The sequence below is a fragment of the Photorhabdus sp. RW14-46 genome (genome assembly GCF_963887965.1).
Lineage (GTDB): Bacteria > Pseudomonadota > Gammaproteobacteria > Enterobacterales > Enterobacteriaceae > Photorhabdus > Photorhabdus laumondii.
Window position 1 is genome coordinate 1 of sequence record NZ_CAWPHH010000022.1, and the last position, 57,671, is coordinate 57,671.

64 protein-coding genes (1 of these 64 running past the window's edge) are annotated in these 57,671 nt (G+C 41.6%); 15 read left to right on the plus strand and 49 right to left on the minus strand.

The features are described 5' to 3' along the window. Positions 1–740: 740 nt before the first annotated feature. The 4 genes from AACQ38_RS16255 to AACQ38_RS16270 all read right to left on the minus strand — a co-directional run bounded on the left by AACQ38_RS16255 (position 741) and on the right by AACQ38_RS16270 (position 5,068). The gene (locus AACQ38_RS16255) at positions 741–1,694 is read right to left on the minus strand and encodes a methyltransferase (protein ID WP_165578597.1); all 954 of its coding nucleotides are present in this window, start codon (positions 1,692–1,694) and stop codon (positions 741–743) included. Positions 1,695–2,448: 754 nt separating this feature from the next. Next, a complete protein-coding gene (locus AACQ38_RS16260) occupies positions 2,449–3,402 on the minus strand; it encodes a methyltransferase (protein ID WP_109791922.1) in 954 nt (317 codons plus the stop codon). Between the two features lie 523 nt (positions 3,403–3,925). Beyond that, on the minus strand, positions 3,926–4,057 hold the full coding sequence (locus AACQ38_RS16265) for a hypothetical protein (RefSeq protein WP_255562984.1): 132 nt from the start codon (positions 4,055–4,057) through the stop codon (positions 3,926–3,928). Positions 4,058–4,114: 57 nt separating this feature from the next. Further along, positions 4,115–5,068 carry a methyltransferase gene (locus AACQ38_RS16270; protein WP_165578598.1) on the minus strand — a complete coding sequence of 318 codons (954 nt, stop codon included), beginning with the start codon at positions 5,066–5,068 and terminating at the stop codon, positions 4,115–4,117. A 513-nt stretch (positions 5,069–5,581) separates the two neighbouring features. Between AACQ38_RS16270 and fdhE the strand changes: the two genes are divergently transcribed. The 4 genes from fdhE to AACQ38_RS16290 all read left to right on the plus strand — a co-directional run bounded on the left by fdhE (position 5,582) and on the right by AACQ38_RS16290 (position 11,688). Further along, the gene (gene fdhE, locus AACQ38_RS16275) at positions 5,582–6,511 is read left to right on the plus strand and encodes a formate dehydrogenase accessory protein FdhE (RefSeq protein WP_011148949.1); all 930 of its coding nucleotides are present in this window, start codon (positions 5,582–5,584) and stop codon (positions 6,509–6,511) included. 10 nt (positions 6,512–6,521) lie between these two features. Continuing rightward, positions 6,522–7,913: an L-seryl-tRNA(Sec) selenium transferase gene (gene selA / locus AACQ38_RS16280; protein ID WP_165578614.1), complete on the plus strand. Its 1,392-nt coding sequence runs from the start codon at positions 6,522–6,524 to the stop codon at positions 7,911–7,913. Positions 7,914–7,946: 33 nt separating this feature from the next. Next, complete coding sequence (gene selB, locus AACQ38_RS16285) at positions 7,947–9,806, plus strand: selenocysteine-specific translation elongation factor (RefSeq protein WP_165578599.1); 1,860 nt, start codon at positions 7,947–7,949, stop codon at positions 9,804–9,806. A 232-nt stretch (positions 9,807–10,038) separates the two neighbouring features. Then, positions 10,039–11,688, plus strand: coding sequence for an LTA synthase family protein (locus tag AACQ38_RS16290; protein WP_165578600.1), 1,650 nt, complete (start codon positions 10,039–10,041; stop codon positions 11,686–11,688). Here AACQ38_RS16290 and AACQ38_RS16295 read toward each other — a convergent pair. The 9 genes from AACQ38_RS16295 to rpmH all read right to left on the minus strand — a co-directional run bounded on the left by AACQ38_RS16295 (position 11,665) and on the right by rpmH (position 16,596). After that, the gene (locus AACQ38_RS16295; RefSeq protein WP_165578601.1) at positions 11,665–11,844 is read right to left on the minus strand and encodes a hypothetical protein; all 180 of its coding nucleotides are present in this window, start codon (positions 11,842–11,844) and stop codon (positions 11,665–11,667) included. The genes AACQ38_RS16290 and AACQ38_RS16295 overlap by 24 nt on opposite strands. A 40-nt stretch (positions 11,845–11,884) precedes the next feature. After that, entirely contained in the window at positions 11,885–12,040 is a 156-nt protein-coding gene (locus tag AACQ38_RS16300; protein ID WP_235592723.1) for a hypothetical protein, read from the minus strand. 138 nt (positions 12,041–12,178) lie between these two features. After that, positions 12,179–12,460 carry a helix-turn-helix domain-containing protein gene (locus AACQ38_RS16305; protein WP_041380456.1) on the minus strand — a complete coding sequence of 94 codons (282 nt, stop codon included), beginning with the start codon at positions 12,458–12,460 and terminating at the stop codon, positions 12,179–12,181. A gap of 141 nt (positions 12,461–12,601) precedes the next feature. Then, on the minus strand, positions 12,602–13,966 hold the full coding sequence (mnmE, locus tag AACQ38_RS16310; RefSeq protein ID WP_165578602.1) for a tRNA uridine-5-carboxymethylaminomethyl(34) synthesis GTPase MnmE: 1,365 nt from the start codon (positions 13,964–13,966) through the stop codon (positions 12,602–12,604). A gap of 2 nt (positions 13,967–13,968) precedes the next feature. Further along, a complete protein-coding gene (locus tag AACQ38_RS16315; protein ID WP_041380459.1) occupies positions 13,969–14,235 on the minus strand; it encodes a hypothetical protein in 267 nt (88 codons plus the stop codon). Continuing rightward, on the minus strand, positions 14,213–15,853 hold the full coding sequence (gene yidC, locus AACQ38_RS16320; RefSeq protein ID WP_011148959.1) for a membrane protein insertase YidC: 1,641 nt from the start codon (positions 15,851–15,853) through the stop codon (positions 14,213–14,215). Before yidC ends, AACQ38_RS16315 begins: the two co-directional genes overlap by 23 nt. 2 nt (positions 15,854–15,855) lie before the next feature. After that, the gene (gene yidD, locus AACQ38_RS16325) at positions 15,856–16,116 is read right to left on the minus strand and encodes a membrane protein insertion efficiency factor YidD (RefSeq protein WP_011148960.1); all 261 of its coding nucleotides are present in this window, start codon (positions 16,114–16,116) and stop codon (positions 15,856–15,858) included. Then, complete coding sequence (gene rnpA / locus AACQ38_RS16330; RefSeq protein WP_011148961.1) at positions 16,080–16,439, minus strand: ribonuclease P protein component; 360 nt, start codon at positions 16,437–16,439, stop codon at positions 16,080–16,082. Before rnpA ends, yidD begins: the two co-directional genes overlap by 37 nt. Before the next feature lie 16 nt (positions 16,440–16,455). Then, positions 16,456–16,596 (minus strand): 50S ribosomal protein L34, encoded by a 141-nt coding sequence (gene rpmH, locus AACQ38_RS16335; RefSeq protein ID WP_004093983.1) that lies wholly within the window; start codon positions 16,594–16,596, stop codon positions 16,456–16,458. Positions 16,597–17,284: 688 nt separating this feature from the next. On the opposite strand from rpmH, the gene dnaA reads away from it, so the two are divergent. The 5 genes from dnaA to AACQ38_RS16360 all read left to right on the plus strand — a co-directional run bounded on the left by dnaA (position 17,285) and on the right by AACQ38_RS16360 (position 23,945). Then, positions 17,285–18,673: a chromosomal replication initiator protein DnaA gene (dnaA, locus tag AACQ38_RS16340; RefSeq protein ID WP_011144414.1), complete on the plus strand. Its 1,389-nt coding sequence runs from the start codon at positions 17,285–17,287 to the stop codon at positions 18,671–18,673. A 4-nt stretch (positions 18,674–18,677) separates the two neighbouring features. Continuing rightward, complete coding sequence (gene dnaN / locus AACQ38_RS16345; RefSeq protein ID WP_109791217.1) at positions 18,678–19,778, plus strand: DNA polymerase III subunit beta; 1,101 nt, start codon at positions 18,678–18,680, stop codon at positions 19,776–19,778. Between the two features lie 21 nt (positions 19,779–19,799). Further along, on the plus strand, positions 19,800–20,891 hold the full coding sequence (recF, locus tag AACQ38_RS16350; protein ID WP_165578603.1) for a DNA replication/repair protein RecF: 1,092 nt from the start codon (positions 19,800–19,802) through the stop codon (positions 20,889–20,891). 19 nt (positions 20,892–20,910) lie between these two features. Then, positions 20,911–23,325, plus strand: a complete 2,415-nt coding sequence (gene gyrB / locus AACQ38_RS16355; RefSeq protein ID WP_109791219.1) for a DNA topoisomerase (ATP-hydrolyzing) subunit B — start codon at positions 20,911–20,913, stop codon at positions 23,323–23,325. Between the two features lie 140 nt (positions 23,326–23,465). After that, the gene (locus AACQ38_RS16360) at positions 23,466–23,945 is read left to right on the plus strand and encodes an Hcp family type VI secretion system effector (RefSeq protein WP_011144418.1); all 480 of its coding nucleotides are present in this window, start codon (positions 23,466–23,468) and stop codon (positions 23,943–23,945) included. A gap of 369 nt (positions 23,946–24,314) precedes the next feature. On the opposite strand, the gene AACQ38_RS16365 is transcribed toward AACQ38_RS16360, so the two are convergent. The 11 genes from AACQ38_RS16365 to AACQ38_RS16415 all read right to left on the minus strand — a co-directional run bounded on the left by AACQ38_RS16365 (position 24,315) and on the right by AACQ38_RS16415 (position 33,319). Beyond that, complete coding sequence (locus tag AACQ38_RS16365) at positions 24,315–24,638, minus strand: hypothetical protein (protein ID WP_041379844.1); 324 nt, start codon at positions 24,636–24,638, stop codon at positions 24,315–24,317. Continuing rightward, positions 24,638–25,393, minus strand: coding sequence for a DUF4225 domain-containing protein (locus AACQ38_RS16370; RefSeq protein ID WP_242685606.1), 756 nt, complete (start codon positions 25,391–25,393; stop codon positions 24,638–24,640). The genes AACQ38_RS16365 and AACQ38_RS16370 overlap by 1 nt, the downstream gene beginning before the upstream one ends. Before the next feature lie 166 nt (positions 25,394–25,559). Further along, the gene (asd, locus tag AACQ38_RS16375) at positions 25,560–26,666 is read right to left on the minus strand and encodes an aspartate-semialdehyde dehydrogenase (RefSeq protein WP_041379845.1); all 1,107 of its coding nucleotides are present in this window, start codon (positions 26,664–26,666) and stop codon (positions 25,560–25,562) included. A 210-nt stretch (positions 26,667–26,876) separates the two neighbouring features. After that, entirely contained in the window at positions 26,877–27,098 is a 222-nt protein-coding gene (locus AACQ38_RS16380; protein ID WP_011144421.1) for an ogr/Delta-like zinc finger family protein, read from the minus strand. Positions 27,099–27,174: 76 nt separating this feature from the next. Next, positions 27,175–28,260, minus strand: a complete 1,086-nt coding sequence (locus AACQ38_RS16385; RefSeq protein ID WP_011144422.1) for a phage late control D family protein — start codon at positions 28,258–28,260, stop codon at positions 27,175–27,177. Continuing rightward, positions 28,257–28,721, minus strand: a complete 465-nt coding sequence (locus AACQ38_RS16390; RefSeq protein ID WP_011144423.1) for a phage tail protein — start codon at positions 28,719–28,721, stop codon at positions 28,257–28,259. The genes AACQ38_RS16385 and AACQ38_RS16390 overlap by 4 nt, the downstream gene beginning before the upstream one ends. A 2-nt stretch (positions 28,722–28,723) precedes the next feature. Continuing rightward, positions 28,724–31,150 carry a phage tail tape measure protein gene (locus AACQ38_RS16395; protein WP_242685607.1) on the minus strand — a complete coding sequence of 809 codons (2,427 nt, stop codon included), beginning with the start codon at positions 31,148–31,150 and terminating at the stop codon, positions 28,724–28,726. Further along, complete coding sequence (locus tag AACQ38_RS16400) at positions 31,143–31,262, minus strand: GpE family phage tail protein (RefSeq protein WP_011144425.1); 120 nt, start codon at positions 31,260–31,262, stop codon at positions 31,143–31,145. Before AACQ38_RS16400 ends, AACQ38_RS16395 begins: the two co-directional genes overlap by 8 nt. Positions 31,263–31,276: 14 nt before the next feature. Then, entirely contained in the window at positions 31,277–31,594 is a 318-nt protein-coding gene (locus AACQ38_RS16405; protein WP_011144426.1) for a phage tail assembly protein, read from the minus strand. 26 nt (positions 31,595–31,620) lie between these two features. Continuing rightward, positions 31,621–32,136 carry a phage major tail tube protein gene (locus tag AACQ38_RS16410; RefSeq protein ID WP_011144427.1) on the minus strand — a complete coding sequence of 172 codons (516 nt, stop codon included), beginning with the start codon at positions 32,134–32,136 and terminating at the stop codon, positions 31,621–31,623. 10 nt (positions 32,137–32,146) lie between these two features. After that, positions 32,147–33,319 carry a phage tail sheath protein gene (locus tag AACQ38_RS16415; protein ID WP_011144428.1) on the minus strand — a complete coding sequence of 391 codons (1,173 nt, stop codon included), beginning with the start codon at positions 33,317–33,319 and terminating at the stop codon, positions 32,147–32,149. A 450-nt stretch (positions 33,320–33,769) separates the two neighbouring features. Here AACQ38_RS16415 and AACQ38_RS16420 point away from each other — a divergent pair, with 450 nt between their 5' ends. The 3 genes from AACQ38_RS16420 (at position 33,770) to AACQ38_RS24135 (ending at position 35,006) form a co-directional block, all read left to right on the plus strand. Beyond that, positions 33,770–34,288 (plus strand): hypothetical protein, encoded by a 519-nt coding sequence (locus AACQ38_RS16420; RefSeq protein ID WP_242685608.1) that lies wholly within the window; start codon positions 33,770–33,772, stop codon positions 34,286–34,288. A gap of 15 nt (positions 34,289–34,303) precedes the next feature. Further along, entirely contained in the window at positions 34,304–34,834 is a 531-nt protein-coding gene (locus AACQ38_RS16425; protein WP_011144431.1) for a tail fiber assembly protein, read from the plus strand. 79 nt (positions 34,835–34,913) lie between these two features. Next, positions 34,914–35,006, plus strand: a complete 93-nt coding sequence (locus tag AACQ38_RS24135; RefSeq protein WP_071824074.1) for a tail fiber assembly protein — start codon at positions 34,914–34,916, stop codon at positions 35,004–35,006. 57 nt (positions 35,007–35,063) lie between these two features. Here AACQ38_RS24135 and AACQ38_RS16430 read toward each other — a convergent pair whose 3' ends face one another. From AACQ38_RS16430 to AACQ38_RS16470, 9 genes are all read right to left on the minus strand, one after another. Then, on the minus strand, positions 35,064–35,660 hold the full coding sequence (locus AACQ38_RS16430; RefSeq protein WP_165578605.1) for a tail fiber assembly protein: 597 nt from the start codon (positions 35,658–35,660) through the stop codon (positions 35,064–35,066). Beyond that, entirely contained in the window at positions 35,660–36,148 is a 489-nt protein-coding gene (locus AACQ38_RS16435) for a phage tail protein (protein ID WP_165578606.1), read from the minus strand. The genes AACQ38_RS16430 and AACQ38_RS16435 overlap by 1 nt, the downstream gene beginning before the upstream one ends. After that, positions 36,148–37,275 carry a phage tail protein gene (locus tag AACQ38_RS16440; protein WP_011144434.1) on the minus strand — a complete coding sequence of 376 codons (1,128 nt, stop codon included), beginning with the start codon at positions 37,273–37,275 and terminating at the stop codon, positions 36,148–36,150. Before AACQ38_RS16440 ends, AACQ38_RS16435 begins: the two co-directional genes overlap by 1 nt. Continuing rightward, a complete protein-coding gene (locus AACQ38_RS16445; RefSeq protein WP_011144435.1) occupies positions 37,272–37,886 on the minus strand; it encodes a phage tail protein I in 615 nt (204 codons plus the stop codon). Before AACQ38_RS16445 ends, AACQ38_RS16440 begins: the two co-directional genes overlap by 4 nt. Continuing rightward, a complete protein-coding gene (locus tag AACQ38_RS16450; RefSeq protein ID WP_011144436.1) occupies positions 37,879–38,877 on the minus strand; it encodes a baseplate assembly protein in 999 nt (332 codons plus the stop codon). The genes AACQ38_RS16445 and AACQ38_RS16450 overlap by 8 nt, the downstream gene beginning before the upstream one ends. A gap of 4 nt (positions 38,878–38,881) precedes the next feature. Then, entirely contained in the window at positions 38,882–39,223 is a 342-nt protein-coding gene (locus AACQ38_RS16455) for a GPW/gp25 family protein (protein WP_011144437.1), read from the minus strand. Then, on the minus strand, positions 39,223–40,065 hold the full coding sequence (locus AACQ38_RS16460; protein WP_011144438.1) for a phage baseplate assembly protein V: 843 nt from the start codon (positions 40,063–40,065) through the stop codon (positions 39,223–39,225). Before AACQ38_RS16460 ends, AACQ38_RS16455 begins: the two co-directional genes overlap by 1 nt. A gap of 371 nt (positions 40,066–40,436) precedes the next feature. Beyond that, positions 40,437–40,640 (minus strand): tail protein X, encoded by a 204-nt coding sequence (locus AACQ38_RS16465; RefSeq protein ID WP_011144439.1) that lies wholly within the window; start codon positions 40,638–40,640, stop codon positions 40,437–40,439. A gap of 282 nt (positions 40,641–40,922) precedes the next feature. Continuing rightward, positions 40,923–41,087: a hypothetical protein gene (locus AACQ38_RS16470; RefSeq protein ID WP_164488458.1), complete on the minus strand. Its 165-nt coding sequence runs from the start codon at positions 41,085–41,087 to the stop codon at positions 40,923–40,925. A 396-nt stretch (positions 41,088–41,483) separates the two neighbouring features. Here AACQ38_RS16470 and AACQ38_RS16475 point away from each other — a divergent pair, with 396 nt between their 5' ends. After that, entirely contained in the window at positions 41,484–42,098 is a 615-nt protein-coding gene (locus AACQ38_RS16475; RefSeq protein ID WP_109791928.1) for a helix-turn-helix domain-containing protein, read from the plus strand. A 282-nt stretch (positions 42,099–42,380) separates the two neighbouring features. Here the strand turns inward: AACQ38_RS16475 and AACQ38_RS16480 are convergent, their stop codons facing one another. Then, positions 42,381–42,953 (minus strand): recombinase family protein, encoded by a 573-nt coding sequence (locus tag AACQ38_RS16480; protein WP_011144442.1) that lies wholly within the window; start codon positions 42,951–42,953, stop codon positions 42,381–42,383. Between the two features lie 97 nt (positions 42,954–43,050). On the opposite strand from AACQ38_RS16480, the gene AACQ38_RS16485 reads away from it, so the two are divergent. Together AACQ38_RS16485 and AACQ38_RS16490 are read left to right on the plus strand one after the other, a co-directional pair. Beyond that, on the plus strand, positions 43,051–44,109 hold the full coding sequence (locus tag AACQ38_RS16485; RefSeq protein ID WP_165578607.1) for a pyocin knob domain-containing protein: 1,059 nt from the start codon (positions 43,051–43,053) through the stop codon (positions 44,107–44,109). Further along, on the plus strand, positions 44,110–44,535 hold the full coding sequence (locus AACQ38_RS16490) for a tail fiber assembly protein (RefSeq protein ID WP_165578608.1): 426 nt from the start codon (positions 44,110–44,112) through the stop codon (positions 44,533–44,535). A 463-nt stretch (positions 44,536–44,998) separates the two neighbouring features. On the opposite strand, the gene ykgO is transcribed toward AACQ38_RS16490, so the two are convergent. From ykgO to mnmG, 15 genes are all read right to left on the minus strand, one after another. After that, positions 44,999–45,139 carry a type B 50S ribosomal protein L36 gene (ykgO, locus tag AACQ38_RS16495; protein WP_012776225.1) on the minus strand — a complete coding sequence of 47 codons (141 nt, stop codon included), beginning with the start codon at positions 45,137–45,139 and terminating at the stop codon, positions 44,999–45,001. A 19-nt stretch (positions 45,140–45,158) separates the two neighbouring features. After that, positions 45,159–45,413 carry a type B 50S ribosomal protein L31 gene (locus AACQ38_RS16500; protein ID WP_011144449.1) on the minus strand — a complete coding sequence of 85 codons (255 nt, stop codon included), beginning with the start codon at positions 45,411–45,413 and terminating at the stop codon, positions 45,159–45,161. 148 nt (positions 45,414–45,561) lie between these two features. Continuing rightward, the gene (gene glmS / locus AACQ38_RS16505; RefSeq protein WP_011144450.1) at positions 45,562–47,391 is read right to left on the minus strand and encodes a glutamine--fructose-6-phosphate transaminase (isomerizing); all 1,830 of its coding nucleotides are present in this window, start codon (positions 47,389–47,391) and stop codon (positions 45,562–45,564) included. 107 nt (positions 47,392–47,498) lie between these two features. Continuing rightward, positions 47,499–48,872: a bifunctional UDP-N-acetylglucosamine diphosphorylase/glucosamine-1-phosphate N-acetyltransferase GlmU gene (gene glmU / locus AACQ38_RS16510; RefSeq protein ID WP_011144451.1), complete on the minus strand. Its 1,374-nt coding sequence runs from the start codon at positions 48,870–48,872 to the stop codon at positions 47,499–47,501. A gap of 128 nt (positions 48,873–49,000) precedes the next feature. Further along, on the minus strand, positions 49,001–49,423 hold the full coding sequence (locus tag AACQ38_RS16515; RefSeq protein WP_011144452.1) for a F0F1 ATP synthase subunit epsilon: 423 nt from the start codon (positions 49,421–49,423) through the stop codon (positions 49,001–49,003). Positions 49,424–49,444: 21 nt separating this feature from the next. Continuing rightward, positions 49,445–50,827, minus strand: a complete 1,383-nt coding sequence (gene atpD, locus AACQ38_RS16520) for a F0F1 ATP synthase subunit beta (RefSeq protein ID WP_011144453.1) — start codon at positions 50,825–50,827, stop codon at positions 49,445–49,447. A gap of 34 nt (positions 50,828–50,861) precedes the next feature. After that, positions 50,862–51,725, minus strand: coding sequence for a F0F1 ATP synthase subunit gamma (gene atpG / locus AACQ38_RS16525; RefSeq protein ID WP_011144454.1), 864 nt, complete (start codon positions 51,723–51,725; stop codon positions 50,862–50,864). Positions 51,726–51,783: 58 nt separating this feature from the next. Then, a complete protein-coding gene (gene atpA / locus AACQ38_RS16530) occupies positions 51,784–53,325 on the minus strand; it encodes a F0F1 ATP synthase subunit alpha (RefSeq protein WP_011144455.1) in 1,542 nt (513 codons plus the stop codon). A 14-nt stretch (positions 53,326–53,339) separates the two neighbouring features. Continuing rightward, on the minus strand, positions 53,340–53,873 hold the full coding sequence (gene atpH, locus AACQ38_RS16535) for a F0F1 ATP synthase subunit delta (protein ID WP_011144456.1): 534 nt from the start codon (positions 53,871–53,873) through the stop codon (positions 53,340–53,342). Positions 53,874–53,885: 12 nt separating this feature from the next. Then, positions 53,886–54,356 carry a F0F1 ATP synthase subunit B gene (gene atpF, locus AACQ38_RS16540; protein WP_011144457.1) on the minus strand — a complete coding sequence of 157 codons (471 nt, stop codon included), beginning with the start codon at positions 54,354–54,356 and terminating at the stop codon, positions 53,886–53,888. A gap of 58 nt (positions 54,357–54,414) precedes the next feature. Continuing rightward, a complete protein-coding gene (gene atpE, locus AACQ38_RS16545; protein ID WP_000429386.1) occupies positions 54,415–54,654 on the minus strand; it encodes a F0F1 ATP synthase subunit C in 240 nt (79 codons plus the stop codon). A gap of 53 nt (positions 54,655–54,707) precedes the next feature. Then, positions 54,708–55,532 carry a F0F1 ATP synthase subunit A gene (gene atpB, locus AACQ38_RS16550; RefSeq protein WP_011144458.1) on the minus strand — a complete coding sequence of 275 codons (825 nt, stop codon included), beginning with the start codon at positions 55,530–55,532 and terminating at the stop codon, positions 54,708–54,710. Positions 55,533–55,562: 30 nt separating this feature from the next. Continuing rightward, entirely contained in the window at positions 55,563–55,940 is a 378-nt protein-coding gene (gene atpI, locus AACQ38_RS16555; protein ID WP_011144459.1) for a F0F1 ATP synthase subunit I, read from the minus strand. A gap of 610 nt (positions 55,941–56,550) precedes the next feature. Further along, positions 56,551–57,171 (minus strand): 16S rRNA (guanine(527)-N(7))-methyltransferase RsmG, encoded by a 621-nt coding sequence (gene rsmG / locus AACQ38_RS16560; protein ID WP_011144460.1) that lies wholly within the window; start codon positions 57,169–57,171, stop codon positions 56,551–56,553. Between the two features lie 13 nt (positions 57,172–57,184). Continuing rightward, on the minus strand, positions 57,185–57,671 hold the 3' end of the coding sequence (gene mnmG, locus AACQ38_RS16565) for a tRNA uridine-5-carboxymethylaminomethyl(34) synthesis enzyme MnmG (protein ID WP_165578609.1). Its footprint extends 1,403 nt past the window's final position; the window shows 487 of its 1,890 coding nt (coding positions 1,404–1,890); its start codon lies beyond the right edge, outside the window; the stop codon is at positions 57,185–57,187.

A 57,671-nucleotide genomic window follows, 5' to 3' on the forward strand; every position in this document is an offset into this window, starting at 1 on the left:
TATCACGGCAGGTGTGATGGAGATGTTCAAGTTCGGCTTTTTGTTCATCGGTAATGAATATTTTCATAGCGAGGATAATGATCTCCATTTCGGATAAAATCAAGCATCTTCAATGATTACGGGTATATCATAAAGAAATGAAGTGTTTTATACCGGTTATCTTTCAAGTTGCCTCTTTGTTGGCTGCACTCGCTCACCTCGCTCCCTTGCCGTCGCGATGCATTTTGAAACCCATAGGGTATATTATCTTTTCCCTATGAGATAATAAATATTTTATTTCCCTTACTTTCCAACCAATTAACTCACCTAAATTATCTATTTTTATACACAAATTATTATACTATACTAAATTTAATAAAAATAAATGATGAAGATCACAATTAAATATTTTCAGAACATTTGAAAATCAAACAAGGGAATATAACTTAATTTTAATATTTTAGCGATTAAACTACTCTTATTATCAACATTTAAATCCATATTCTATTTCAATATTTTATTGATATAAAATAAAAATATGGCATCAAATATTTCAATGCCATACTTGCCATAAAGTTATCAAACATATATACCCGTCATCTTTCAAGTTGCCTCTTTGTTGGCTGCACTCACTCACCCCAGTCACATCGTTATCTATGCTCCCGGGGATTCTCTCCCTTGCCGTCGCGATACATCTTGAAATCCATAAGGTATAATATCCATATCATCATATTTGGTGAAGCTTCACTATTATCTATAATTTATTTTACACCTAGTTGGATAATTGAATATGATTCGTCGATATCTTTAACATCTTGAATAACCAGCCCTGCCTGGTTAGCCAAATATTCGAATTCCGTTAAGTCACGCTCTTTCCCTAAAGATGATACATCCATTAATATATCAAAATATTTAATTATATTAGACTGTGGTTTTTTCATTAAGGTTATCAATAAAATAGTTGCATTATTACCCATTGCCTTCCGGCAATTTTCTAAAATGAGTATTGCGTCATTATCAGGCCAATCGTGAATAACATTCTTTAGAATATATAAATCGTAACCCGACGGAATTGATTTAAAAAAATCTCCATCTATAAAATTTATATTTCCGTAATCAGGAAGTTCATTATATCTGTCCAATACAGCGTAATGCTTTTCTTTCACCTTTTCACTCATTCTTATCAGAAGATTCCCTTCTCCTCCACCAACATCTAATATTTTATCGTGTTGATTAAAATCATAAACATCAAATAGCTTTTCAATCATTTTATCTGAATCTTTTGACATTAAGGAATCAAATTTTGATTTGAGCAATTTATTACTATCCAAATATTCAAAGAAGGGTTTTCCATTCGCTATTTCAAATGCCGATTTACCATTATCTTCAAGTAAGGATTTTGGATACATTAACCAAGCGTTCCAGAGACCTGAGTTAAATTCCCACTTTGCTATTAATGACTCCATACTCTCTGGATCAGCAAGCACACGACATTCCTCAGAAAGTGCAACTCTATCATTACTGCTAACCAATACCCCGATTTCAATTAAGAAATCACATAATCGATTCAGTCGCGAATAATCAATACCATATTGGCTGGCAAGTTCGTTGATATCCATATAGGTGCCATTTTTAAAGTGAACAGACAAACCTGTATCAACAAAAGTATAAATGGCAATTGATTTTCTATATGATGTAATAAGTTCGGCTAGCATTAGTTATCCTTTATATCTTTATCTTATATACCCGTTATCTTTCAAGTTGCTTCTTTGTTGGCTGCACTCACTCACCCCGGTCACATCGTTATCTATGCTCCCGGGGATTCGTTCTCTTGCCGTCGCGATCCATCTTGAAATCCATAGGGTATAAAAAGGTGAATTTTTTATCTAAAATTCAGAAAATACCGTGATAATTTATTAGGTATTCTGATAATTAGAATGAGATTATTAACTTTACTATCCTTTCTTGGTAATATAATGCAGATATCATTTTCCTTATTCTCCAATTAGTTAACTTACTTTAGTTATGTATTTTTAGGGTTAAAATTGTTAATTATCAGACTATATTAAACATGATAAAAAGAAATGATGAAGATTACAATTAACTCTTTTAAGGGGTTTTAAAAATCAAATAAAATTATTTAACATAGTTATTTATGCTATCTAAATTATTTTTATTTCCAACGAATGAATTCTCTTTCCGCTTTAATATCCATATATTTTATAGAGATTAATTACCAATCCCAATAGGCAATCATTATTGCAGGCCATTCTTATCAATGAACAGTACCGGAGCGTACACCACGTAGTACGTGAGTAATAGTACGCGAGGAAGGACAAATAAAATAGCCCTATTGGATAGGTAGTAAGTATGTCATCAAATATTTTAATGACATACTTGTTATATGTTTTTTCAGAGAAACAATATCCATATAATTATACTTAATGAAAATACATGATTATCTTTAAGTTATTTTATTCCTAGCTGGATAATTGAAGATGATTCATCGATATCTTTAACATCTTGAATAACCAATCCTGCCTGGTTAGCCAAACGTTCGAATTCCGTCAAATAACGTTCTTTTCCTGAAAATAGTACATCCATTAATATATCCAAATATATCACCATCTTAGATTGTGGTTTTTTCATATAACTTATCAATAAAACAGCGGAACCATTATCCATTGCCTTGCGACAATTTTCTAAAATGAGTATTGCGTTATTATCGGACCAATCGTGAATAACATCCTTTAAAATATATAAATCATAACCTGATGGAATTACTTTTAGAAAATCTCCATTTATAAAATCGATATTTTCCAAAACAGGAATTTCATCATATCTATCTAATACAGCGTAATATTTTCCTTTTACCTTCTCACTCATTTTTACCAGAAGACTTCCCTCACCTCCTCCAATATCTAATATTCTGTTGTATTGACCAAAATCATAAATATCAAGTAGCTTTTCAATTATTTTATCTGAGCCCTTTGACATTGAAGAGTCAAAATTTGATTTGAGTAATTTATTACTCGCTAAATGTTCAAAGAATGATTTTCCATGCGTTATTTCAAATGCCGGTTTTCCATCATTTTCAAGTAAAGATCTCGGATACATTGACCAAGCGTTCCAGCAATCTGGACTCAGTTCCCATTTTACAATTAATGACTCCATACTTTCAGGATCGGCAAGTGCACTGCATTCCTCAGAAAGGGTGACTTTATGGCCGTGGTTAACCAATATCCCAATTTCAATTAAGAAATCACATAATCGATCCAGTCGTGAATAATCAATACCACATTGACGGGAAAGTTCGTCTATATCTACATAAGCTCCATTTCTAAAGTGAATAGATAAACCGGTATCAACAAAAGCGTAGATTGCGGCTGATTTTCTATATGATGTAATAAGTTCGGCTAGCATTGAGTTATCCTTTATACCCGTTATCCTTCAAGTTGCCTCTTTGTTGGCTGCGCTCACTCACCCCGGTCACATCGTTATCTATGCTCCCGGGGATTCGCTCCCTTGCCGTCGTGACGCATCTTGAAATCCATTGGGTATATGTCTTTGTCTAAAGTATATGAAATACCATAATGCATAATTGGGTATTTCGATCACTAATATGTAATTATTAGCTTTGTTACCTTTTCTTAGTGAGATAATAAAAATTCCATTCTCCTTATTTTCCCATTGTTCAACTTACTTTAATAACGCATTTTTAGGAACAAAATTGTTAACTATCAGACTATATTAAATTCGACAAAAATAAATGACAAAGATCACAATTAACTCTTCCCATAAATTTCCAAAATAAAATAGAATTTTTTAATATAGTTATTAATCGTTTTTATTGTCAGAGAGTAAATTTGCTTTCTAATTTAATGCTTATATATTTAATTATTAACATAAAATAAAAATGTGACATCAAATATCTTGATGCCACATTTTATATATTTCCCAACGATAGAATATGAGTATATCCGTCATCTTTCAAGTTGCCTCTTTGTTGGCTGCACTCACCCCGGTCACATCGTTCTCTATGCTCCCGGGGATTCGCTCCCTTGCCGTCGCGATCCATCTTGAAATCTATTGGGTATATAATCATCTTTGGAAATAATCCTAAACCCCTAATGATTTATTTTACCTTTAATTCGATCAGTGAAAATATTTCATCTAAATCTTTATAATGTCGAATGACAAGCCCCGCTTGGTTAGCTATATCTTCGAATTCAGACAAATAACGTTGTTTCGCTGAAAATAGCATATCCATTAATATATCCACAGATTTAACTACCAAGGATTGTGGTTTTTTCATTAAGGTTATTATCAGGAGGGTTGCGTTATTATCCATCGCTTCTCGGCAGTTCTTCAAAATGGATATAGCATCATTATCAGGCCAGTTATGGAGAACATTCTTTAAAATATATAAATCATAACCTGTCGGAATTGGCTTAAAAAAATCTCCTTTTATGAAATTTATACCTTCTGAAATAGGCACTTCATTATATCTGTCCAATACAGTGTAATCTTTTCCTTTGACCTGTTCACTGATTCTGATCAAAAGCTCTCCGTCTCCACCCCCCAGATCTAATATTCTGTTATGTTTATTAAAATCATAAATAACAAGCAATTCTTTAATTATTTTATTTGTGTATTTTGACATTAAAGCATCAAAATCTGATTTTAATCCCTTATTACTATCCAAATGCTCAAAAAATGATTTTCCATGCACCATTTCAAATGCCGATTTGCCATTGTTTTCCAGTAAGGATTTTGGATACATTAACCAAGAATCCCAATGTTCTGAATTGATTTCATATTTTACTGTTAAGAATTCTACGCTATTAGGATCAGCAAGTGCACTGCATTCCTCAGAAAGTGCAACTCCGTGGTCACTGCTAACCAATACGCCTATTTCAATTAAGAAATCACATAGTCGATTAAGTCTCGAATAATCAATACCATATTGACTGGCAAGTTTGTTAATATCTACATAGTCTCCATTTTTAAAGTGAATAGATAAACCCGCATCAACAAAAGTATAGATTGCAGCGGTTTTTCTATATGACGTAATGAGATCGATTAGCATTGAATTACCCTTTCTGTATTTTTAAATGAGGTTATTATATAATACATAGATAGTAACACTATAAATAACCATATATAGTTGAAACACTTTTAGCCCCAAATGTAATTATTAGCTTTGCTATATTTTCCTTATGCAGTAATGAAAATTTGATTCATCTTTGACAATTGCTTACTCACTTTAATTATATGTTTTTAACCATGAGTTAATTAACTATCAGACTATATAAAATATGATAGAAAGAAATGTTAAAAATCACAATTAACTCTTTTTAGGGATTTTTAAGATTAAATCAAAAGATGTGCCTTAACAATATTTTTCTTTCAAAAAATTCACACAAAGAACGAAGGGTTATAAAAAATTTACAACCATTTCATGAATATATTGATTATTACCGACCACATAATTTCAAGTATTATCTCTGTAGCCCAGAAACCACTTTTGATCTATGCTGAACGCTAAAAACAAGCTTACAGATTATTATTAATCTGAAAGCCCCAAGGAAGATAGAACCTAATGAGTATCCACATCGTTCCTAAAGAACAATTGAGCAAAGATCGCATCAATGAAAAAACAGCAGATTATATCCCGCCATTGCTTTTTGCTAATCTGAGAAATCTTTATCAGCGTCGAGCAGAACGCTTGCAACAATTGGCAAAAGAGAGCTCATTCGTTGATTATCTTAACTTTTCGGCACAAGTTGCCGAAGCTCAGCAAAAGGCGTTGCATGATAATCCATTGAAAATGGAGATAGCAGATATCTTAGAAAAATCGGTCATTGAAGGTAAACCGCCTCTGGATTGTAAAACCTTCCAACGTACTGAACACTGGCAAAAATTACTTCACTCTCTGATAGCAGAATTACTGCCGGATGCGTCGGAACATGTTAATGCCGCTCTGGATAATCTAGAAAAAGCGTCAGAACAGGAGCTGGAACAGATGGCCGATGCTCTGCTGAAAAATGAATTCAGTCAAGTCAGCCCTGAAAAAGCACTTTTTATCTGGGCGGCACTTTCCCTCTATTGGGCACAAATGGCAAATCAAATCCCAGGAAAAGCGAGGGCAGAATATGGTGAACATCGTCAGTTTTGTCCGGTTTGCAACAGTATGCCAGTCTCAAGTGTCGTTCAGATTGGCACAACCAACGGGTTGCGTTATCTGCATTGTAGTTTGTGTGAAAGTGAATGGCATGTAGTACGGGTAAAATGCAGTAATTGCGAGCAAACCCGCGATCTTAATTATTGGTCATTGGATAGTGAACACGCCGCCGTGAAAGCGGAAAGTTGCGGCGATTGCGGTAGTTATTTGAAAATTCTCTATCAGGAGAAAGATCCAAAAGTTGAAGCTGTTGCTGATGATTTAGCGTCACTGATCCTTGATGCCAAAATGGAAGAGGAAGGTTTTGCCCGCAGTAGCATCAACCCGTTTTTGTTCCCAAATGAGTAGTAGTAAGGCCATGACACATAAACCTTGCCTGTTGTACAGCCAACTCCCCGCCATTGATCGTCTATTGCGTGAGCCACAAATAACACCATTAGTGGAGCAATATGGACAGACGTTGGTCACTGCAACATTAAGAAGAATGCAGGAGCAGGCCAGAATCAATATCAAGCAGTATCAGGCACTGCCTGATTGGTGTGATAACTGGGCCTCGGCACTTGGTCAGCAACTGGAGCAGAAACAAGCGTTAGCTTTAAAGCCAGTGTTTAATCTTAGTGGTACGGTGATTCACACCAATCTTGGCCGAGCATTAATGGCAGAATCAGCGATTGAAGCGGTAACACAAGTGATGCGTTCACCTGTAACGTTGGAATATTCCCTCAATAACGCCGAACGTGGGCACCGTGACCATGCTTTGGCGGATTTACTGTGTGAATTAACCGGGGCGGAAGATGCTTGTATTGTTAATAACAATGCAGCGGCGGTGTTGTTATTGTTGGCAACCGTAGCATCCGGTAAGCAAGTGGTGGTTTCTCGTGGCGAACTAGTGGAAATTGGTGGCGCATTCCGTATTCCTGATGTGATGGTTCAGGCAGGATGCCGATTAGTTGAAGTCGGCACAACGAACCGCACTCACCTGAAAGATTATCGGCAAGCGATTAATGAAGAGACCGCTCTCCTCATGAAAGTGCATGCCAGTAACTACAATATTGACGGTTTTACCGCGGAAGTGTCTGGCCGTGAATTGGCCACTCTGGGAATAGCCTCGCAAATTCCCACTGCAATTGATCTGGGCAGTGGTTCCATGATCAATATGGTGCAATATGGATTGCCAGCCGAACCTATGCCTCAAGATTATCTGAATCAGGGTATCGATCTGGTCACTTTCTCTGGTGATAAATTACTGGGGGGACCACAAGCTGGCATTATTCTTGGCAAGAAACACTGGATAGAAGCCATTCAGCGTCATCCGCTGAAACGTGCTTTGCGGGCAGATAAGATGACGCTGGCCGCTTTAGAAGCCACATTGCGGTTATATCAGCGCCCCGAACAGCTTTGCCAGCAGTTGCCAACGTTGCGTCTGTTAACCCGCTCACAACAACAAATGCATGATATGGCACAACGGCTATTACCTCAGCTTCAAGCACATTACGGTGACCAATTTATTGTTCGTAATGAACCCTGTTATTCACAGATTGGCAGTGGTTCACTGCCGGTTGATCGGCTGCCAAGTTGGGCTTTGACTTTCGCTGCCGTTGAGGGTCAGGGGAGCTCGTTAGAGCGGTTGGCCCGGTGCTGGCGTGGATTAGCGAAACCCGTTCTTGGTCGTATCTCTGGCGGACGTTTATGGCTGGATTTACGCTGTCTTGAAGATGAAAAAGCGCTATTGCAGGCATTGTTGCTGTAATTTTCTGAAATACAATAATTTTCTGAAACTATTATGATTTTTGCCACCGCGGGCCATGTTGATCATGGTAAAACCACACTTATTCAAGCGATTACTGGCGTTAATACAGCCCATTTGCCGGAAGAGAAAAAGCGCGGGATGACCATCGATTTAGGTTATGCCTATTGGCCGCAACCGGATGGCTCTTCGGTTGGTTTTATCGATGTGCCCGGACATGAGAAATTCCTCGCTAATATGTTGGCAGGGATCGGAGGTATTGATCATGTTTTATTAGTGGTTGCCTGTGACGATGGGGTAATGGCTCAAACGAGAGAACATTTAGCTATTCTGCGTTTGATTGGCCGCCCGGCCATGACAGTTGCGCTCACTAAAGCAGATCGGGTAGAAACACAACGAATAGTTGAAGTCCGCCAACAAATTGAACATGAACTGGCAACGCAAGGTTGGAGTGAATCCCCTCTGTTTGTAACGGCTGCGGCGGATAAAGAAAGTATTGTCCCTTTGAGACAGCATCTGTTGCAGTTGCATCAGCAAAATAAGCAGCATAAAAAATTACATCAACGTTTTCGTCTGGCGATAGATCGCGCTTTCAGTGTAAAAGGCGCAGGCTTGGTCGTAACGGGAACGGCACTGGCCGGCCGGGTCAAGGTGGGAGATACCCTCTGGCTAACCGGCCGGGATCAGCAAATTAGAGTACGTGGCTTGCATGCTCAGAATCAACAGGCCGATACGGCTCAGGCCGGGCAACGTATTGCACTGAATATTGCTGGTGATGTGAGTAAAGAACAGGTTTCCCGTGGTGATTGGCTACTTTCCCGCCAGCCCTTTGAACACGTAGAGAAAGTATTGGTGGAAGTAGAAACTGATGAACCCTTGCGAAACTGGCAATCACTTCATATTCATCATGCTGCCAGCCATATAACGGGGCGGATTTCATTACTAAATCCGCTTTCTGATAAGCCTCTGCTGGCTGAATTGGTGCTTGATAGCCCATTGTGGTTGGTTGAGGATGATCGACTGATATTGCGAGATATTAGTGCCAGAAAAACATTGGCTGGTACGCGGGTAATAAACCTAAATTCCCCCCGCCGTGGTAAACGCCAGCCAGCATTTTTGCATTGGCTCACTCAGCTTGCCAGAACATCAGATCATGCAGCTAATTTAGCGCTCCATTTGCCACGAGGTGCACTCTCTCTCGACCATTTTTCTTGGGCGCGTCAGTTAACGGAAGCAACTCTCCACCCGCTAATCGTTGATCAAGATATGATTATTGCCGATGGTATGGTGTTATCACAGAACAATGCCAAGTTAGCAAAGCAGAAGTTACTACACGTTTTGGCTGAATATCACCAGCAACATGTTGATCAACTGGGTTTAGGCAGGGCACGTCTGAAACGGATGGCGCTGCCAACGCTGGATGAAGCGCTAGTTTACACTTTGATAGATGCCTTGCTCAGTGATGGACAGCTAAAGCAATTACGAGGTTGGTTATATCTTCCTAAACACGGTTTGTCTTTTAGTGATGAACAGGCAAAATTGTGGCAACGAATAGCGCCCTATTTTACAGATGATCCTTGGTGGGTACGCGACCTGACTGCTGATTTAAAAGAAGAAGAAGCAACAGTTCGCAGTTTGTTGAAAAAAGCTGCTCAATTGGGGCATATTATCGCGATTGTTCCTGATCGTTATTATTGCAGCCAACGAATTCAGCAGTTCGCCAATCTGATTCGTCAATTTAATCAAGATCATGGTGCAATTACTGCTGCCGATTTTCGTGATCAACTCGGTATCGGTCGTAAACTGGCTATTCAGATATTGGAATTTTTTGATCGCAGTGGTTTCACTCGTCGTCAGGCTGAGTCACATATTCTTAGAGATAATGGGCTGTTCTGATGATTTCTTTATTTAAAATATATACCCGTTATCCTTCAAGTTGCCTCTTTGTTGGCTGCACTCGCTCACCCCGGTCACATAGTTATCTATGCTCCCGGGGATTTGCTCCCTTGCCGCCGCGATGCACCTTGAAATCCATAGGGTATAGATGATTTCAGCAAAATCACCGTCTTGAACTGATCTGTGCTATTTTGCCAACCGTGAACCACCTATTAATTGGATTCAATACGATATGAAAAAGAAAATAATATCAGGTGTTTATCTGGGATTATTGTTCATTGCAACTTTAATACTAGTTTTTGAAAAAAGTGAAGATATTTACCCGGCACTGATTGCTGTCGGCGTGTTTGGTGTGATATTTGGTCTAGTATTTTTTGTGTCAGCTCGGTTACTGTTTTCTACGGCCTTTACCGGAACACTGTTTATTATCTTTAAGTTCCTCAATCAGATAAAAGTTCATTACTACAAAGAGCAGTTGATGTTCTCCGATCTAAACTTGATGTTTGATCCTGCCAATCAGGAAACACTACGCCACTATTGGCTGGCCGGTTTAGGCGTTGTCGCGATGTTTATCTGGTTGATTTTTAACATGACGCTGAGCTGGAAAAAATCATCTTCCCTCCGTGGTTTCAAATGGCGTACCGTCGGCTTGGTTCTGGCGGCGTTCTGTACATGGGAAGTGAGCGCTACCGCCGATGCGTTCAGGGAACAGTGGGAATCTTCACTACCAAAAGGACGTGGTACAGTCACCAATATGGTGATGTCGGCCAAAGATGCCAAATATCATGCGCCTCAGTTTGGGCAATCATCCGATTATTTTCTGCAACAGGCTAAGAATGTTGTGCTGCCTGTCCCGCAGTCAGCGATTAAACCTGACGTGGTGATGTTATTACAGGAATCCACCGTGACTCCGCATATCTATCAACTGCCTGATGATACCCGCTTACCTCATCTTTATATGTTCCAGCGGGATTCGGGTGTCAGCGCCCAAAGTCCAATGCGGGTGCAAACTTTCGGTGGTGGTACTTGGTTATCTGAATTTTCTGCTCTGACGGGCTTAAATACAGATGATTTTGGCTCACGTAAGAATGCGGTTTTTTATTTTATTGTTGATCACCTGAAATATAGCTTGTTCCGTGAAATGAAACAGAATGGTTATTATACGGTTGTTTTGACACCATTTAATAAATCTTCTTATCATTCCGGTCATGCCTATCAGACTCTCGGCGTTGATCGCATTATTCAGCCACAAGAATTGGGATATCCCGCCAGTCTTGATAAAAATCTGTGGACTATTTCTACCCAAGAGATGTTGAGTTATGTGAAAGAAATTTTGGCACAGGAAACGGATAAGCCGCTCTTTATTTTCTCACTAACTATGTATGAACATGGCCCATATGATGAAGATCATGCTGATGATTACAAGCTTACCGGACATGTGAAAAATTCACAGGCAGTAGGTAAGTTCAGTCACTATATGGAGAAAATCAAAGCTTCTGATCCGGCAATTAAAGATTTCAGTGAGTTTGTTGCTAAACGGGAAAAGCCAACCATGTTCCTCTACTTCGGTGATCATCAACCCAATATCAGCCTAAATCAGTACAATGGCGTATTTTCAAATCCGGGTCATATTACCCAGTTTACTATGCGGGATAACTTGCAACAGGGAGAATCTATTCAGACTGATGAACTGACGGATATTTCATTCCTTGGCGGCATGATTATGGAGAGAGCTAAACTGGATGCTTCATCTTTTTACCGAGCAAATATGACAATGCGTCATCTCTGCCGAGGAGCGTTGGATGATTGTCAGGATAAGGCGCTGGTGGAAAGCTACAAGCACTATATTTATCAGCAACTAGACGTTGCAGGTAAAAAGTAAGTTATACCCGTTATCTTTCAAGCTGCCTCTTTGTTGGCTGCACTCACTCACCCCGGTCACATAGTTACCTATGCTCCCGGGGATTCGCTCCCTTGCCGTCGCGATGCAACTCGAAATCCATAGGGTATATATACCCATAATGTGAGTAGGTGCCATATTTATATGGCGCTTGCTGTAGATAATGTTGATGAGAATGTTAATCCCACCCAATTTTCAGGCGCTTTGCTCTGGCTTGTAACCCTCCCAATATCGAATTACTGATATGAACAGGGAAATCTATCGGCAACTGGTCTCTGACATTCATGACAACGGTATCAACCGTCTCAGCATATTCAGTAAGAATTCTTGCCATCGAATCCTTATCAAATCCAGCGACCTTGGCTGTTTGAAAAAAGTGCCTTGGGAATATCTGCTCTATGTTGTACTTCCTACCTCTCGTCCCAGTTAGCCCCATTGCCAATTTGGCATCTCGGGGATGAAGCCCTCTGCCTTACCACTCCTCTTTCCACGCCGGGTCCGACGTTGTGCAATCATCTTCCACTGACGAATTTATCTTAGTAACGTTTCTTGGCCGGATATCGAGTTCTAAATTCAACGCCGACATAATCTTAAAGAAGGTCTCCAGCTTGGTAGAATCTGGGTGCAGCTCAAAGCTTGATACCGTGTCCTGCCGAATACCCACTTTGCTTGCCACTTTGCCCTGAGAAAGTTTTTGAGTAAGCCTGATATCTTTTAAATATACGCTAAGTTGTTTCGAGTTAGTCACTTTCATATTTGAGGTCAACCAATTTGAACAGTTAACCTCATTGTTACACGCTATGACAGGTAAATCAATTTTTACACGCTACAGCCGGTAAATGTAATTTTACCTGTTATAACCGGTAAAAAAGTTCTACTTCTGCCTTTTACCCACTTACTTCCCAATACAAAAACTCGAAAAAATCCTTCCTAGCAGATCATCGGAGGTAAATTCACCCGTGATCTCACTCAATGCCTGCTGCGCCAGACGCAACTCTTCTGCCAGCAATTCACCTGAACGGGCAACCACCAATTGTTCATGGCCCTGTTGTAAATGTTCCGCTGCGGTATTTAATGCTTGTAAATGACGACGACGAGCCAAGAAACCACCTTCGGTATTACTGCTAAAACCCATCGTCTCTTTCAGATGATCACGCAATAAATCGATTCCTTCACCACTACGGGCAGAAAGTCGAATTAGCGAGTAACCACTTACTTCTGCAATACTTGTCTCTTCATCAGTCATATCTGTCTTATTACGAACGACTGTGATAGGAAGCGATTTAGGCAGGCGAGCCATAAATTCAGGCCAGATTTCCACAGGTTCAACCGCGTTCGTCGTCGTGCTATCCACCATAAACAGTACACGATCAGCCTGCTCAATTTCCTGCCAAGCACGCTCAATACCAATACGCTCAACTTCGTCACTGGCTTCACGCAAACCGGCGGTATCAATAATATGCAACGGCATACCGTCAATATGGATATGTTCACGCAGCACATCACGGGTTGTACCAGCAATATCCGTCACAATCGCCGCTTCACGGCCTGCTAATGCATTAAGTAGACTGGACTTTCCTGCATTAGGGCGACCAGCAATAACAACTTTCATCCCTTCACGTAAAAGGCTGCCCTGACGTGCCTGAGAACGCACTCGCTCAAGCTCAACTATCACTTCATCCAGCTCAGCTTCGATTTTCCCATCAGAAAGGAAGTCAATCTCTTCATCTGGAAAATCAATAGCCGCTTCTACATAGATTCGTAAGTGAGTAAGTGCTTCCACCATCTGGTGAACTTGAGTCGAAAAAGCGCCCTGTAAGGAGTTCATCGCTGAACGGGCAGCCTGCTCCGAACTGGCATCGATCAGGTCAGCAATGGCTTCCGCCTGAGCTAAATCCAGTTTGTCATTAAGAAAAGCGCGTTCAGAAAACTCACCTGGGTTAGCAATTCGCACACCAGACAGCGTTAGAATACGTTTAAGTAGCAAATCGAGAATAACTGGACCACCATGCCCTTGAAGCTCCAGTACATCTTCTCCAGTAAAGGAATTCGGCCCCGGAAAGTAAATAGCAATCCCCTGATCAAGTATCTGACCATCCACATCACGAAATGGCAGATAATCTGCATAACGGGGTTTGGGTAATTTACCTAATACCACCTCAGCGACCTGTGCGGCTTTCGGGCCGGAAACACGCAAAATACCAACCCCTCCTCGTCCTGGTGGGGTAGCCTGAGCAACAATCGTATCCGTGGTATTCATAGTTATCTCTCTATTGACTTTTTCGCCCAAATTATTCTTTTACTCAAATAGTTAAGGCGGTCAATGACCGCCTTTTCTGTTACAACGGCCAGCATATATTCATTCTGGCTGAAGCTATACCCGTCATCTTTCAAGTTGCCTCTTTGTTGGCTGCACTCACTCACCCCGGTCACATAGTTTTCTATGCTCCCGGGGATTCGCTCCCTTGCCGCCGCGATCCATCTTGAAATCCATAGGGTGTATGTTTTATTTCGCTGGCTTTTTCTCACGACTATGCAAGCCGCGTTTTTCCAGCCCACGATAAATTAATTGCTGCTGGATAATTGTCACCAGGTTACTGACGATATAGTACAGAACCAGACCTGATGGGAACCACAGGAAGAATATGGTAAATATGACGGGCATATAGGTCATAATCTTCTGTTGCATCGGATCAGTAATTGTTGTCGGAGACATTTTCTGGATGATGAACATTGTCACACCCATCAGCAACGGCAGGATGTAATAAGGATCTTGTGCAGACAAGTCATGAATCCAGCCAGCAAATGGCGCATGACGCAATTCAACAGAACCCATCAACATGTAATATAAAGCAAGGAAGATTGGCATCTGGATCAACAAAGGCAAACAACCACCCAGTGGGTTCACTTTCTCTGCTTTGTACAATGCCATCATTTCTTGGCTCATACGCTGTTTATCATCACCAATACGCTCGCGCATAGCCGCCAATTTAGGCTGTAACAGACGCATTTTCGCCATTGACGTGTATTGTGCTTTGGTCAGCGGGTACATGATACCACGCACAATAAAGGTGATAACAATGATGGAGAAGCCCCAGTTACCAATAAAACCATGCAGGAACTTCAACAGTTTAAATAATGGCTGAGAGATAAACCACAACCAACCATAGTCTACGGACAGATCCAGATGAGGTGCTACAGCAGCCATTTCATCTTGAATTTCTGGACCAATCCACAGTGTAGAAGAGACTGTTTTTTCACTGTTAGCCGCAACAGAGATTGGGGCACTCTTATAGCCAATCGCAGCCATCTCTTTACCTAATGCAACAGTGTAAAAAGTGCTGGTTTCATTAGCTACAGGAACCCAAGCGGTAGCAAAATATTGTTGCAACATAGCAATCCAGCCACCTTTGGTGGTCACGGATAAAGATTCACCTTCAATATCGCTAAAGCTATATTTTTTGTATTTGGTATCATCTGAAGAATAGGCTGCACCACGGTAAGTATGCAGGGCAAAGTTACTGCTGCCTGTATCACGATGCTTGGGTAGTTCAACACTCTGTTTCAACTGACCAAAGAAGGTCATCTGTAACGGTTTTTCTGTTGTGTTGTGAATACGGTAATCCACACTAATCGCGTATTCACCACGTTTCAGGACAAATGTTTTAACGTAAACAATGCCATTTTTAGTGACGAAATTCATTGGGATACGCAATTCATCCTGTCCATCAGCCAATACATAGCTATCCTGTGCTGCGGTATACAGCGGGCGCTCACTATTCATCGGGTTATCTGGACCATCTTTCCCCGTCAATCCGCTTTGCGCTTGATAAGTGAAAGCAGGTGTTGTTTCCAACAACTTGAAGGGCTGGTTTGAACCCAAGGTATCAGGATAGGCTAACAGGTCAGCCTCTTCGATATCACCGCCACGAGTATTGATGGTCAAAGAGAGCACATCAGTTTTAACCGTGATAAGTTTACCTTTTCCACTGCCTGGTACAGCTTGATTCTCACTGCTCGGCATATCCGTTTGTTGCGTGGCCTGTACTGTCGTTGGCTGCGGATTTTTATCTGCTTCCCATGCTTGCCAGACCAAGAAAGAAACGAACAGCAAAGCGATGAGAAGAAGATTACGTTGCGAATCCATCGTTAGTGTTCTCTGTTATCGTTGTTTTTTACGGGTGGGACAGGATCATCACCACCTTCATGTAAAGGGTGGCATTTTAAAACGCGTTTCACCGTTAACCAACAGCCTTTTATCACCCCAAACCTGCGTAATGCCTCAATGCCATATTGAGAGCATGTAGGATTAAAGCGACAACGAGGCCCCAACAGCGGGCTTATTACCAACTGATATCCCCGGATTAATGCGATCAGGAAGCGCGAGCCAAACGACAGTGACGACGCCATAATTTACCCAACGCCTCCGTTAACGCACGGTTATCAAGCTCAGCAACGCCTTTCCTAACCAATACCACAAAATCCATAGGAGGCAACTCATGTTGGTTTAAACGGAAGCTTTCACGGGCTAACCGCTTAATCCGGTTACGCTCATGAGCACGTTTAACATTTTTCTTGGCTATAGTAAGACCGATACGGGGATGCCCCAGCTCGTTCGGGCGACCAAGGATAGTAATCTCTGGCGAACTTGCCCGTTGGGGTTGCTGGAAAACATAAGTGAAATGCTTGGGAGTTAACAAGCGTAACTCCCTCGGAAAAGCGAGCTTAACCACTAGATGGTTAGCTTTATTACTTAGAAACGGTCAGACGAGTACGGCCTTTTGCACGACGGCGAGCCAGAACCTGACGACCATTTTTGGTAGCCATACGAGCGCGGAAACCATGAGAACGGTTACGCTTCAGTACGGATGGTTGGAAAGTGCGTTTCATAGCGATTTCTACCTAACTTAAGATTATTACTGATTCAGTAAATGCGTTGGCAGCCAGTGAGAAATAGACACCGATGCCTCAATCGCAACATCAATATAAAAGAAGCGGGATTGTAATAAAATGTACAGCTCTGAGTCAATTTACATAACACAAAGTCGGCCGGCTTTTCTACTGAGTCGGATGTTTACCAACACTCTGCCCATGCGTACACCAGACCCTTCACCAAACATTATCGGTAAAAACTCTGATACGCACATAGGGTGCAATATTATACGGACTACTGAACAAAGCGCAACGATCACTGGCAGATCTTCGTTTTTTGTTATGATCCTTGGTCCGATTTTATTTTGAATACCGGCTTATTCTCGATCTGCATTTGGCATCCTCTATAATTCCACTACAACCCCTTTACAGCTCTTTATTTCACACACAATTTTATCCTGTGGATAAAAAGCGCTTAAACTGTGTAAAAGAATGAAGATCTATATCGTCTTTTGCGCTATGATCCCAAGCCATGATTTGGATCTTATCCTCGGATCATGGGGGAGCGATGACATTAAAAATCGCCATACACATGACAATTGATCCTTCCTCACCTTAGAGGAGTCGTTGTTTTGTACCCAATATAATGAGCTAACCACTCCGATTTCTTTAATTGTTAATTGGCCTTGTTTTAGGGGAGTCCACCGTGTCACTTTCGCTTTGGCAGCAATGTCTTGCCCGATTGCAGGATGAATTACCTGCCACAGAATTCAGTATGTGGATACGCCCCCTTCAGGCAGAGCTAAGTGGTAACACGCTGGCACTTTATGCCCCAAATCGGTTCGTTCTGGACTGGGTAAGAGAGAAGTATATCAACAATATCAATGGATTGTTGAATGACTTCTGTGGAGCAGAAGTACCATTATTACGTTTTGAAGTTGGCAATAAACCCGTTTCCCAAAACGATAGCCCACCACAAAGGGTTGTTACTCATACGCCGGTTGCACCTGCACCACAAAACACATCAGTACGCCCCAGTTGGGATAACACCGCGGTACAACCCGAGCTCTCTTATCGCTCTAATGTTAACCCAAAACATACTTTTGATAACTTTGTTGAAGGTAAATCCAACCAACTCGCTCGTGCTGCTGCAAGACAGGTCGCTGATAATCCCGGCGGGGCCTATAACCCACTATTTCTTTATGGTGGTACCGGTTTGGGTAAAACCCATCTATTACATGCCGTAGGTAACAGTATTATGGCACGTAAGGCAAATGCCAAGGTGGTCTATATGCATTCTGAACGTTTTGTTCAGGATATGGTCAAGGCATTACAAAATAATGCAATAGAAGAGTTCAAACGCTATTACCGCTCTGTCGACGCATTATTGATCGATGATATTCAGTTTTTTGCCAATAAAGAACGCTCGCAAGAAGAGTTCTTCCACACATTCAATGCATTACTGGAAGGTAATCAACAGATTATTCTGACATCAGATCGCTACCCAAAAGAGATCAATGGGGTAGAAGATCGGTTAAAATCCCGTTTTGGCTGGGGGCTAACCGTTGCAATTGAACCACCGGAACTCGAAACCCGTGTCGCTATTTTGATGAAGAAGGCAGACGAAAACGAAATCCAGTTACCAGGAGAAGTCGCTTTCTTTATAGCCAAACGTCTGCGTTCTAATGTCCGTGAGCTTGAAGGGGCATTAAATAGGGTAATAGCAAATGCCAATTTTACTGGCCGAGCGATTACCATTGATTTTGTACGTGAAGCATTACGTGATCTGTTAGCATTGCAAGAAAAACTGGTTACCATTGATAATATTCAGAAAACAGTCGCTGAGTATTATAAAATTAAGGTGGCCGATTTACTTTCCAAACGGCGCTCCCGTTCCGTTGCCCGTCCAAGGCAAATGGCAATGGCGCTGGCAAAAGAGTTAACCAACCACAGCTTGCCTGAAATCGGGGATGCCTTTGGTGGACGTGACCATACAACTGTGCTGCATGCTTGTCGTAAAATCGAGCAACTGCGTGAAGAAAGTCACGACATCAAAGAGGATTTTTCTAACTTAATCAGAACATTGTCTTCCTAGTGCTATGAAATTTATCATTGAACGTGAGCAATTGTTAAAACCACTGCAACAGGTCAGTAGCCCGCTGAGTGGGCGCCCTACTCTGCCTATTCTTGGTAATTTATTACTACAGGTTACAGAAGGCTCCCTGTTGCTGACCGGCACAGATTTAGAAATGGAAATGATGGCAAGAGTCACGCTTTCATTGCCACACGAAGCAGGTGCAACCACAGTACCGGCACGTAAATTCTTTGATATCTGGCGAGGTTTGCCAGACGGGGCCGAGATCAGTGTAGAACTGGATGGTGACCGCCTATTGGTGCGTTCTGGTCGCAGCCGCTTCTCACTTTCCACATTGCCCGCATCTGATTTTCCAAATCTTGATGACTGGCAAAGTGAGGTGGAGTTTTCACTGCCTCAGGCCACACTGAAGCGCCTTATTGAATCAACTCAGTTCTCAATGGCTCACCAGGATGTCCGCTATTACCTCAACGGTATGTTGTTTGAAACCGAGGGAGAAGAGCTACGTACAGTTGCAACCGATGGTCACCGTCTGGCAGTCTGTTCTATGGGAATTGGTCAAAAATTGCCTTCCCATTCAGTCATCGTGCCACGTAAAGGCGTTATTGAACTCATGAGATTGCTGGATGGTGGTGATACTCCGCTACAGTTACAAATCGGTAGTAACAATATTCGTGCCCACGTTGGCGACTTTATTTTCACCTCTAAATTGGTGGATGGACGTTTCCCTGATTATCGTCGTGTATTACCAAAGAACCCAGATAAAACTCTGGAAGCTAATTGCGATATGCTGAAACAGGCTTTTTCACGTGCAGCTATTCTCTCTAATGAGAAATTTCGCGGAGTTCGCCTTTATTTCAGTGAAAACCAGCTAAGAATCACAGCAAATAACCCTGAACAGGAAGAAGCCGAAGAGATTGTCGATGTCAGCTACCAAGGGGCTGAAATGGAAATAGGCTTTAATGTCAGTTACGTACTAGATGTTCTCAATACACTAAGATGTGAAGAGGTTCGTTTACTACTGACTGATGCTATTTCTAGTGTTCAGATAGAAGACTGTGCAAACCACAATGCGGCTTATGTCGTGATGCCAATGCGCCTGTAACCGGATTTTTATTTCAGGTATATGACTCTCACGCGTTTACTTATCCGCGATTTTCGTAATATCGCCGCCGCTGATTTGCCTCTAGCTACCGGATTTAACTTTCTGGTTGGCTCTAATGGCAGCGGTAAAACCAGCGTACTGGAAGCGATTTATACACTGGGTCACGGGCGCTCTTTTCGTAGCATTCAGGCGGGACGGGTAATCCTTCATGGCTGCGATGAGTTCGTTCTGCATGGGCGGCTAGGGCAACAGGAGAATGAGCGGGAACGGTCTATCGGCCTGAGTAAAAACCGTAATGGCGACAGTAAAGTCAGAATTGATGGTAGTGATGGCGGTAAAATTGCAGAACTGGCTAAGATGTTACCTATGCAGCTTATTACTCCAGAAGGGTTTACCCTGTTAAATGGCGGGCCAAAGTATCGACGGGCTTTTATTGACTGGGGGTGCTTTCACAATGAGCCACGCTTTTTTTCTGCATGGGTAAACTTAAAACGGCTACTCAAACAACGCAATGCAGCACTACGGCAAGTTACCCGCTACAGCCAGATACGGCCTTGGGATCAGGAATTGATACCACTCGCTAACCAAATAAATCAGTGGCGTGGTGAATATGTTACAAACATCACTCAGGATATCACGAATACCTGTAAGCAGTTCTTACCCGAATTTACATTAAGTTTCTCTTTTCAACAGGGATGGGACAAAGAGAGTGATTATGCTGAATTACTGGAGCGCCAATTTGAGCGTGACAGAACGTTAACCTATACAGCTTCCGGCCCACATAAGGCAGATCTGCGCATTCGTGCAGAAGGAACGCCAGTAGAAGATATGCTATCCCGCGGTCAATTAAAGTTACTGATGTGCGCACTGCGGCTAGCACAGGGTGAATATTTCACCCGACAGAGCGGACAACAATGTCTGTATCTGCTTGATGATTTTGCCTCCGAACTGGATACCGGCCGCCGTCAGTTGCTGGCCGCTCGTCTAAAATCCACGCAAGCTCAGGTATTTGTCAGCGCGATAAATCCTGACCAAATAACAGACATGCTTGATGGAAATAGCAAGATGTTTCGCGTGGAAAATGGCAAAATAGAGGTTCAACCACAGGATTAAAAATGAGCGAGAAACGTTGATGTCGAATACATATGACTCCTCAAGTATCAAGGTATTAAAAGGGCTGGATGCGGTGCGTAAACGTCCGGGCATGTATATCGGTGATACAGACGATGGTACCGGCTTACACCACATGGTCTTCGAGGTTGTCGACAACGCTATCGACGAAGCCCTCGCAGGCCACTGTAGTGAAGTTATCGTCACTATCCATGCTGATAACTCAGTCTCCGTACAGGATGATGGCCGTGGTATTCCTACCGGTATACACGAAGAAGAAGGTGTTTCAGCAGCCGAAGTTATTATGACGGTGCTGCATGCGGGGGGTAAATTCGATGATAACTCTTATAAAGTCTCCGGCGGTTTGCACGGCGTAGGGGTTTCTGTTGTTAACGCCTTGTCTGAAAAGCTGGAATTGGTTATCCGCCGTGACGGCAAAGTTCATGAACAGACTTATCACCTTGGTGTGCCACAAAGCCCACTGAAAGTCGTTGGAGAAACTGAACAGACAGGTACCCGTGTCCGTTTCTGGCCGAGCATGGATACTTTCCGTGATAACACAGAATTCCAGCACGACATTCTGGCTAAACGCCTGCGTGAACTATCCTTCCTGAATTCCGGTGTATCCATCCGCCTCATTGATAAGCGCACTAATATAGAAGACCACTTCCATTATGAAGGTGGAATTAAAGCGTTTGTTGAGTTCCTAAATAAAAACAAAACTCCCATTCATCCAAATGTTTTCTATTTTTCTACAGAAAAAGATGGCATCGGTGTTGAAATCTCAATGCAATGGAACGATGGTTTCCAGGAAAATATTTACTGCTTTACCAATAATATCCCACAACGCGATGGGGGAACTCACTTAGTTGGCTTCCGTACTGCGATGACACGTACTCTTAATAGTTACATGGATAAAGAAGGGTACAACAAGAAATCCAAAGTCAGCGCCACTGGTGATGATGCTCGTGAAGGTTTAGTTGCTGTTATTTCCGTTAAAGTACCTGATCCAAAATTCTCTTCTCAGACTAAAGACAAACTGGTCTCTTCCGAAGTGAAAACTGCGGTTGAAACGCTGATGAATGAGAAGCTAGTGGAATACTTATTAGAAAATCCAAACGACGCTAAAACTGTCGTCAGTAAAATTATTGATGCTGCCCGTGCTCGTGAAGCAGCCCGTAAAGCGCGTGAAATGACACGTCGTAAAGGCGCTCTTGATCTGGCTGGGTTGCCAGGCAAACTGGCGGATTGCCAGGAACGTGATCCGGCACTCTCTGAACTCTACTTAGTGGAAGGGGACTCTGCGGGTGGTTCGGCAAAACAGGGCCGTAACCGCAAAAATCAGGCAATTTTGCCGCTAAAAGGCAAAATCCTGAATGTCGAAAAAGCGCGTTTCGATAAAATGCTCTCTTCTCAGGAAGTGGCAACCCTGATCACCGCATTGGGCTGCGGTATTGGCCGTGACGAATATAACCCAGATAAGCTGCGTTATCACAGCATTATTATCATGACGGATGCCGATGTCGATGGTTCTCATATTCGTACTCTCTTGCTGACTTTCTTCTATCGTCAAATGCCAGAAATCATTGAACGTGGTCATGTGTTTATTGCTCAGCCGCCACTGTATAAAGTCAAAAAAGGCAAACAAGAACAATATATTAAAGATGATGAAGCAATGGATGAGTATCAACTATCCATTGCACTAGATGGCGCCTCACTTTACACCAATGAGCACGTACCAGCCCTGAGAGGCGAACCGCTAGAAAAATTAGTGACCGAATTTAATGGTGTTCAAAAAATCATTAAACGCATGGAACGTTTGTATCCGCTAAGTTTATTGAATAGCCTAATTTATCATCCGAATCTGACCGAAGAAGCATTGTCTGATAAGGCGAAAGTTGAAGAATGGATTGAAATGCTGGTCACCCGTTTGAATGACAGTGAACAAAACGGCAGCAGCTACAGTTATCGCCTCCATGAAAATCGTGAGCGCCAAATGTACGAACCGGTTCTGTGTGTTCGTACACACGGTGTTGATACTGATTATCTATTGGACTTCGATTTTGTCCACGGCGGTGAATATCACCGCATCACTCTACTAGGTGATAAGCTTCGCAACTTGATCGAAGAAGACGCGTACATCGAACGTGGTGAACGACGCCAACCGGTTAGCAGTTTTGAACAAGCGCTAAACTGGTTGACTAAAGAGTCTCGCCGTGGGTTGTCTATACAGCGTTATAAAGGTTTGGGAGAAATGAACCCTGAACAGTTATGGGAAACAACCATGAACCCGGAAACTCGCCGCATGATGCGTGTGACAGTAAAAGATGCCATTGCAACTGACCAACTGTTTACAACTCTGATGGGTGATGCTGTTGAACCTCGTCGAGCATTTATTGAAGAGAATGCCCTGAAAGCAGCTAATATTGATATCTAATTGATATTATTATCAATTTAAAAAAGCGCTCATATTGATTCTCTATGAGCGCTTTTTTTATCTGTTATTTATAACCAATAAAGTGTAATTTATTTAATGTTTCTGTAAAACATCACTTAAATATAATCTAAGGGTATAATATGGCTGACATGATTTACATGACAATAAAGGGAAAAAAACAAGGATTAATATCGGCTGGATGTTCTTCTGTTGATTCCATTGGTAATAAATATCAAGCAAACCACTTTGATCAGATATTAGTTTATAGCTTAAGCCATGCGATAACACGGACTCAAAATGTCGATCATCAACCCATTATTATCCAAAAACCTATCGACAAATCATCACCATTACTCGGTGTTGCTATTTCTGAGAATGAGTCTCTTGAATGCTCTATTGATTTTTACCGAACTAATTCAAATGGTGCTCAAGAACGTTATTACAATATAAAGATCACTGGCGCCACAATCACTGAAATAAGTGTCTTACATCCACATTCATTGAATCATAATGAGCTTCCACCACAGGAAAGTATTTCGTTAAAATATACAAACATTACCTGGAATCACCTTATCGCAGGTACTGGCGGTTATAGTATTTGGGATGACAGAATTTATTAAATAATCAAAACAAGGCGTTTTAATTTAACGCCTTGTTTCATTAATGAACTTTTTTGGTAAGAGCAATATATATAAAATATAAAACAAAATACTGCCAATCATAATTACATCACTATTTAAATCAATAAAATTGGCTATATCACACTCATATCCTGTCAAAATCAATTGAACACTAAATAACTTTCCAAAATAGTACTAAACGTTACATAACATATAATTCTATGTATAACAATTAGTTGAAGAAAATTATATATATCGTAATTATGAAACCTTATTTAATATAGCATACTATGTTTTCAATAATTAAACATTAACTTAAAACTTACTCTACCCATTGATAAGTTAATTTTACAACCATTTAATTTTAAATTAATCCCCATATTTTCTTGGTAACATGCACGCATATAAAACAGAAAATATCACACTACCCACTCTAATTACTTCACTATTTAAATTAATAAACATTGATATAATTTCATGATAACCATCATATTTAACAATAAACAATTGAATTGAACCAAACATTACTATTATAAAGAAACCAAAAACAGAGAGTATATAACTTCTTTTTTTTTCTATGAAAATTTTCATAAAAAAAAGAAAAAACAAAACAATCAATGATAAAGAATAGTACAGAAAAATATCCTGCCAAGTAGATTGAGTGGAAATTGTAACATCAATATAATCCATCATTATTTTTCCTTTTCTAGCTGATAAATACTCAAAACTGTAGAAACATCAACAATACCTTCTGTAGTTAAGCTCACAACTCCCATTTCTCTCCATCCTCTGATAAAATCACTATTTATATTTTTGAATAGTTTCCAAGATTTCTCTCTTGGCTTCAAAACTTTTTTAAAAATGCCATAACCTGAAAGCGCTAAATCAACAGTTGCATAAGTAATATCTGCATCTTTATCACTTAAACCAATTTTATTAGCAACATACCTATATCCTTCTCTGACACCACCATTAATATTTTCTCTGTACAGTAGATAATATCCATTTTCAACAACATTATTATACCCATGGGCCATTAATGGCGCACCGAATGAGGCACATGCTAACCCTAAAGAAGCTTTACAGACTGTATAACCTGCAAGAATTTGAGTGCCGCCACCAACAAACCCGATCTGTTTTAATATAAGATTAGTATAACTTGATTTCTCTTTTTCCCTTTCAATTATTGCATATTGCTTTACTCTGTTTGCTGTCAAACAGAAAGCTTGTTCTTTTAAGTGATCTATTTCAAACTGAATAATCTCAATTGCACCATTTGAAGATAAACAGTGAATACGAACCTGACCTAATATATCCTCTACAAAAAGATTTATTTTTGAATTAAAATCCATTCTTATTTTACTATGAGTTAGATAGCGAAAAGATAAAGTTTTCGCTAACTCTCTTAATTCCCTTACCTTTAAATCCAGTAGGTTATCTTGCTTCATATCTCCCCTTATAAAACCGATTTCTTATTTTCAAATCACAAAACCATTAACATAACTTATGTAACATAACAAAAAAAAACCAATAAAGAAACAATGAACAGAGCTATATAGATAAATCCACTCGAATAACGAGTGGATTTTCACATAAATAGATAGATTAAAATTATTAAATCAAGATACGTAGCATACGACGCAGAGGCTCTGCTGCTCCCCACAGCAATTGGTCACCTACAGTAAAAGCAGATAAATACTCTGGTCCCATATTCAGCTTACGTAAACGCCCTACAGGAGTATCCAAAGTTCCCGTTACCGCCGCCGGAGTTAATTCACGCATACTCAATTCGCGATCATTTGGAATAACACGAACCCAATCGTTATGCGCAGCCAGTAATTGCTCAATTTCAGGAATCGAAATATCTTTTTTCAATTTCAAAGTAAATGCCTGGCTGTGGCAACGCAGCGCCCCAATACGTACACACAAACCATCCACAGTAATGATGTTATTACCGGTATTCAGGATCTTGTTGGTTTCTGCCTGACCTTTCCACTCTTCACGGCTTTGGCCATTATCAAGCTGTTTATCAATCCACGGAATCAAACTACCTGCCAACGGCACGCTAAATTTCTCAGTTGACATAACTCCGCTACGGGTGAAATCCGTTACTTTTCTTTCAATATCCAGAATAGCCGATGCCGGATCTTGCAACTCTTTTGCTACCTGAGTATGTAGAGATCCCATCTGAACCAGTAGTTCCCGCATATGACGAGCACCTGCACCAGAAGCTGCCTGATAAGTTGCAACAGAAGCCCATTCAACCAAATCATTAGCAAATAAGCCCCCTAAAGACATCAACATTAGGCTAACGGTACAATTACCACCAACAAAAGTTTTTATGCCTTTATTAAGACCTTGCTGAATATGCGTATGGTTAACTGGATCTAAAATAATGATGGAATCATCATTCATACGCAGCGCTGACGCTGCATCAATCCAATATCCCTGCCAACCCGTTGCCCTTAACTTTGGATAAATCTCATTAGTATAATCTCCCCCTTGACAGCTAATAATAATATCCAAAGCACCAAGAGCTTCGATATCGAAAGCATTCTGTAACGTACCTTGCTGACCAGTAAAATCAGGTGCTGGCTGTCCGTGTTGTGATGTCGTGAAGAATACCGGACAAATAACATCAAAATCCTGCTCTTCAATCATACGCTGCATTAATACTGAGCCGACCATACCGCGCCAGCCGATAAAGCCCACATTTTTCATCATTATTGTCCTACTTTAGGTAAGTGTTGATCAGTGATTCTGATTACACCAAAGCTGACAAAATATGACTAGGGACGCAAGTGAATTTATTAACTAATTCACAAGATATTTAGCAACGTAGCTAGCAGAAAGATATATAACAAATCGAGCATCCGAGTAAAAAGCCACCTGTTTTTTTGGTGGCAAATATTTACAATTAACTTTTAATTTTCAAGTCACATTCAATTGAGTTTTAGTTTTTTCTTTGGGATGCGGCTTAACACTTATTACTTCACCAGGTTTGGAAATAAAGCGGACAAACGTTTCATGGCTGACGAAAGTTGCACCACAATTGATGTTTTGACATTGATTATAACGTTCTTTTGTATGGCAGGAATGCTCAAAGCTGCTGCGTGCATGAGCCGCTTTACCACAAAGAGGACACTTGATCATATTTTCTTACCCTTAACTAAAACATGAACTCTCATAATGTGAACAATATAGCAATGAGATCTCATTTGAAGAACATTTATTTCATATCGAGATCATCAATTTTTAATTCCAGAGTCAGTGCTGTTGTAAAACCACCATCAGATCCATTCACCGTGTGAGTGACTGTCGTTAATGTCCATTCGGCAGCATCTATTTCTGGTTTAAAGCCGGTAACTTTGATTGGTATTTCAGGGTAGAGATCTGCACGCCCCTGAGCCAGTTGAATCGAAAACGTCGCTGCCCCACGTTGTATTTTCTCCCAAGCAACTTTGGCAGCACGTTTAGCGCTGGCTTCATCAGCATAAATACGGGAAAGTTCCAATACGTTATCTTTGCTACCTACTAAATAAGAGGTTAATTTATCAGCATTTTTCTGACTTTTTCGCTCAACGGTTAAGGTATGTTTTTTCTCCGGTTTACGGACATCCAACCAGTTTGCTACCACGCCGGTATAAGCCTCACGATCGGACAGCGTAAAATTATGATTGTCACCAGACCGACGTGTAATCACTAATCCAGGGATAACCGCACCACTGGCTGTTTTATTCTGTCCTTGCCGAATAAATATCAACTTACCATTTTTTACTGAAGCAATTGCTCCTTCCTGCCTTGCCAAGCGCGTAAGAAAACTACCATCTGACTCATTCGTCTGATCAATATGGTTAATAAATATCTTCGCAATATCCTGATGCAAATCGGCGGTAAGGTTATTTCTCGCCGCGATAGTATGGACAATATCACCTATCGTTTTCTTATGATAAGACTCTTCACGTCTCATATTGAGAGATTCACGGAAATCAGCACTACGGGCACGAATTGTTAATTTATCCGGCGCTCCACTGTGACCAATTTCATCCACAGTAAAACGCCCTTTACTAATCAGTGGCTGATCACGCCATCCTAACGCCAATGAAATTACATTACCTCTGGAAGGTAGCACCAAACTTCCATCTGCATCATCCAGTTCAATATCAAGCTGGTCAGCTTCAAAGCCACGATTATCGGTCATTGTGAGTGACATCAGGCGCGATTGAATGCGCCCGCTGATATCTTTATTATCAATTTCCAAAAGAAATGCCGGTGCACTGCCTTTTTCGGAACCTCTGCCAAATTCAGATGTCATGACAATACCTCTCTGACTCTATCTGACAAATTGTCTGTAAGCATAGAGAATTGTTCCTGAAGATCACCGAACATTTCACCTAGAGAACTATCCACTCGCCGTAATGTCAATGTGAAATCAATTTTGCGGGCAGAACCATTCGACATAAATTCAGTTTTCGTCTGGTCAATACTCTCAATGACAAACATACCGTAAACCGTGCCACTGCCATCTATAAAGGACCAAGCTTTACCGCTATCAGCCATCACTTGTAATACCGTCAATGATAAACGACCACCGGTAATTTCTGGATATAACGAACCGGAAAGTGTCATTGTGTCGTTACCCGGCCCCAGAAATTGCCAAGCAGGCCGTATCCCGATACGGCTGTTAAAAGCATGCCGCCATGACTGCTGATGTTGCATACTCTGGTATGGTGTGGTCTTCAACATAAAAACAAATAAACCCAGTGCAGCCATCATAATTAGAATTCTCCTCTATCAGAGAATGAACTGCGTAAACGCGCCTGCTGTTTACGTTCCCGATCATCCAATTCGCGCCTAACCGCTGCTGCAATATCCTGCGCAGATTGCCCCGGTGCACCATAGATATTTATATGATAGACCGGTGATTCACTGCGATACTCTACCATCTGCCGTTTGTCTGCTTTCTTTTCCTGAATCTGAGGATAAGCATGAACCGGTAAGCTCTGAACATGCAATGGTGCGGTTCTGGCTGCGGCAGAAGGTGCCATTACGCTCAAAGAAAATGCCGCAGCGGCAGCAAGTTTGGCAGTCTGTCGTCGGCTAATAACATTGACAGGGCCAGTGACAATCTCTGGTCCATATTCACCCACAATACCAAATCGGCCAGCCGGAATAATGCCCCCTTTGTCATGCTTGGGCAGAACCGAACTAACATTAGGACTCACCTTATTACTGGCGTCTTTTGAAATATCTTCCTTTGACCGCATCCAGTCAGGGAGATACTCAGACAATGAAGTCAGTTTATTTTTCAGGGCTTCCCATTTTTCATTAATCCCCTCCAATAAACTGTTAACTATCGCTGTGCCAACCTCTTTAAATTTACTGGGCAGATTCATTACGTCAGTAATAATTTCATTCCATTTATCCGAAATCGATATTTTAATATTCTCCCAGATATCCAACGTGTTCTGCTTAACTAATTCCCAAGCATTACTGATATTAGTTTTAATACTTTCCCAGGTTTGCAGAACACTCTGTTTAATGGATTCCCATTTCTCACTTAGGCTAATTTTAATATTTTCCCAAAGCTGAGAAATTTTCGGCCCCAATGTTTCCCAGTTTTGCCAAATATAAACAGCAGCCATAGCAATGACACCAATAATGGCGAGGATTGGGTTAGCCATCATCAAACGACCAACGATCATCATGGTGCTACCCAACATTTTCAGAGCATTCCCGACTAATCCGAGCGCCCTCACACCAGTACTACCAAAGAAAGTAAGACTATATTTCGCTACAGCTAATGGAAGCAATATCGAAGCGATTGCCTGTGCCAATGCGCCAAACACAGTTAATATGCCTCCGACCACCACCGTAATAGTCGCAAGCGTTGCAGCTAAGCGTGGGTTGGCTTCCATCCATTCACTGACTTTATTAACTACATTTGTTACTTGCTGAGTGACTTCTCTTGCAGGACCTTCTACGCCAGAAAACATCTGAACGCCCAAATTACTCCAAGCAGCATTGAGTTTTTGGATATCACCGGTGAGATTATTCGTCACTACAGATGCAACTTTTTGGGATTCACCTTGAACACGTTTTAGTTCAGCGATAAAAGTTTGCAATCCTCCCTGCCCTGCCTGATTTACCAATACATCCAAAGCAGGAACAGCATTTTCACCACCAATTGCGGTGAAATAACTCGTACGTTGTTTACCGCTCATTGAACGGGTTTTATCATCTAGTTCAACGAGAATATCAGGTAATTGCCGTAAATTACCTTTAGCATCACGAGTTTTAATATCTAGTTGTTTCAATGCGGCAGCAGCAGCTTTAGGCGGTTCAGCCAACCGGCTTAGTACATTGCTTAAAGCCTCTCCAGCTTCACTTCCCTTAATATTGGCATCACTTAGCTTTCTTGTAGCAGCCGCAACGGTTTCAATATCAATCCCCAAAGAAGTGGCCGCTGGAGCGACAGATTTCATGGTGTCACCCAATCCCGCCAACGTTGTTTTTGAGCCAATAAGCGTTGCCGTCAAAACATCACTAACATGCCCCATCTCTTCGGATTGTAATTTAAACCCTTCCAGTACATTAGTACTAATATCAACCACATTGGCGAAATCTGTACCGCTTGCCTGAGACATTAATACCGCACCAGGCATCACATTCTTTATCTGGTCAGGAGAATACCCCTTGGAGGCATACAGGCTCTGTCCCTGTGCAATCTGACTGGCCGGAATCCCTGTACTTTTGCTCAACTCACGACTTTGGTTAAGCAACATGGCGTATTCAGGAGAATTTTTTTCAATATTGGTTTGTGCCTGAATTTTAGACATTTGAACATTAAGATCATAACCGGGCATCAGAAAGTTTTTACTGGTTGTCAGTATCTTACTACCGGCTGATTTTGCACTAGCACCATATTGACTAACGCGGTCTCGAAGCTCTTTGATTTTGCTATAACGACCTTCACCGCGATTTTCTTCCTTTTTGTCACTGGTATGCGCAGTTTCCTGCGCATATTCAGGGGCAGAATAAGGTTTAATTGCTTCATAAGTCTGATTTAATCGCTTGAATTCATCACGATTTTGCCGGAGAGAATCTGCCAACCTTTTATTGTTTCGCTGGGCAGATTTCAAGGCGCTGGTCAGCTTATTAACAGACTGTATTACCAATTTAAGCTGTGACTGTGTATTACTCATTTTCTGCACCACTTCGTAAGATGGCCCGATGTCGCCAGTCCAGTAATTCCGGTAGTGACATTTCATCTGTCACTGCCGGAGACCAGTGGAAAACGGTGGCAATATCTGCCACCAATTCATCTACGGTTAGTCGGTCTGGAAACCGGACTTCGCCGACTTCGGTAACAAAAAATTGACCACCTCAACACTGAGATTAATCAGATCGCCGGGTGTCATTGACAACAGGTCGCTTTTAGTGAGCGCTGGTGTGGTAACACGTGGCAAAACCAATATCATTGAATCCACATCCATCTCCAGCAAAGCCTGTAGCCGAGCACCACGCAGCGCGCCACTGTTCGGTTTGCGCACCACCACTTCAGTGATGTTGCTACTACCACGTGCAAGCGGTTCTTCTAATACGATTGTGCGCTGCTCGTCGTTTTGAGTAATTAGTGTTTCTGTCATGGTTCAACCTTGTTTATCCGATTAGATTAAAGACCCATAGCGCGACGGTGATCTGCCAAGCGATCCTCACCATTAACGACTTCAACCATGTTAACGGTATCCACTTCGATCAGAACTTCACCATCCCATGTCAATTTGAAATAGGTGTTTTTAGCGCTGATTTTGGTCTGAGTATTATCTCCCTGCTTATAAGCACCGTGGTCAAACTCATGGAAACGGCCGCGCATCACGATTTCAACAGCAATCACATCGCTGGTATCATCGCGCTGGCAGGAGCCCGCAAAGCGCAACATTACGCCATCAGCTTTGGTCAGACCCCATTGCCGATAATGTTGAGCTTCCATACCTCCCAGAGTAAATTCAACGTCCAATGCACCTTCATCCAAGCCTAAGTCCACGGTTGCGCTACCGTTCATACCACCGCCACGATAGGTTTCCAGTTTACGACTCAGCTTAGGCAGAGTAATTTCTTCCACGATTCCCTGATAACTATTGCCATCATTAAACAAGTTCAGGAATTTAAGTTTGCGAGGTAATGCCATCTGTGTCCCCTTAGCCGTTTATGCTTTTCGCGAAATCCATCAGGTAACGATCTGTAATACGCTGGCGTAACATCATGTTTTCCAGTGGTGGTACAGGTGTATAGTCGTAATCGAGGGTCAATTTGCCCGCTTTCAAGGTGTCTTTATCATTGGCGTTTTCGTCATACCAACACTGACCGTCAATAATGTAACCCCCAGATTTCAGTTCGCGGAACTTAGCATTGATACCTTCGATAATGTCTCGTACCAGTGAAGGAGTCAGTGGTTTATCGATTGCCCACATATGTGCTTCCGCCATAGTGTCAGCTAATACTTGGGCAGTACGAGTGTAACTTTCGAACTGGAACAATGGGTCATCAGCGCAAGTACGGGAACCCCAGAAACGGAAACCGTTCTTACGGATAAGTGTCGTGATACCATTTTGGTTTAGCAGGCCTGAGTCTGTTGCTGGATCTTGAAGATCCCAGAAGACGTCTGCTGAAAGACCGGTCACACCATTGACACCGATGTTGGACAGTGTTTTGTGCCAACCTGTTTCTTCATCAATTTTTGCACGCAAACCCAATGCACGAGCAGTCGCGTAGGCGATAGTTTCTTTATTAGAAACCGTATCCCAACTCAGGAAATCAGGCCAAATCAACATCAGTTCTCGTTGACTGAAGTTTTTGCGATATTCGATAACTTCTGAGATAGTCTTACTGCCATAGGCACTGATATAAGCCATTGCTCTCAGTTTCTGCGCGATACTCGCCAACTCAACAGCAACAGCTTTTGTATCCAGCCCAGGGACTCCCAGAATACGAGGCTTCACACCTAATTGGCTTTGTGCTGCCAACAGTGCCTGTATACCGGTTTTCTTACCTTCACTAGTTGTAGTACCAATGATATTGGTGGTGGTATCACCTTCCGTTTCACCTTGTGCTACACGGACAACAACAGTAACGGGTTTAGACTGGTCTGAAATAGCTTTAAGTGCCTGAGGCAATGTACCGGTTTTACCAGCTTTGCCAATGGCGAGTGAAACATCAGTAATCAAGACCGGAGTGTTTAGTGGAAAAGTTTTTTCGTCTGCTTCAGGACCAGTACAGACCATACCAACAATAGCGGTGCTAACTGTAGTGATGGTACGCGTGCCCTCGTTAATTTCCTGTACACGGACGCCGTGATGATAATCTTGTGCCATATTAGCGGTTCTCCTGTTAAGGTGTCCCGCTATGTTGAAGTATCCGAATTATTAAATCATTCGATGGGAAATGTGTGGGAGATGGTACAAATCAGGTTGCTTAATTTATTATTTTTTCTAATTATTCAACTACCTGTACTTTATAGAAAGTGGAAAAGGAAACCTCTATAAATCAATATCTGTTTCTTCTGTCGTGAACTTTTAGTTCTGTTCATTGATTATTTTTTCACAGATTTTCCCTACAAAAATAGATGATAATTTATACACATCAACGCATTTCTCTGTAAACCACAGTTCTGGTCATTTATTGACACCCGAATATAGCCAATCTTCGCCATATGTAACCCTGCCTAATACCAGTATGAGACTATTATTGTCGAAATTATCACGGGTTGGCGAGCTTTTAAAAACCTTGGTTTGATAGAAACCGTTACTAAAGCCGCAGACGCGTTGCAACGCAGCGGTGGCAATGTAACAGGTGACATAACTATTACTACTGATTCTATGCTGAGTTGGAACAGAAACACCGACTTTGCCTCTATCGGTTTTAAAAACACCGGAGATGGTGATGCAGACTCCTATATGTGGTTTAAAACAGGGGATAATGGTAACGAATATTTCAAATGGCAGCATGCCCTTTCTGGAGGGCCAACTAATGAATGGATGAGCCTTAAATCTGATAATCTTCGGGTTAGAGGGTATCAAGTCTATCATGAAGGACATAGACCAACCGCTGCGATTATTGGCGCTTATACAAAATCGGAATCAGACACGCGTTATATTCAAGATATTCGTTTTGGTGCCAAAGAGAGCGCGCAAGTACAGAAAAGTTCTGGAGATACAAACGCAAGTGGGTATGCCATTACTGCTGTAATAAATGGAAACAGAAATGAGCTAGTTGACACCGTAAACCGTAGGCCGATACAGAAGAAAGTTAACGGCATATGGATGAATATATCCAATATTTAGTAAGGTGATGAATATATGCAAAACATTAAAAATTTTTCCCAATATACACCTGACTCAGAACAAGCCAGAAAAATCATTGAAGATTTTAATGTCATTTATTTGAAATCAGAAGACGGTCAGGACTGGTATGAATGCCAGAAAAGCTTTAATCCTGATACAATCAAAGTAATGTATGATTTTAATAATGTAATCCGTTCTATATCAGGAGATGTATCAGCTTTTAACCCAGAGGGAATGAGTGTGGCTGAAGTAAGTAATCTGCTTGATTCTTGTGATATTTCAGGCCAATGGCAATATATAAATGGCGCTATTGTTCCGCGTAAGTACACAAAGGGCGAGTTAGTTGCTCAAGCAGAAAGACGTAAAGAAGAATTGTTAGCCCTTGCCAGCAATACTATTGCTCCCTTACAGGATACCGTTGAGCTAGAAGAAGCAACTCTGGAAGAGATAGAGCGACTCAAAGCCTGGAAAAAATACCGAATGCAAGCAAACCGCATTGATCCCACCATAGCACCAGATATTGAGTGGCCCGCACAACCAGTATAAATAATATAGGCCCGCCGTTCACAAACCGCAGGCCTTTTTCTACTCTGACTCTTTAGGTTAATCAATAAGTATTTACCTAATGTGCCAGGTCTTATTGGAATGGAAAAAATACCTAGCCATACTAAACCGGGTTGATACTTCAAAAGCATCGGAAATCGACAGGCTAACATAGCCTGTCATCACAGAAAAAAGACCGGGGACAGGATAATGCCCGGTCTTGATAATTTTATTATTTTGGTATTTGTGGCCAATCAATATCTGAAACCATTGAAGTATCAACACGGCTCAGTAATACCACATATTTCTTCCAGGCAAGCAATAATGCTTTTTCTGTGTCAGAGGCCATCTCAGTCTCAATAGCATATTGCAATAAAGTCATGGCTTCATCAGCCTGTTGGCGAAGAGTGACACGGTGTTGTTCTGCCTGTTCAATCTGACTGTTTTTTTGAGCTTCAATGTCCGTTACCCATTTTTCACCATCCCACTTATCAAAATCAGTGTTTGGTTGTTTGCACGTCAGTGTTTCTGGTAATTCGCCCGGTTTAATGATTTCCTTCTGTTCCCCAGTTTGGGTGTCGTAAGCTATTTTTCCTCGATAATCTGGTACAATTTGCCAATCGGTTAAATCAGATGAACGGCAGGCGATATATCCCTCTTCGGTATCAGGTGGCACGTCTGTGCAGGAATTAGCAGGAAGACCGACACCAACGGGAAGATACTCATCAGAACTGTTTAAATATTCCAGCGTAATCGCATCGTAATTAAACACAACGATACTTCCGGTACTGATAGCAATATTATTTTTATCCAGTACAGCCTTATTCATCAGGCAATCCTCACAATATAATTAAATGCCACGTTTCGTGGGCGTGTTTCTATTCCTGTTGAAGCAGCAATCGCATTATCCATATAACCGAAACCACCAGCTCCCATTCCCATAGCGATGCCTAGTCCGCGAGGATCAATACCGTAGTTAACGTTTTGGTAGACACTATTGAGAATATAGCTTGGTGTACCCACCTTCTCAGTTCCACCATTTGAGTTGGACCACATCCGTCCAATTCTGTGACTATGTGGAGCAATATCTGCCAATTGAAAGGATAGGAGATATCGACCGACATCCACCCCACGTCCATCATCCCAGCCCCGGATAAATTCACCACGTAAATCAGGTAATCTACCACTGGGATAAGTTTCCGCTAATTTGGGATATAAAGACTTATCAAAGATTGCCCCATTACATTTCACCCAACCATTTGGTGGTATGTCAGTCGGTATTCCTCCCGGGATCTCTTCAAGTACAGACATGAGCATTATGCTGCCCTTACAATATAGTTAAACGCTACGTTACGTGGCCTTGATACCCCTATATAAGCTGCATTGGTAGTCCAGGTTGTTGCTGAACCTCCAGAAGCTCTAGCTCTTAATGGAATATCTTTATTTTGGGGAGTATCCCATTGTAATTTCGTACGCTCATTAACTGAGAAGTTAACAACATTATCAGCAGCTTGTTGAGTTTCCTGTAGTAAATAAGACCCTTCTTGCCATACCAATAATGTACGGTCTGGATCAACGCCACGTTTGTCATCCCAACCGCGAATAAATTCCCCGCGCAAATCGGGCAAATTACCACCAGGATAAGCCTTGGCTAATTCCGGAAATTTCGCTTTATCAAAGGCCGCACCATTGCATTGTAACCACCCATCCGGCAGTGTTGCCGTCGGCCAAGGAAGTGGTACACCTATCGGAATTAGCTTTTCCAATAAACCAAGGTTTTTCACAAAAGCATTTTTATCTAGGATATCCGCGCCATTTTGGTTTTTTGCCAATTTACTATTAGCATTATCATAAGCTGCTTTTACCGCTTTGGGTGTTGCTGCTGTAGTTTCATCATTACTGTTAATGGCACTATTAAGTTTTGTAAAACCTTTCTCTGTCAATGTGGCATCTGGGTGATTACGGCTTTTTTCATGTTTCTGGATAGAGCTATCTACATAATCACGAGTCGCCAGAACGACAGAGGGATCGATTTTCAGCGTTACCGAATCCGTATTGCTGACAATCAAGATCATTCTGATAGTTTGTGTTCTACCCGAACCTTCCTGTAATTGTGGTTTATAGGTTTCCGGGCAGTTTGCTACTGCAATCAAGTTACCTTCACCATCAAACAAACCAATTTCACGCATCCACCAACCACCCTCACCTTCAGGGATAATTTGTTCGGCAATAATTTGGTTTGTGTTTACCGGGTCGACACTTAATGTATTAATTGCAGCACGACGCTTTTCATTAATTAATTTTGTCTGATTGACATCAGGATCTGGTAATTTACCGCCACCGTCACCAACAGCCATGTGAGTAATATCGACTTTTGTCCCCAAAGCAGCAGCGTTCGCCAGTTTCGCCGCGCCTAGGTTAGTTAAAATTGCAAAGTATTTCATGGTGAAACCCTCAATGTATCTGTCTCGATCAAATGAATTGCAGCTCCTAAAGGAGCATTGTCGCTAGTTGTGATGACGTCAGGGAGATATTGGTAAACAGTGAGGTCATCTCCACTATAACTCGTCGCAGCGCAATAAAACTCGCCCTTAACATCCAGGTTGATTGACAAACCTATCAAATGACGGCTTACAGGCTTGGCATCAGAAATTAGCCGTTCCAGCTCTAAAAAAGTTTCTTCGGTGATCCCATTTTCCTGTACCCCTATCGCCAACCGGAATGTGCCCGGTGTTTCGTTGTTCAGCCACCATTCCTTTATTTGAATGAGATAGCCAAGCGGTTCTACCACACGACGGACAGCACCAATGGTTCCCTTATGTTTGTGCAGAAATAGCGAATTTTTTATTACGTCCCGCTTAGTGCTTACAGGCCAGTTTTCGTCCCAGCGATCAACCGACCACGCCCACGCCAGATAGGGTAGTAATTCCTCAGGGCAAATATCAGGATTCCAGAGTTGGCGAAGTGGTACTGGAATATTCTGCAATTGCGAACATGCCTTAGCAGCAGCCAATTCCAAAACCGTAGAACCTGTTGGTAACAGGCGGTCATTCATCAGAACCTCCCACTATCAAACCTGGATTTGGCTTGGAACAATCATCAGTTTGTGTTTTCCCTATTTCCAGTTTTGCACCGGTACAATAAGGAGCCTGATCTTTACACAGAATTATGTCCTTCGTCGGGGCTCTCAGTTCTACCTGTTGTACTCCTGCGACATGCAGGGCAGCATAAATGGCAGATAACCGAATATCTCTCCCCAACTTATGTTGATCTAGCACGTACTTATCCATATTTTGTTGAGCCAGTTTACGGATAGGTTCAGATTCAGGTGTCGGATAGAGATAAAGCACAGCATCAATTTGATATTCCACTATGTTGGCTGACTGTACTTTTACCCGATCAGCAACCGGTCTGACGTTTTCGTCATTAAGTGCCGCAATCACTTTATCCAGTAACTCTTGTGAAGCTACACCGCTATGCTCTTTATCCTCTTCGTCTTCTTTATCTTTTTCCCATTTCCATTTCCGCGACAAAACAGTCACCGTCACATTGGCTGGTGATGGGCTGACGACGGAAACATCTGCAACAGTTTGATATTCGCCTTTGTATTCATTTCTATTAGCATGAATACTTTCATTAACTTTAAGGGCATGATATTCATACGCACCTATCGGCCCTGCAACACTTAGCCCTTCGAAGGCTCTTTGGATACGATCACGGAAGGTACTATCAGGCTCCATAACTGCCCGAGTAACGTTATAGTTCGCTCCTAACTGGTCTAAATCTCTATTGGTTGCATAGGCCAACATTACTGCACGAGCGGCTTCATTAACCCGCTGGCGCAATATCAACTCCCGGTACGCGTTTTCCTCAAGTAACTTAACCAGAGGTTCGGATTCCAATTCCAATGTTCGTGTAATAGCATCCCGTTGCTCTTCAGGATAAAGAGATATTAATTTGGCTTTACGTTCAGCCAACAGGCTTTCATAATCCAGTGGCTCGACTACATCAGGTGGCGGCAACTGGCTTAGATCAATGGTCGGCATTGTTTTACCTCACAGGGATAGATAGAGAAAACCCCCCAGGGGACAGCTGATAATGACCAGAGATATCTACTGTCATTTTGCCGTCTTGTTGGGTATTTATGGTGATAGCTGTCAGATTAATTCTCGGTTCCCAGCGGCTGATAGCTGTATAGGTGGCTGCCATCATTTGCAGGCGTAGAGCCGCGTTCTGTGGCCAGTCAATTAATTCGGGTAGCAGGGAGCCATAAGTACGACGTTCCAAACGACTACCAACGGGGGTTAGTAAGATGTCGCTGACAGACTGGCGTACATGATCCAAATCCGTCAGGCTACGACCGGTTTGTCGATTCATTCCAAGGTACATCATTATACTGGGCCTCCTGTTGTTGCACCGCCTGCCATAACGCCGGTATGTTGGTGAGAATGTAAGGTCACACCATTAGAACTGAGTTTTCCGCCTGTATTTTCGACATTACCTTCTAGTTTCGTGTTTCCTTTCAACGTCAGTTCTGATGCCTTCAATTCGATTTTTTCTTCTGCTTCACACTTGACTTCATGTGATTTCAGTTCGAGCTCTTTTTTTGCATCCAGCCCAATCTTGTTGAGTGCTTTCAAGTCAATTTTGTTTTTTGCATCCAGCCCAATCTCGTTGTATGACTCCAATTTAATCTCGTTATATGACTCTAGTTTTATTTCGTTGTTTGCTTTTAGTTTTATATTCGTCGCTTCAAGATCTATAGAATATGAAGCCTGTACCTTAGCAGTCTTAATACCTGTTACCTTTAAGGCTCCAAATTTCGGCTCATATTCCATTCTTGCCCCATCAGGAAAAACAATATGAACAGCTTGTTCAGAACGACCCGATGGTGCCGCAGATTGATTAGAATAGATGGCTGGTAATCCACTATCAGGAAAATCAATATGGTCAAAAGTCGATGGCTCCGGAAATTGATTAGAATAAATAGCTGGCAATACAAAGGAGGTGGTCAATTCACCACCAACAGATAACAGCAAAACTTGCTCACCACGGCTGGGAGCCCACCAAGTTCGGGAATTACCTGCTCGCATTGTTAACCAAGGCCGCCAGTCAGTTTCGAGATTGCCTGTTGCAATCCGGCACACTCCCCGGTTGGTATCTACCTCGGTAACAACACCAGTTCTGATCAGATTACGCAATAAGCGCAAAAGTTCTGTTAGTTGTGTATCCATGTTTGGAAAAATGCCATTTGGTGGTTGTGGGTTTATGTATGAAAGAATGCCAGCAAAGACAGTTGCCAACATCAAAGAGGAATTGTAAGAAAGACAAAACAAGTTTCTTGAAAAGGGAAAATATAACAACATAAATTAAAAAGCCCTTCCCGTAATCGAGAAGGGCCTTTATGTAATCTATGTTACTAGGTAATTCTTTTGTTAAAGTTTGACTCTAATAGTTGAAAAAATTCAATTTTGCGCTGCTTGACTATATATTAAGTATAACGTTCCAGTTCAACTGTATATTTATCTAGCCAGAATAGATAAGTTTAATTTCCTGATATAGAGTGATAACTCTGTTTAAAACCATCAAATTAGTATGGATATCTTTAATCCCATAGTTGCAAAATAGGTTTCGTTGTAGCTGTCATAATTTCCGGCATCTCAACTTCTGTGCCATGCGGCAGGATTACACCGTATTCAGCCAAACCTGGGTTAACTAATAGTACCTGTTCTGTCATGCCTTGAGTCCGACCATAATGACGCCAGCATAAAGCATCAACAGTATCATTCTGCTGTGCAATTATTTTCATTAGGTATACCCCCCTCTAATTTAGTCAATATTGTTAAGTTAAAGTGTTATGGTGCGCTGAATAGTGGGAGAGAACCAATGAAACAATATTGTTAAGGAAACAGTACAAATGAGAAGCAAGAAGCCACTTTTCAGTGGCTAATTTATAATTAATCATATCTTCCAAAATTTGCTGAGTTCATAGGCAAAGTCTATTTCTCAGCTCATTTTCCAATGCAATCATTATCAACTTAGAAACTTTAGATTATTTATCATACAGAATTCCCACATTTATCTGCCGCATTTATTCTTCAAGCGTTTCGTGGTGGTTAATAAGTTGTTCTGCAAGTGGTGTCGACAACTCAGCAATCCAAACTAAAGCAAGTTCTTTATCTTCAGCATGATTACATTCACAGCTCGTTGCCATTCTGGCTATAAAATTAATACGTTGCGCTATTACTGATTCCATAAGAAAGTCCACTGACAAACTTACCTCCGCATAACATAACTGTATATAAGAACAGTACACTTTGATTAGAAAAATTTAAAGTGGTTTTTCATCTTTTTTGAGAACTATATTTGATAGTGTTAATATATTAATTATTGTTTTTATTGAAATAATTAATGGTTAAAAAGGTTTCTTTCCAATCACAATCCATTGTAATTAATAAGTTTTTCTTATTTTATCGATTAGAAGATTTTTTCTCTTTATTTAGATGATATAGTTTCACAAAGTATATAGATTGAAATTTATATGCCCATGATGCAATATCCCCTATCGGATCTAATAAATTTATTTGGGATCACTATAGCTCTTAATCAGAGGGCTTTGTGGAGATGGCAAACTCACCAAACTGTACTTTCAATGAAAAAAAACATAACTGAGATAAAAATGGGTGCAGATAGTGGAGGAAAACAAGCTATCGAACGCCTTGTTAGTGCATATGGGTTTAAATCGCGTCAAGCATTGAGCGACCATTTAGGTGTGTCTAAAAGCACAATGGCGAACCGTTATTTAAGGGACAGCTTTCCAGCCGATTGGGTTATTCAATGCAACCTTGAAACCAATGCTTCATTGTTATGGCTAAGCACAGGACAAGGAGAGATGTTCCCTGATCGAGAAAAGAAAAAGGAATCTTTAAAAAACATTATTACCCCAAAAATACAACGCGTTAAATTGGTTGGTGGAAAGCTAAGCGATGACGACCCAGTGATTTTAGATAATCAACTTATTGCCAGAGAAATAAAAAAACCTCTTATTATCGATAATAATAATACCTGGTATTTGCTAGATACAGAAGAACATGATGTTCAGGATGGTTTATGGTTAATTGATATTGAAGGCATGCACAGCATTAAAAAAATTACAAAAATCCCAGTCAGTAAGATCCGAGTTTGTGATAATGACGTAACTTTTGATTGTGCAATTAATGAAATCAACTTTATTGGTCGCGTTTACCTAATGATTTCCAGGTACTGACACACTTTTCAAGTGTAAATTAATTTACTTAGATGTATAAATCCTATGCTGATGGCAATTCGTTACCTAAAAACGTCCAGATGCAGTGGATTTCATACACAATAGATTCTTTTGCTAGCAATAGCTGATTGTCAACTTATTCCGTTGTTTCTTTATCTTATAGTGCGGCAGACGTTTTTTGTATAGAAAAGAAACGTGATATATTTTGCATAAATTAATAACCAATTAGCCTTGGACATTACGAATACAAAATTAAACATTTAACTAGCCGCACTGCAAATACTAATTTGATCGACAATTTGTTTTATTTACTGGAAAATATTTATATATTGTAGATAACGATATGTTGTAAATTAATGATAACTGTTTCCGTGTGTGGCCTTTCGCCAGCAATCTTGCTGCTTGTTGTTGTTCAACGAATGAAAGTGATACTGGTCTACCACCAATTCGCCCTTGGGCACGAGCCGCTATTAATCCTGCATTCGTTCTTTCAACGATTAATTCCCGTTCCATTTCAGCCAGTGCACTCATAATGTGAAAGAAAAATCTCCCCATAGAAGTGCTGGTATCAATGCTATCAGTCAAGCTTTGAAAATGAATACCGCGTTCACTTAAATCAGAAATTAAAGTTACCATATTTTTTACGCTACGCCCCAATCTATCTAGTTTCCAAACAACTAGAGTGTCACCTTTTTTAAGTTGTTTTAAAGCTCGTTTTAAACCTGGTCTGTTGGATGTTTTTCCACTAATTTTATCCTCAAAAATTTGCTCACAATTTATACTTATCAATGCGTTTCGCTGTAAATCACTGTTTTGGTCATTTGTTGACACCCGAATATAGCCAATCTTCGCCATATGTAACCCTGCCTAATACCAGTATGAGACTATTATTGTCGAAATTATCACGGATTGGCGAGTTTTTAAAAACCTTGGTTTGATAGAAACGATGAATTTGGCTAAAGGAGCAGTGCCGAATAGCCGGAAAGTGAATGGCAAAGTTCTGACTGAGGATATCAATATTACGTCTCAGGATATTTTTAATGGGCAGGCAATATCCATCCCCGACAAAGCCGATTTAAATGATTATCAAACACCAGGTCTTTATTATCAGAGTTTAAATGTACAAGCGGGAGCAGGTAATAACTATCCTGAACCACTTGCAGGTTCACTTGTCGTTCTGAAAAATAATGCTGTGACTCAACGCTATTTTGTTTATAACAGCAGTCGGGTATATACGCGCGGCCAATATCATAATTTACCGTGGACACCTTGGGCCCAAGAATATAACACCCTGAATAAACCAACTACGAGTGAGCTTGGTTTGATAGAAACAGTGAATTTGGCGAAAAATTCGGTGCCTAGTAGCAGGAAAATCAATGGAAGAGCACTGACTAATGATATCTCTTTGAATGTTGCTGACATCGGAGCAATGAATGTTACCAGTTTGGGAACCATTGGAAACGGTAGTCGGTTTAGTAATTATGTATTGAGTGGATTCTATGACGTAACTGTTTCAAATCCGTCTTCTGTCCCAGATTTTCCGCTGAATTCCGCAGGGTATTTATACGGAGATGGAATTTTGGAAGCATTGAATGGAGGTAACGTTATTTTCCAGCGTTACACATCTCATCATGGACAAGAAGCCGCTCGGCAATCTTGGGATAGAGGAAACACATGGGGCGGGTGGGTTCCCCAATTGGTTAAAGATTCGACACTTTTGGAAACTGCGGGATGGATTCAAGATCATAACACCGGGGTCATTACAGCATGGACGACAGGTGAAATCGCGACAGAAGAACTCTCAATGCAGGTTCCGTTACCAATAACTTTTCCAACAGGTATTTTAAATGTTCAGGTGTCAACCAAAATACCTAAATATGACGTCCACGCTGACGGTTTTTGGCAAGTTATTGACTGGGATAAAGCATCAGTCACTGTGGAGCTGCAATTAGTTACAGGTGGTGCATATAATCGTCAATATCGACCTATGATTTATGTTGTGGGGTATTAAATGAGGTATATTTATAGCCCAAAATCAAATTCATTTTATCCGGTTGAACTAAAACAACGATATATGGCTTCTGACTCATGGCCTGAAGATGGTATTGAGGTAAGTGAGAAAATTTATTTAGAATTCGCGTCGAATGGCCCACCGGTAGGAAAGCGCCGTATTGCCGATTCTGATGGGTTACCTGCATGGGGTGATATTCCGCCGCCATCTCAAAAAGAACTGCAACGTTCGGCAGAACGAAAGAAACAGTATCTGATGTCACAGGCCGCAAATACTATTGCACCATTACAGGACGCGGTTGATTTAGATATTGCTACGGATAAAGAACAAACCATACTAACTGGATGGCGTAAACACAGGGTGTTGCTCAGTCGGGTGGATTGCTCAATTGCCCCTGATATCGTATGGCCGGAACAACCGAAGTGATGACAGGATGCGTAACCACAAACATTATTAGCCATTGATCTCATACTAATTCAGACATGGACGTCTAACCAACATCATTCGGGAATATCACAAGGTTTTCTATCTGCAACAGAACACACTCTATGAAACATAAAAGCGCAAAGATTTGTCAGTATTCTGTCTTCATGTTTCCAGTGTTATCACCGGGACTCTACCCTATGAATAATAAGCCCATATTGCGAACTGCACCCCAAATTTGGGGTGCCTACACTTTTCAGCCGAAAAAGCCGAGCTTAAATTTGCGTAACTTTGAAACAGCTATCCTTAAATAAAGCTGAGGTTAGTTATCTTAAACTTAATTACGCTAACTACACTCCCAAATAAAGTTTAGGTCAGTTATTTTCAAGATAATCAGAAGTAAAATTAAATATGGACAATAAACCCGCAGTTATAAGCTGCGAGTTCTACCATTAGCAATTGGATATCAACGTTTCTTTTTCTTTCCCTGAACTGCCTTAAAACGCGGATTAGATTTACAAATAACATATAATCGACCACGACGGCTGACGATTTTACAATCCGGATGACGAGTTTTTGCTGTTTTAAGTGAACTTAACACCTGCATTTTTCCATGATCTCTCAATTTATTTATTACCAATAAAACGCCCGAATTTTTTCTGGAATCGCGCAGTGCTGCCTTCCTGAGATAAAGTTTTCTGCTTACCCGTATAGAAAGGGTGTGATTCCGATGACACATCAACAGTGACATATGGATACTCTTCCCCATTCAGAGTAATTGTCCGTTCTGTGCGAATCGTGGAGCCAATTGTAAAATAGGCATTAGCACTGGTATCGTGAAATACAACTACCCGATAGTTTGGATGGATATCTGGTTTCATAATTTCGCCAAATTGTAATAATATAACATTACAATAGCGTGATTCATTTTTATCGGCAAGAAAATAATGAGAAATTTTCTCAGTTCAAAAAAAAGCCTCTGTATTTTTAATGTACAGAGGCTTATTTCAACTTCTTACTATAAAACGATTATTCTACAGTCACTGATTTAGCCAAATTACGAGGCTGATCAACATCAGTTCCTTTGATCAGAGCAACATGATAGGAAAGCAATTGCAGTGGTACTGTATAAAATATTGGTGCAATCAGCTCTTCAACATGCGGCAATGGAATAATCTTCATTCCTTCACTATCGGTAAAACCCGCGTCCTGATCAGCAAAAACATATAGCAATCCACCACGGGCACGTACTTCTTCGATATTAGATTTCAGTTTTTCTAGCAATTCATTGTTCGGTGCTACAATGATAACCGGCATATCTGCATCAATCAGTGCCAATGGCCCATGTTTTAATTCACCGGCAGCATAAGCCTCAGCATGGATATAAGAAATCTCTTTTAATTTCAGAGCACCTTCAACCGCAATCGGATATTGATCACCACGGCCAAGGAATAAAGCGTGGTGTTTGTCAGAAAAATCTTCCGCCAGCACTTCAATAATTTTATCTTTCGATAACATGCCTTCGATACGGCTTGGCAATGCATGTAATGCATGAACAATTTCTTGCTCCTGTTCTGCATCAACACCTTTCAAACGTCCAAGGTAAGCCACCAGCATCAGTAATACTGTCAACTGAGTTGTAAATGCCTTAGTTGAAGCAACACCAATTTCTGCACCAGCTTTGGTCATCAGAGCAAAATCAGATTCACGTACTAATGAAGAACCCGCTACGTTACAGACAGTTAACGATGTGAGATAGCCAAGTTCTTTGGATAAACGCAGTGCTGCTAATGTATCCGCAGTTTCACCCGATTGAGACAATGTGATCAGTAAGCTTCCTGAACGGCGTGCTGATTTGCGGTAACGAAATTCAGAAGCAATTTCCACATCACAAGGAATACCAGCCAATGCTTCAAACCAATAACGGGAAACCATACCTGCGTTATAGGATGTACCACAGGCAACAATCTGAATATGCTCTACTTTAGCTAATAATTTAGCTGCATTAGGGCCAAGTTCAGACAGATCTACTTGTCCATGACTCAAGCGCCTTTCCAAAGTGCTTTTAATTGCCATTGGCTGTTCATAGATCTCTTTTTGCATGTAATGACGGTAGATACCTTTGTCACCAGCATCGTACTGAATATTGGATTCAATCTGTTCCCGTTCAACCGGTTTGCCCTGAGTATTAAAAATACGCACAGTACGACGAGTGACTTCAGCGATATCCCCCTCCTCAAGGAAGATAAAACGACGAGTAACAGGCAATAGCGCCAACTGATCAGACGCCAGAAAGTTTTCTCCAACGCCCAAGCCTATAACTAAAGGACTGCCCGATCTTGCAGCAATTATTGTTCCAGGATCACGGCTATCCATGATGACTGCACCATAAGCACCACGCAACCGAGGAATAACTCGTTGAATAGCTTCCAACAAAGTACCACCTTGTTTTTGTTCCCAATGAACAAGGTGAGCAATAACTTCTGTATCAGTATCCGAGATAAACTGATAACCGAGTGCAATTAATTGAACGCGTAATTCTTCATAGTTTTCAATAATACCGTTGTGAACAACAGCAATATAATCAGATACATGCGGGTGAGCATTTTTCTCGTTCGGTTCGCCGTGTGTAGCCCAACGGGTATGAGCAATACCTGTCCCACCAAGGACTGGCTGCTTATCAACCTCATCAGCAAGTACTTGTACCTTACCGACTTCACGCAGGCGGAACATATTTTTTTCGTTATCAACAACCGCCAAACCAGCGGAGTCGTAACCACGGTATTCCAAACGACGAAGTCCTTCAATCAGGATTTCGGCAATATCTCGTTGTGCTACTGCACCAACAATTCCACACATCAGTTTTATTCCTAAAAATAGGGCTGATGAAAGCCCTTTATATGTCAAGAGCCTGATTGTTTTCCGGTTTTTCCGGTCCCCGAGCCTGTAGAGTGGGGATTATTATTTTATTTTTTTTCCTTCACAGGGCGTTTCCACCCTTGAATATGTGTTTGTTTAGTTCTGCTTACAACCAGCTCATTTTCAGCGATGTTTTTTGTCACTGTTGTCCCCGCTCCGATTGTAGCGCCTTTAGCAACAATCACCGGAGCAACAAGCTGAGTATCAGAGCCAACAAAAACATTGTCACCAATAATGGTCTTAAATTTATTAGCGCCGTCGTAATTACAGGTAATAGTACCTGCACCAATATTTACATCACGACCAATATCTGCGTCGCCAAGATAAGTCAAATGTCCAGCTTTAGAACCTTTACCCAGATAAGATTTCTTCATCTCAACGAAATTCCCTACATGGGCTTTTTCAGCAAGTTTAGAACCGGGACGCAAACGTGCAAAAGGCCCAACAGTACAACCAGTTTCCATTTCAGAATCTTCAACTATTGTATAGGGGCTAATAATAGAATCATCACCAATGATGCAATTCTTCAACACACAACCGGTACCAATCTGTACGTTATTACCAAGGGTTACATTACCCTCAATAATGACATTAGTGTCAATAACCACATCACGGCCATGAATTAATGTACCACGTAAATCAAAACGGGCAGGATCCAACAACATAACACCCGCTAGTAATAATTGTTCCGCTTGCTCAGATTGATAAATCCGTTCAAGAGCGGAAAGTTGAAGACGGTTATTTACACCTTCCATTTCACTCAAGCGAGTTGGATGCACCGCTTCAATTTTTCTACCTTCTTTATAAGCCAACGCAATCACATCAGTAAGGTAATATTCACCCTGAACATTGTTGTTATCCAATTGGGACAACCAACGTTTTAAATCACTACCATTAGCAACCAAAATACCTGTGTTTATTTCATTGATTTTACGTTGTTCTTCAGTCGCGTCTTTTTGCTCAATGATGCCCGTTACTTCTCCGTTTTCACGAACAATACGACCATAACCTGTTGGATTGTCCAAAATTGCTGTCAATAAACCGATACCACCCTCAGGTTTAACAGCGAGTAGGCGTTCAAGGGTATCTGCACCAATAAGCGGTACGTCGCCATACAATATTAAAATATCTTCATCACCAGCGAAATGTGGTGCTGCCTGCTGCATCGCATGACCAGTCCCTAACTGCTCTGCTTGTAATACCCAGTTCAGTGTTTGATCAGAAAGGGTTTGCTCTATCAGGTCACCACCATGTCCATAAACTAGATGAACATTTTTAGCCCCTAATGCCATTGCAGTATCAATCACATGCTGAACCATAGGTTTACCGGCCAGCAAGTGCAGCACTTTAGGGAGATCAGAGTACATGCGGGTTCCTTTACCCGCGGCAAGGATCACAACACTTTTTGCACTGTTAGACATAAGAAACCCGATAACTCCAATTTAAGAGAGAAAAGTAAACCTGCTTATAAGATAAATTACTACATATTTCGCAATACAAAAAAGCCAGTTAGCTCGCACCAACTGGCTTTTTTATTTAACTGCCTATATTACATCGCTTTTTTTGTTAACTCGATTACACGAAGTTTCGCAATCGCTTTAGACAATTCAGCTGATGCCTGAGCATAGTCAACATCACCGTGAGAATTACGGATGTGTTCTTCAGCTTTACGTTTAGATTCCAACGCCTTAGCTTCATCCAAATCTTTACCACGGATCGCAGTGTCAGCCAGTACGATAACGCCGCTCGGTTGTACCTCAAGGATACCCCCAGAAAGGTAAATGACCTCTTCTTCACCGAACTGCTTAACAATACGTACCATGCCAGGTTTTATGGCAGTCAGTAGCGGAGCATGCCCTGGGTAAATACCCAGTTCACCTTCACTACCTGTCACCTGAATTTTCTGTACCAAGCCTTCAAACATCCGGCTTTCAGCACTGACAACATTCAGATGGTAAGTCATTGCAGCCATGTCAACCTCCGGTCAGCCGTATTAAAGTTTCTTCGCTTTTTCCACAGCTTCTTCGATGGTACCTACCATGTAGAATGCCTGTTCTGGTAGGTGGTCATAGTCGCCGTCTAAGATACCTTTAAAGCCACGGATAGTATCTTTCAGGGAAACGAACTTACCTGGTGAACCAGTAAAGACTTCTGCAACGAAGAACGGCTGAGACAGGAAGCGCTGGATCTTACGAGCACGCGCAACTACTAGCTTATCGTCTTCTGACAGTTCATCCATACCCAAGATAGCGATAATATCTTTCAGTTCCTGATAACGTTGCAGGATAGACTGAACGCCACGAGCAACATTATAGTGCTCTTGACCAACAACCAATGGATCGAGCTGACGACTGGTAGAATCCAACGGATCAACCGCAGGATAAATACCCAAAGAAGCAATTTGACGGCTCAGTACTACGGTCGCATCCAAGTGGGCGAAAGTCGTCGCTGGAGATGGGTCAGTCAAGTCATCCGCAGGTACGTAAACAGCCTGTACGGAAGTGATAGAGCCGGTTTTGGTAGAAGTAATACGTTCTTGCAGAACACCCATTTCTTCCGCCAGAGTTGGCTGATAACCTACCGCAGATGGCATACGACCAAGTAGTGCGGATACTTCAGTACCTGCCAAGGTATAACGATAGATGTTATCAACAAATAACAGAACATCGCGGCCTTCATCACGGAACTTCTCAGCCATTGTTAGACCCGTCAACGCAACACGCAGACGGTTTCCTGGCGGCTCGTTCATCTGACCATATACCAGAGATACTTTATCCAGTACATTAGAGTCAGTCATTTCGTGGTAGAAGTCGTTACCTTCACGAGTACGTTCACCTACACCGGCAAATACAGAGTAACCCGAATGCTCAATCGCAATGTTACGGATCAACTCCATCATGTTTACGGTTTTACCTACACCCGCACCACCAAACAGACCAACTTTACCACCCTTAGCGAATGGACAAATTAGGTCCATTACCTTAATACCGGTTTCCAGTAGTTCTTGAGAGTTAGATAATTCTTCATAGCTTGGAGCCGGACGATGAATAGCCCAACGCTCTTCTTCACCGATATCGCCTTTCATGTCGATTGGTTCACCCAATACGTTCATGATACGGCCCAATGTCGCTTTACCAACCGGAACTTCAATTGGGTGGCCTAAATCAGTGACACTTAAACCACGGCTTAAGCCATCAGAAGTACCCATTGCAATACAACGAACAACGCCGCCGCCCAACTGCTGCTGAACTTCCAGCACCAGCTTAGCTTCGCCGTTTTGAACCTCAAGAGCATCGTATACTTTTGGTACGGTATCTTGAGGGAATTCGACGTCCACCACGGCGCCGATTACCTGGATAATCTTTCCAGTAGCCATCTTGAATCCTCTACGTAATTCATAAACCTAGCTGTTAAACCGCGGAAGCACCCGAGACAATCTCGGTCAGCTCCTGAGTTATGCTGGCCTGACGAGCTTTGTTATAAACCAACTGCAACTCTTTGATCAGGCTGCCACCATTATCAGTTGCGGCTTTCATCGCCACCATTCGTGCGGCCTGTTCACTAGCCAGGTTTTCAACGACGCCCTGATAAACCTGCGATTCTACATAACGACGCAGCAGTATATCTAGCAACGCCTTAGGATCAGGTTCGTATAAATAATCCCAGGATTTCTTCTTCAGTGTTTCATCATCTCCGGCAGGCAGAGGTAATAACTGAGTAATGGTCGGTTCCTGGGACATTGTATTGATGAACTTGTTTGTCACCACATACAGTTTATCCAGACGTCCCTCATCGTATGCCCGCAGCATGATATTCACTGGCCCGATCAATTCAGACAGTGAAGGGTTATCTCCCATGCCTGTTACCTGAGCAACAACGTTACCCCCAACAGAAGCAAAGAAAGAGGTAGCCTTAGAGCCGATAAGCGCCAGCTCACACTGGACATCTTTATCAGACCAGTCTTTCATTTCTGAAAGCAGTTTTTTGAACAGATTAGTATTCAAACCACCGCACAAGCCACGATCGGTAGAAACAACCAGATACCCGACACGTTTGGTTTCACGCTCTTCAAGGTACGGATGTTTATATTCCAGATTACCTAACGCAAGGTGACCAATCACGCTGCGTATGGTTTCTGCATAAGGACGGCTGGCCGCCATGCGATCCTGCGTTTTACGCATTTTGGACGCAGCAACCATCTCCATCGCTTTAGTGATTTTTTGCGTGTTTTGCACGCTGGCGATCTTGGTACGTATCTCTTTTGCGCCGGCCATTCCTGATTCTCCTCATTAACCAGACGGCCCATGTTTAATTAAACCGGGCCGAATAGTGTTACCAGGACTGAGTTGCCTTGAAGGAATCCAGCAGAGCTTTCAGCTTTGCTTCGATCTCTTCGTTGTAACCACCAGACTGGTCAATCTCTTTTAGAAGATCAGCATGTTCACGGTTGGCATATGCAAGCAACGCAGATTCGAAATCAATAACCTTAGCAATTTCGATATCTTCCAGATAACCACGTTCCGCAGAAAACAGAGACAATGACTGCTGTGCAACAGACATTGGCGCATACTGTTTCTGTTTCAGCAATTCAGTTACTTTTTGACCATGATCCAACTGTTTACGGGTTGCATCATCAAGGTCAGAAGCAAACTGAGAAAACGCTGCCAGTTCGCGATATTGAGCCAGAGCAGTACGAATGCCCCCAGACAGTTTCTTAACGATTTTAGTCTGAGCAGCGCCACCTACACGGGATACGGAAATCCCTGGGTTAACTGCTGGACGAATCCCCGCATTGAACAAACTAGATTCCAAGAAAATCTGACCATCAGTAATTGAAATAACGTTTGTTGGTACGAATGCTGATACATCACCTGCCTGAGTTTCAATGATAGGCAGGGCCGTCAGAGAACCGGTTTTACCTTTCACTTCACCATTGGTGAATTTTTCCACATATTCAGCATTAACACGTGCAGCACGTTCCAGCAAACGAGAGTGCAGATAGAAAACGTCACCTGGGAATGCTTCACGTCCTGGCGGACGACGGAGCAACAGAGAAATTTGACGATAAGCTACAGCCTGCTTAGACAAATCATCATAAACAATCAGCGCATCTTCACCGCGGTCACGGAAGTATTCGCCCATTGCACAACCCGAATATGGTGCCAGGTATTGTAATGCCGCAGATTCTGAAGCAGTCGCAACAACCACAATAGTATTGGCAAGAGCACCATGCTCCTCTAATTTACGAACAACGTTCGCAATAGTAGAAGCTTTCTGACCAACTGCGACATAGACACATTTTATGCCTGAGTCACGTTGGTTAATGATTGCGTCAATAGCCAGTGCTGTTTTACCCGTCTGACGGTCACCGATAACCAGTTCACGTTGACCACGACCGATAGGGATCATAGCGTCAACGGATTTATAACCAGTTTGTACCGGCTGATCAACAGATTGACGATCGATAACACCAGGAGCGATCATTTCAACAGCAGAGAAACCATCATGCTCAACAGGGCCTTTACCATCAATTGGCTCACCCAGCGTGTTTACTACACGACCAAGCAGACCACGACCAACAGGTACTTCAAGAATACGGCCTGTACATTTGACCTTCATACCTTCTGCTAAGTCAGCATACGGACCCATTACAACCGCACCTACGGAGTCACGCTCCAAGTTCAATGCGATTGCATAACGATTGCCAGGCAGTGCGATCATCTCACCCTGCATAACTTCGGCTAAACCGTGAATACGAATGATACCGTCGTTAACGGATACAATCGTACCTTCATTGTGAGCTTCACTCACTACATTGAACTGAGCAATGCGCTGCTTGATCAGTTCGCTGATTTCGGTGGAATTCAGTTGCATATGCTCCAGTCCCCTTAAGACTGCAAGACGTCTGTTAAGCGATCTAAACGGCCACGAATACTGCCATCGATCACCAAATCACCTGCGCGGACAACCACACCAGCAATAACAGACTTATCAATTTTGCAATTCAGCTTAACTTTGCGTGACAGACGTTTTTCCATCGCTACAGAAATTTTAGCCAGCTGTTGTTCTCTCAGTTCGGTGGCAGAAATCACTTCAACATCAACGGTTGATTCAAGTGATGCACGCAATTGAATAAATTGCTGCAAAACTTCCGGCAATGCCAATAAGCGACCGTTTTCTGCCATAACACGAATAAAGTTCTGAGCATGTTCATCGACCTGTTCACCGCAAATTGCGATAAAGGTATTAGCTAATGTTTCCGATGCCAATGAACCAGAAAGCAGCTCACCAACTTGCTCATTACGAGTCACCTCAGCTGTGAACGCCAGCATATTCTGCCATTGTTCAAGCGATTGTTTTTCCACAGCAAAGTCAAAAGCTGCTTTGGCGTAGGGGCGAGCTACAGTAGCAAATTCAGACATGCCCCTCCCTCCTTACAGTTCAGCGACCAGTTTATCAACGATGTCGCTATTAGCAGCTTCATCCACGGAACGTTCGATGATTTTCTCGGCACCTGCGATAGCCAACATAGCGACCTGCTTACGCAACTCTTCCCGAGCACGCTTACGCTCGGCATCAATTTCTGCCTGAGCTTGCGTTACGATTCTGTTACGTTCCTGCTCAGCTTCCGCTTTTGCATCATCAAGGATCTGGGCTTTTTGTTTATTAGCCTGTTCAATGATGACCTGAGCTTCCACTTTCGCTTTCTTCATTTGGTCGGTCGCATTGGCTTGCGCTAAGTCCAGGTCCTTTTTGGCACGTTCCGCAGAAGATAAACCGTCAGCAATTTCTTTTTGACGTTTTTCTATGGCCGCCATGATCGGTGGCCATACGAACTTCATACAGAACATAACAAACAAGACAAACGCAATGGCCTGGCCGAGGATTGTTGCATTAATATTCACAGCACAATACCTCTTTTAAAATTAATGAGTTGACGTAGTTTCAGATTATTTCTACAAACTACGCGACAGCAAACATTACGTACAAGCCAAGGCCCACAGCAATCATTGGGATGGCGTCAACCAGACCCATAACGATAAAGAACTGTGTACGCAGAAGAGGGATTAAATCTGGCTGACGAGCAGCGCCTTCCAAAAATTTACCTCCGAGGATGCCGATACCGATCGCAGCACCGATTGCCGCTAGGCCCATCATTACAGCGGCAGCCATGTACAGCAGATCCATATTCAGGTTTTCCATGACAGTCTCCAGTTTGTTTCAGTTAAAACACAGTTAGTTATTGTGGTAAAAAATTAATGTTCTTCAGATGCCATCGACAGATAAACAATCGTCAGAACCATGAAAATAAAGGCTTGTAACGTAATAATCAGTATGTGGAAAATAGCCCAAGGCAGGCTGAGTAACCACTGCGACCACCACGGTAACAGACCAGCTATAAGAATAAAGATCAATTCACCCGCATACATGTTACCAAACAGTCGCAGACCGAGTGATACCGGTTTTGAAAGCAGGCTAACTCCTTCCAGAATTAAGTTAATTGGAATAAACAGTGGATGATTAAAAGGCTGTAAAGTCAGCTCTTTTGTAAAACCACCAATCCCTTTCATCTTAATGCTGTAGTAGAGGATGAGGACAAAGACACCAATAGCCATCGACAAGGTAACACTGACATCTGCTGTTGGCACGACACGCAGAGCAGGTAAACCAAAGAAATGTTCACCGATATAAGGGAGAAAATCGATTGGCAATAAGTCCATCACGTTCATTAATAACACCCAAACGAACACTGTCAGTGCCAAGGGGGCAATAACCTTGCTCTTGCCGTGATACATATCACGAACGCTGTTATCAACAAAACCCATGATCAATTCTATAGCAGTCTGAAGTTTGCCAGGTACGCCACTGGTGGCATTAACCGCAACCTTTCTGAATACATACAGAAATAAAATCCCTAATACGACTGAGAAAAAAAGCGAGTCAATGTTCAACGTCCAGAACGTTGCAGAACCACCAGAGTTGGGATCGACCAACTCAAAGGTACGTAGGTCCAACTGAAGGTTATTCAGGTGGTGGCCTATGTAGTCCCTTGCAGTTGAAACTTCTCCTGATGCAGACATGATGCCTCTTACCCTTTTATTGTTGAAAACCTAATCGTTTATCACAGCAGGTGCGATAATTTGCACAATCAGCACCGCTAAATAAGCTAAACCTAGTGGTGCAAACGCCGCTTTAAACACGCCTAAAGCAACAACCAGCACAGCTATTGTAATAATAACTTTCAACCCTTCGCCAACAGCGAAAGACCACGCAATACGTACAGGAACCTCTTCTTCTTTTGCTTTTTGAAAACTGGCAAACAGCATGAATATGGCATTAGGTAACCAACATGCTAACCCACCAGCAAAAGCAGAAGCGCCCCATTCTATACTTTTGGTGCAAAAAGCCACACTGAGAACAACAAAAGTCATTAACTGCAAAAAAAGCAGCTTCAGTGCAATTTTACCGCTGTAAAGGGATACAGACATGACTTTTGTTTTCTCCCCTTGCACGCCTTGCATATCAGGTTTTGCTAAATGTTGTATAAAACTGCCTTTGCTTAAGAGTGTCAAGTGACAAAAACGTGCAAATTATACGGGCCACCAAAATGAATTCAATCTATAAGTAGCGAAAAGGTGAACAATTATTTAAATTTTTTATTTTAGTGCCCGATTGCAAGCTAATGATTGTGCTGATTTCTTGTTTTTAATAATTTCATACATTTCAGGCACAAATGTGATTTAAATCACATAAATTTTTTATTTGTTAATTATATTTAACATTCACAGTAAATGAAAATAAAATACATTAATAATAAAATCAATTGGTTAATTTAATTCCATACAAAAGAGTGATTATATTATTGACTTAAATTCCCAAGCTAATTTTTAGCTAGTTTAAAAAAGTGGATCTGATGAAAAAATGCTTTATCTGATTTTTAAAGGTTCAACTATCTTAATATCAAGATAACGTTATTTTTATGTAATAACTCAGTAAATTAAAGCTGAAACGATGCAAACCATAATTAACGATGCTGACTACAGTATAATTGTGCTCAACATCACTAATTATTTATAACTTTATTGACAAATAACAAAATTAGTTTGATTTAAGGATAACCAAATGACGTTGCCCTTCCAGTTCAGGAACATTTAATTTAATAACCGAATCGATAGAAATTCCAAAAGGCAAGATAGTCAGTTCCTCTTCTGGAAGCACACCTTTAAGTGCATAGAAACGTCCATGAATAGGCTCAGGCAAATGACTACACCAAGAGACCATATCTTTTAACGAAGCAAAAGCACGGCTTATTACGCCATCAAAAGGTGGTTCAGAAGAATACGCTTCAACCCTACTTTGTACTGGTTCGATATTTACCAAATCAAGCTCATGCTGAACCTGACGCAAAAATCTCACTCTTTTGCCTAAACTATCCAGCAATGTGAAATGAGAATCTGGACGAACAATAGCTAACGGAATACCTGGCAACCCCGGGCCCGTGCCCACATCAATAAAACGATGACCTTGCAGATAAGGGCTGACGACAATACTGTCCATGATATGACGCACCAGCATTTGTTCTGGCTCACGTACTGATGTGAGATTGTAAGCCTTATTCCACTTATTGAGCATATCAACATAGGCTACAAGCTGCTGTTTTTGCTGTAGTGACAGTTCTATTCCTGCTTTGGTCAGCAACAATTCTAGTTTGTTAAGCATAATCAAGATCCTCTCAGGCGCTGCGGCGCAATAATCCTTGTTTTTTCAACCACACAAGTAAAATTGAAATTGCCGCAGGTGTTACCCCTGAAATACGTGAAGCCTGACCAATTGAACTCGGTTTATGATCATTGAGTTTAGCGACAACTTCATTGGAAAGACCACTGATTTGGCAGTAGTCAAGATCGACCGGTAATGATGTGTTTTCATTACGTAGCTGCTTTTCGATTTCTTCCTGCTGACGGGCAATATATCCCTCGTATTTGACTTGAATTTCAACTTGATCAGCGGCTTGTGGTTCTTCAAGACTTGGATAAAACAGGGGCAATGAGGTCAAAAGTTTATAGTTCATTTCAGGACGACGTAGTAGATCTTCACCATTAGCTTCTTTCGACAATGGCATTTTCAATATATTGTTTATATCATTAAGATTATTTGAATTAGGGTGAATCCAAATATTACGTAAACGCTGGCGTTCTTGTTCAACCATTTCCAATTTA

Bases quoted from the DNA above. Each gene is read 5' to 3' on its own strand.
- AACQ38_RS16255 (WP_165578597.1), bottom strand. From the start codon at position 1,694: ATGCTAGCCGAACTTATTACATCATATAGAAAATCAATTGCCATTTAT.
- AACQ38_RS16260 (WP_109791922.1), bottom strand. From the start codon at position 3,402: ATGCTAGCCGAACTTATTACATCATATAGAAAATCAGCCGCAATCTAC.
- AACQ38_RS16265 (WP_255562984.1), bottom strand. From the start codon at position 4,057: ATGGATCGCGACGGCAAGGGAGCGAATCCCCGGGAGCATAGAGAACGA.
- AACQ38_RS16270 (WP_165578598.1), bottom strand. From the start codon at position 5,068: ATGCTAATCGATCTCATTACGTCATATAGAAAAACCGCTGCAATCTAT.
- fdhE (WP_011148949.1), top strand. From the start codon at position 5,582: ATGAGTATCCACATCGTTCCTAAAGAACAATTGAGCAAAGATCGCATC.
- selA (WP_165578614.1), top strand. From the start codon at position 6,522: ATGACACATAAACCTTGCCTGTTGTACAGCCAACTCCCCGCCATTGAT.
- selB (WP_165578599.1), top strand. From the start codon at position 7,947: ATGATTTTTGCCACCGCGGGCCATGTTGATCATGGTAAAACCACACTT.
- AACQ38_RS16290 (WP_165578600.1), top strand. From the start codon at position 10,039: ATGAAAAAGAAAATAATATCAGGTGTTTATCTGGGATTATTGTTCATT.
- AACQ38_RS16295 (WP_165578601.1), bottom strand. From the start codon at position 11,844: ATGGCACCTACTCACATTATGGGTATATATACCCTATGGATTTCGAGT.
- AACQ38_RS16300 (WP_235592723.1), bottom strand. From the start codon at position 12,040: ATGGCAAGAATTCTTACTGAATATGCTGAGACGGTTGATACCGTTGTC.
- AACQ38_RS16305 (WP_041380456.1), bottom strand. From the start codon at position 12,460: ATGAAAGTGACTAACTCGAAACAACTTAGCGTATATTTAAAAGATATC.
- mnmE (WP_165578602.1), bottom strand. From the start codon at position 13,966: ATGAATACCACGGATACGATTGTTGCTCAGGCTACCCCACCAGGACGA.
- yidC (WP_011148959.1), bottom strand. From the start codon at position 15,853: ATGGATTCGCAACGTAATCTTCTTCTCATCGCTTTGCTGTTCGTTTCT.
- yidD (WP_011148960.1), bottom strand. From the start codon at position 16,116: ATGGCGTCGTCACTGTCGTTTGGCTCGCGCTTCCTGATCGCATTAATC.
- rpmH (WP_004093983.1), bottom strand. From the start codon at position 16,596: ATGAAACGCACTTTCCAACCATCCGTACTGAAGCGTAACCGTTCTCAT.
- dnaN (WP_109791217.1), top strand. From the start codon at position 18,678: ATGAAATTTATCATTGAACGTGAGCAATTGTTAAAACCACTGCAACAG.
- recF (WP_165578603.1), top strand. From the start codon at position 19,800: ATGACTCTCACGCGTTTACTTATCCGCGATTTTCGTAATATCGCCGCC.
- gyrB (WP_109791219.1), top strand. From the start codon at position 20,911: ATGTCGAATACATATGACTCCTCAAGTATCAAGGTATTAAAAGGGCTG.
- AACQ38_RS16360 (WP_011144418.1), top strand. From the start codon at position 23,466: ATGGCTGACATGATTTACATGACAATAAAGGGAAAAAAACAAGGATTA.
- AACQ38_RS16365 (WP_041379844.1), bottom strand. From the start codon at position 24,638: ATGATGGATTATATTGATGTTACAATTTCCACTCAATCTACTTGGCAG.
- AACQ38_RS16370 (WP_242685606.1), bottom strand. From the start codon at position 25,393: ATGAAGCAAGATAACCTACTGGATTTAAAGGTAAGGGAATTAAGAGAG.
- asd (WP_041379845.1), bottom strand. From the start codon at position 26,666: ATGAAAAATGTGGGCTTTATCGGCTGGCGCGGTATGGTCGGCTCAGTA.
- AACQ38_RS16380 (WP_011144421.1), bottom strand. From the start codon at position 27,098: ATGATCAAGTGTCCTCTTTGTGGTAAAGCGGCTCATGCACGCAGCAGC.
- AACQ38_RS16385 (WP_011144422.1), bottom strand. From the start codon at position 28,260: ATGACATCTGAATTTGGCAGAGGTTCCGAAAAAGGCAGTGCACCGGCA.
- AACQ38_RS16390 (WP_011144423.1), bottom strand. From the start codon at position 28,721: ATGATGGCTGCACTGGGTTTATTTGTTTTTATGTTGAAGACCACACCA.
- AACQ38_RS16395 (WP_242685607.1), bottom strand. From the start codon at position 31,150: ATGAGTAATACACAGTCACAGCTTAAATTGGTAATACAGTCTGTTAAT.
- AACQ38_RS16405 (WP_011144426.1), bottom strand. From the start codon at position 31,594: ATGACAGAAACACTAATTACTCAAAACGACGAGCAGCGCACAATCGTA.
- AACQ38_RS16410 (WP_011144427.1), bottom strand. From the start codon at position 32,136: ATGGCATTACCTCGCAAACTTAAATTCCTGAACTTGTTTAATGATGGC.
- AACQ38_RS16415 (WP_011144428.1), bottom strand. From the start codon at position 33,319: ATGGCACAAGATTATCATCACGGCGTCCGTGTACAGGAAATTAACGAG.
- AACQ38_RS16425 (WP_011144431.1), top strand. From the start codon at position 34,304: ATGCAAAACATTAAAAATTTTTCCCAATATACACCTGACTCAGAACAA.
- AACQ38_RS24135 (WP_071824074.1), top strand. From the start codon at position 34,914: ATGTGCCAGGTCTTATTGGAATGGAAAAAATACCTAGCCATACTAAAC.
- AACQ38_RS16430 (WP_165578605.1), bottom strand. From the start codon at position 35,660: ATGAATAAGGCTGTACTGGATAAAAATAATATTGCTATCAGTACCGGA.
- AACQ38_RS16435 (WP_165578606.1), bottom strand. From the start codon at position 36,148: ATGCTCATGTCTGTACTTGAAGAGATCCCGGGAGGAATACCGACTGAC.
- AACQ38_RS16440 (WP_011144434.1), bottom strand. From the start codon at position 37,275: ATGAAATACTTTGCAATTTTAACTAACCTAGGCGCGGCGAAACTGGCG.
- AACQ38_RS16445 (WP_011144435.1), bottom strand. From the start codon at position 37,886: ATGAATGACCGCCTGTTACCAACAGGTTCTACGGTTTTGGAATTGGCT.
- AACQ38_RS16450 (WP_011144436.1), bottom strand. From the start codon at position 38,877: ATGCCGACCATTGATCTAAGCCAGTTGCCGCCACCTGATGTAGTCGAG.
- AACQ38_RS16455 (WP_011144437.1), bottom strand. From the start codon at position 39,223: ATGATGTACCTTGGAATGAATCGACAAACCGGTCGTAGCCTGACGGAT.
- AACQ38_RS16460 (WP_011144438.1), bottom strand. From the start codon at position 40,065: ATGGATACACAACTAACAGAACTTTTGCGCTTATTGCGTAATCTGATC.
- AACQ38_RS16465 (WP_011144439.1), bottom strand. From the start codon at position 40,640: ATGAAAATAATTGCACAGCAGAATGATACTGTTGATGCTTTATGCTGG.
- AACQ38_RS16470 (WP_164488458.1), bottom strand. From the start codon at position 41,087: ATGGAATCAGTAATAGCGCAACGTATTAATTTTATAGCCAGAATGGCA.
- AACQ38_RS16475 (WP_109791928.1), top strand. From the start codon at position 41,484: ATGAAAAAAAACATAACTGAGATAAAAATGGGTGCAGATAGTGGAGGA.
- AACQ38_RS16480 (WP_011144442.1), bottom strand. From the start codon at position 42,953: ATGGCGAAGATTGGCTATATTCGGGTGTCAACAAATGACCAAAACAGT.
- AACQ38_RS16490 (WP_165578608.1), top strand. From the start codon at position 44,110: ATGAGGTATATTTATAGCCCAAAATCAAATTCATTTTATCCGGTTGAA.
- ykgO (WP_012776225.1), bottom strand. From the start codon at position 45,139: ATGCAGGTGTTAAGTTCACTTAAAACAGCAAAAACTCGTCATCCGGAT.
- AACQ38_RS16500 (WP_011144449.1), bottom strand. From the start codon at position 45,413: ATGAAACCAGATATCCATCCAAACTATCGGGTAGTTGTATTTCACGAT.
- glmS (WP_011144450.1), bottom strand. From the start codon at position 47,391: ATGTGTGGAATTGTTGGTGCAGTAGCACAACGAGATATTGCCGAAATC.
- glmU (WP_011144451.1), bottom strand. From the start codon at position 48,872: ATGTCTAACAGTGCAAAAAGTGTTGTGATCCTTGCCGCGGGTAAAGGA.
- AACQ38_RS16515 (WP_011144452.1), bottom strand. From the start codon at position 49,423: ATGGCTGCAATGACTTACCATCTGAATGTTGTCAGTGCTGAAAGCCGG.
- atpD (WP_011144453.1), bottom strand. From the start codon at position 50,827: ATGGCTACTGGAAAGATTATCCAGGTAATCGGCGCCGTGGTGGACGTC.
- atpG (WP_011144454.1), bottom strand. From the start codon at position 51,725: ATGGCCGGCGCAAAAGAGATACGTACCAAGATCGCCAGCGTGCAAAAC.
- atpA (WP_011144455.1), bottom strand. From the start codon at position 53,325: ATGCAACTGAATTCCACCGAAATCAGCGAACTGATCAAGCAGCGCATT.
- atpH (WP_011144456.1), bottom strand. From the start codon at position 53,873: ATGTCTGAATTTGCTACTGTAGCTCGCCCCTACGCCAAAGCAGCTTTT.
- atpE (WP_000429386.1), bottom strand. From the start codon at position 54,654: ATGGAAAACCTGAATATGGATCTGCTGTACATGGCTGCCGCTGTAATG.
- atpB (WP_011144458.1), bottom strand. From the start codon at position 55,532: ATGTCTGCATCAGGAGAAGTTTCAACTGCAAGGGACTACATAGGCCAC.
- atpI (WP_011144459.1), bottom strand. From the start codon at position 55,940: ATGTCTGTATCCCTTTACAGCGGTAAAATTGCACTGAAGCTGCTTTTT.
- rsmG (WP_011144460.1), bottom strand. From the start codon at position 57,171: ATGCTTAACAAACTAGAATTGTTGCTGACCAAAGCAGGAATAGAACTG.